Here is a 57,671-nt window from a genome sequence, read left to right on the forward strand (position 1 = left end):
GATCGCCGATCCCTGCTTCGGCGCTGGCTGCGGCCGCGGCGGCGCCTCCGGTGTCGATGTCGTCTCAGGTGTCGAGGTGGCCTCGGCCGCCGGTGCTGCTTCCGTCGTGGGTCCGGTCTCCGCCGCCGGTGTGGTCTCCCCGACGGGTCCGGCGTCCTGGCCGGTGCTCACGCCGCCGCCGCGGGCGGTAGCGAGTCCGTCGAGCGTGGTGTGCTCCGGCAGCAGGGACGGGCCGCCGTTCCAGAGCCCGGTGCCGGTGCGGGTGCCGCCGTGCCGGTAGATGACCATCTCCTGCTGGTCAGGGCCGGTGGCGGTCCCGGTCGCGGCGTCCCAGGTGTAGCCGTCGGGAATGTAGGCGTCGAGCCCGGACTCGTAGTGGTAGCCGGGAGGCGCCCAGAGATTGAGGATGTCAGCTGCCGCAACCTGCGGGTCGTCGCTCAAGTGGGCCTCCCACGTCGGCCTGACTTTCCCATGCCCCGGGTGCCGGGCGCATCGCCCGATCATCCGACCCAGTCCACAAGACGTTGCCGGATCGGGCGTGACGCGGGAGGCCGCCGGCCCTGTTGGCCCGGGTCGGCGAACGTCGGCGAATCCAGGCCTGGCACGGCGCCCTCGGTGCCACCGCGGCCGGCGCAGTTCTGCTGCGGCCGCCGTGGCGGGTACCGCCGCCGTGGTGCGCGCCCAGACTACCCGTGAGCGGATCGTGCCGTTTCTGCCACCGCTGCCTCGCCCAGTGGTCCTCTCGGCCCGGCTGCTCGGCATCACCGCCGCCGCCCTGCTCACCGCGACGGCCGTACATCGAGCGAGCATCTCGGCGTCGTCGCTCGCGACGAGGGCTGGGCACTGTGGCACACCTGGGACGACCAGGGCCGGCCGTGCACCGTGGTCACCACCCGCCCTGGACACCACCCGGGCCCTGTTGGACAACTGGTCCCATGGCTGGGACCTGCATCCTGTAAGGCCGCGACGGGCTCAGGTCGCTTCGATGTACGCCCGCTGGCTCGGCCGATCACGTTCTCACCCGGCCATGCCACCAAGGCCGGCCTCGGCGGACGCTGCACCGGCCTGACCTAGCAGAGAACGCATCGGAGGCGGTTCCGGCCGTGAGCGTCCACCATCGCGGTGTCTGTGCCTCCCCGCGGCCACCGGCGTCCCCGGCGTCCCCGGCGTCGGCCGGGCAGGACGGGGCGCAGTGAGGGGCCGCTCCCGCCGCCCGGTGCGGCTGACCGGCGTGCAGGCCGGTCAGCTGTTCGACGACGGCCACGCCGCGCAGGCCGCGGCGCTGCTGGTGAAGACACACCTGCGGCACGAACACCCGCACACCGCCGTCGCATACGAGGATCTCATCGACGCGGTCGGCTGATATGTGCGGGCGGCCGATGCTGACCCGGCCGCGGTCCCGGATCCCCTCGTGTGGCCCGCACGGCGAGGACTGACTGGTTGAGGGTGACAATCTCGACCCGCTGCTCCCGCATCCAGGCGGCCAGCGGCACCCCGCCGGTGCGGGTGTCGTCCAGGGCGAGGACGAGGGTGCCGCCGGCGATGGGGGTCATGAGCATCTCGCCCATGGCGGCGTCCCAGGACCAATCCGCGACTGCAACAGGCGGGACTCCGCTTCGACGGTGAATCGGTCGGCGAGGGCGGCGGCGATCGCGGTGACGGCTGGCTGCTCGAGCATGACCCCGCGCGGGGTGCCGGTCCACCCGGACGTGAAGATCACCGCTCAGGTGGCTACCGGATCTGCCGCATGCCGTTCATGGCTCACCGCCGCAAGGGATCACGGGGCACTGCCGCCCGTGCCGGGCAGCCAGCCGGTTGTGGATACCGACGAGGTGGACCAAAGTCGTGCCAAACAACAACCGGTCGGTCCTCGGTCGCCTCGAACCCGGCTCGGCATCGACAGGACATCGTCGCTCAACCGGCCCACGGTCGGCTCCTGTCCGCGGGCGGAATTGAAGCGGAATGCGAAGGCGGAGCGGGTGACGGGCCGCGCCTATGCCCCGCGTCGTCGTGTCACGAGCACCGTTGCGCAGCAGGCACACTGCCGGGGTTCCCGCGCGTCCGACACATCGACCCTGAGGCACTGCAGCACACCGCCGGCCCTCCGCCGCGCTCCGCGCGAGAACGGGCAGGCACGACCGGGCGACATCACGGGTCGTACGGCAGTTCCGCGCTGAAGCAGGTGCCGCTGCGGGGCGGGCTGTCCACGTGGAGCAGGCCGCCGCGCCGGGCGGCCTGCGCGGCGAGCGCTACGATGCCACCGCCGATGACGGGCTGCGCCCCTCCGGCACCGTCATCGACGACCGCGAGTTGCACGGTCGGGCCGTGACGGCGCACGGTGACCGTCGCGTGCCGCGCCCCGGCGTGGCCGACCGCATTGGCCAACGCCTCGCAGACCATGGCATAGACCAGCGACGCGGTGGCCGACGGCAGCGCGCCGGCATCGACGTTCATCTGCACCGGAAACGGTATGACCGCTGCGAGCCGCCCTACGGCGACGCCGAGCGGGACCTGTCCTGCGATCGACGGTGGCGCGATAAGGGCCAGGTCGCACAAGTCCCTGAGGACGTGACGCAACTGCGTCTGAGCTTGTCCTGTGACGGCTCGCACGGCCGGGTCGTCGGCCGTCCGGCTGGCGTCGATGATCGCGGCCAGTTCGAGCGTCCGCCGGTGCACCCGGTCGTGGTATTCGAACGCGAACACCCCGCGATGGACGAAGAGATCTGCGGCGTCGCGGATGCGGCCGGATTCGACGTCGCGGAGTCGCGCGAGCAGTTCGGTATGCCATCGGGCGTGTTCGAGGTCGGCCGCTGCGATCCTGATCGCGGCATCGACGAAATCGGCTGCCGGTGGCGGCGCGGCGCCGGTGAGGACCGTGGCCAGGCGCCGGCCGCGGCCGTCGCGGACATCGTGCCGCAGGGAAGGCTCGAAAGCCCTGACGGGCGACGCTCCCGTACAGTCGAGGTACTGTCGGCGGCTGGCCAGCCAGACGTACACGTCCAGGTCCGGATCGCCCAGGACCTGACGCAGCGCGCCACGCACGGCGGACAGCGTCGCCGGCGGCCGCAGGGCCGCCAGATATCCGGCCTCGGCCAATCGTGCAATCCGGCGCCGCGCCGCAGCACCAGGGCCGAGCCGAAGGTTGATCTTGCGCATGCACGCCTCCTCGCAACAACGGGCGGCTCAGCGGCGCGCCGCGTTACTGCCGGCAAGTAACGCTTCCGGTGCCGGCATCGCCCATTGGTGCGATTGGACCAATCACCAAAGGGGACGCGTCTGTGCATGAAGTGCTTGACCACCGGCCGGGCGTCCCGGCCGATCCGGTGTTCGTCGACCGCAGTGGCCGGCGTCGACGGCTGTTCACCGTATTCGGGACCGGGGTCGGCGTGGCGCTGACGGCCGGCGCCGCGCTGCTGGTCGCGGGGCTGACCGGCTCGTCGCCGCTGCCGCTGCCGCTCCTTCCGCAGGGTGTCCACGGCGGCACGCAGCGCGACGAGGGTAGCGCCGGTGTCCAGCCGATCCGGGCGACGCCCCGGGCCACCGCGCCGTCCGCAGCGGCCCGGCCGAACCACCCACCGGCCACCACCACCGCCCCCGGCCCGACCGCGGCGACCACCCCCGCGACGGCCGCTCCGGGCAATCCGCACACCACGCACCCGGGCAACCCCAAGCCCAACAGGTCGAAGTAGGCCATGTCCCGACACGCCGCACCCCGGCCGCCGAAAGCACACTGGCTGCTGCTCGTATTCGGCGGCCTCGTCCTGCTGGCCGAGTTGTTCCTCAACGGCGCCGTGACCAACGCGCACGGCGAAGCGATGAGCAGACCAGGCCCGACCGGCGGCACCGATGCAGCCGGGGCCCAGGTCCGGAGCATGGCCGGAGCCGGCCCGGTGCTACGGGTCGCCGCCGACGGTACCGTCCAGCGGGCGGCGATGCCGGCCGGTACGGTGGCGTTGACCTTCGACGACGGGCCGGATCCGCGGTGGACGCCGCAGATCCTCGACGCACTGAGGGCCCAGCACGCCCACGCGACATTTTTCGTGATCGGATCGAAGGTGAACCAGTATCCGGATCTCGTGCGGCGCATCGTCGCCGAAGGCCACGAGGTCGGCGTGCACACCTTCACCCACACCGAACTGGCGGTGGCACCGGCGTGGCGCCGCCGGCTCGAGCTCAGCCTGACCCAGAACGCGATCGCCGCGGCGACCGGCCGGACGACCCGGCTGATGCGGCCCCCGTACTCCTCGACGCCCGATGCGCTGACCACCGCCGACTTCGCCGCGTTGCGCACGGTCGCGGCCGAGGGGTACCTGGCGGTGCTCACCGACCGCGACACCGGCGACTGGCGCCGGCCCGGTGTCGAGGCAATCGTCGCGGCGGCCGGACCGCGGACCGACGGCGGGGCTATGGTCATGTTCCACGACGGCGGCGGCGACCGCTCGCAGACGGTGGCAGCGGTACAGCGGCTGCTGGCCGGGCCGGCCGGCGTCCGCTTCATCACCGTTTCGGCCGGTCTCGGCCTGGCGCCGCCGCCCACCGCGTCCTTCAGCGTCACCGCCCGTGGCCTCGCGCTGCGCTGGAGCCAGACCGCCGCCGCGTGGATCGACGGGTGGATGTGGTGGCTGCTGGTGCTGGGCAGCGGGCTGGCCGTGCTGCGCCTCCTGGTGCAGCTGCCGGCCGCCGGCCTCCACGCGCGGCGGCAACGGCGCACGGCGCCCCGGTTGGGATACCTGGGGCCGGTGACGGTGATCGTGCCGGCGTTCAACGAAGCCGCGAACATTGCCGCCACGGTCCGGTCCCTGCTGGCCAACGACTATCCCGCGCTGGATGTCATCGTCGTGGACGACGGGTCGACCGACGCCACCTCCGCCGTCGTGCGCGGGCTGGGGCTGCCCGGTGTGCGGCTGATCCGGCAGGCGAACGCCGGCAAGCCAGCGGCGCTGAACACCGGCATTGCCGCGGCCCGGGGCGATCTGCTCGTCCTCGTCGACGGCGACACGGTCTTCGCGCCCGACGCGGTCGGGCAGCTGGTCCAACCGTTCGAGGACCCGAAGATCGGCGCGAGCAGCGGCAACACGAAGGTCGCCAACCGCCGCGGGCTGCTCGGCCGGTGGCAGCACCTGGAGTACGTGGTCGGGTTCAACCTGGACCGCCGCATGTTCGACCTCGGCCGGTGCATGCCGACCATCCCGGGCGCGATCGGGGCGTTCCGGCGGTCGGCCCTCGCCGACGCCGGGGGTGTGCCGGCTGACACCCTGGCCGAGGACACCGACCTCACGATGGCGGTCCTGCGCGCGGGGTGGCGCGTCGTGTATGCCGACCGGGCGATCGCATGGACCGAGGCGCCGGCCTCCATGCGCCAGCTGTGGCGGCAGCGGTACCGCTGGTGTTACGGCACCATGCAGGCGATGTGGAAGCACCGGCGGGCCCTGCTCGAGCGCGGCGGTGCCGGGCGGCTCGGCCGGCGGGGGCTGGTGTATCTGCTGTTGTTCCAGGTGCTGCTCCCGCTGTGCGCGCCCCTCGTCGACGTGTACGCGATCTACGGCCTGTGCGTCCTGCCGCCGGCCCAGGTCGCCGGCGTGTGGTGCGGTTTCACCGCGCTGCAGGTGCTGACCACGGCGTTCGCGCTCCGGCTCGACCGGGAGCCCTGGGCTCCGCTGTGGAGCGTCCCGCTGCAGCAGATCGTGTACCGGCAGCTGCTCTACCTGGTGACCGTGCAGTCGGCCGTGGCCGCGCTGCTCGGCGGCCGGCAACGGTGGCAGGCGATGGCCCGGGCCGGCCTGGCGGATCCGATGCGGCACACGACCGCCGGGCAGCCGGCGCCGGCGGTGCGCCGATGACCGTACTGTTTTCACCCGGCAGCACCCAAGCGGCGTACCGGCGCAATCCGGCGCACGACACTGCCGTGGCCACAGCGCCCCAGCGACGTACGACAGGAACCGTGCCCTTGCCAGACGAAGACCTCACGCCGGCGATCCGGGCCGCGGCCGGTGGCGACGCGGCCGGCTTCACGATCGTGTGGCGAGCGCTGCAACCGGCGGTCCTGCGCTATCTGCACGTCGTGTGCGGCGACGCCGCCGACGACGTCGCCTCCGAGACCTGGCTGCAGGTGAGCCGGGACCTGCCCATGTTCCGCGGCGACGCCACGGCGTTCCGGGTATGGCTGTTCCGCATCGCCCGGCACCGCGGCATCGACGAGAACCGCCGGGCCTGGCGGCGCCGGGAAGAGCCGCGCGACACGGTCGAGCCGCCGGACGGCGGCGACACCGTCCACGACGTGGTGCTCGACGTCATCGAACGGTTCGGCACCGAATGGGCGCTGGGCCTGATCAACACCCTGCCCCCGGACCAGGCCGAGGCGGTCATGCTGCGCGTCGTCGCCGGGCTCGACGTCGCCGGCACCGCCAAGGTCCTGGGCAAACGACCGGGCGCGGTACGGGTCGCCGCCATGCGTGGGCTGCGCCGCCTTGCCGCGCATCCGCAGGTGCGATCGGCCCGGTCCGCGCAGGCCGAGCCGCCGACCGGCGCTCTCGGGGGTGACTGCGATGCGTGACCGTCTGAGCCGACCGCCCGACGACGGCCACGACGAGATCGGCCGGGACGCGGCCGAGCGGCTACTCCGCGGCGGCTCGGGCGACGTCCCGGACGAGGCCGCCGTCGCGGCCCTGCTGCGAGCCGCGGCCGGCCCGGCCCTCCCGCAGGAACTCGTCGCCGAACACGCGGCGGTCGCCGCGTTCACCGAAGCGTTCCGGACCCGTTCCGCAGCCGGCGGAGGGCGTCCCCGCTCCGGCAAGCGGCTCGCCGCGGCGACGGCGGCCGCGCTCGCCGGGCTGCTGATCGGCGGCACCGCCTACGCGGCGGGCACCGGTCGGCTCCCCGACGCGCTGCAGGCCACCATCGACCATCTGCTGCCGGGCGCCAACGCCCCGTCCCCCGCCGGGTCGGCGGCGACCCGGGAATCAAGGTCCGCAGCGGACCCCGCGACCGCCTTCCCCGCGCCGCCGTCCGGCCCGGCCGACCCGGCGCAGCTGGCCGCCTTTTGCCGTTCCTGGCTGGCATTCCAGACCGACCCGAACGCGGGACCGGTCACCGCCGACGTGCGGCGCGCGCTTGCCCAGGCAGCGGGCAGCGAGCGGGCGATCGACGCCTACTGCCACCGGCTGCTCGACCCGCCGGCCGCGACGACCGCGACGACGGTCAAACCCGGCAATCCCGCGCCGGGCGGAGGCAAGCCGAGCCATCCGCCGAAGCCGACGCACAAGTGATCACGGTCAACCGTGCGGCGCTGGTCGATGAGGAGGCCGGCGGTGCGGCGCCTGGTCCGTTACGCGCGCCGCCGGTAACGCGCCCTGGGGCTGTGCCGCCACTTCGTCTGTACCCCGACGTAAGGAGATGAACGTATCGTGATGCGACGAAGCCTCGCGCTGACCGCGGTCGCGCTCGTGGCCGCCCTGATCCCGGCAACCCGGGCGGGGGCGGCCGTCACCTCCGCCCAGGCAACCGTCTTCGCTCCCAGCCCGGTCCAGACGCTCGGGCGGCAGGACCTCACCGACGCCAAGGACGCGGACCTGCCGGTGTTCGCCGCAGCGTACCGCCGCGTGACCCTGACCGATCTGGACGGCTCCGGCGCGCTGGCCGGCCGGTACGTGGCGGTCAAGAGCGCCACCGGCAAAGCCGCGACCCTGGTCGACGGCGCCTTCCCGGCCTGGCACCGCGACTCGGACCAGTTCGAGCAGGTGATGGGCTACTACTGGGTCACCACTGCCCAGCTCTACCTGCAGCACCTGGGTTTCGGTTCGAATCTTCGCCCGGTTAACCAGCGCCAGATCGAGCTGCGCATCGACCAGTACGGCGGCGACAACTCGTTCTTCCGCGACGACAAGGCGAACATCACCCTGGGCAAGGGCGGCGTCGACGACGGCGAGGACGCCGAGGTGATCGTCCACGAGTACGGCCATTCGGTGCAGGACGGCCAAGTCCCCGGCTTCGGCACCACCCTGGAGTCCGGCGCGATCGGCGAGGCGTTCGGCGACTACCTCGCCGTCGCCGTCACCAGCTGGGCGACCGGCGCGCCGACGCTGACCCCGGAGGCGTGCGTCGCCGACTGGGACTCCACGTCGTACACCAGCACCACGCCGCACTGCCTGCGCCGCCTCGACGGCAACAAGCACTACCCGGCAGACGTCATCGGCGAGGTGCACGCCGACGGCGAGATCTGGTCGCGGGCCCTCTGGGACATCCGCGGCGCGCTCGGCGACACCCATGCCACGACGCTCATCGTCGAGGCGCAGTTCGCCTTCGCCGCGGAAACGACGTTCGCGGCGGCGGCCCGGGCCACGGTCGATGCCGCCCAGCGGCTCTACGGTGCCACGGCCGCCGCGGCCGCGCGCTCGGCCTTCACCGCCCGCGGGCTGCTGTAGGCCGGCACCGTTGCGGGCCGGGCGGCCGGACGCCAGGGCCGGCCGGTGCTACGGCTCGCGGGACGACAACGGCTGCACCAGCGTCACATCCGCTATCGCCCGCATTGTTCCAGAATGGATTGCCCTGGTTCGGAGTGAATGCGGCAGGAAGCCGCAGATGTTCTCGGCGACGACGGTGCGGGAGCCGGCGAGGCGAACGACGGCCAGGTGTCGTGGACGCCGCCGTTGGCTCAGCCCTCGCCGAGCCGGTTGAGCCAGCGTGTGATGCTCGCTCGGCGGGCTCGGCTGTCGATCGGCTCGGCGCCGATTCGCAGCGCCTGCTTCCGGTCCGGCTGGTCGATGAGCAGCTGCTGGACTGGGCCGCATCGTTCGGTGCCAAACGGTTCGTCTTCGCCATCGAGGGCACCGGCTCCTACGGCGCCGGGCTGACCTCCGCCGTCCGCCGCCGCGATATCGGCGTGATCGAGGTTCTACGCACTGACCGGCGCGACCGCCGGCCGCGCGGCAAGAGCGACACCATCGACGCGGAGAACGCGGCCCGCGCGGTGCTCAACGGCGACGCGACCGCGGTCCCCAAGACCAACGGCGGCGTGGTCGAGATGCTCCGCCAGATCAAGGTGGCCAAAGACGTGGCGGTCAAGGCCCGCACCGCCACCATGATCACGCTCAAGGCCCTCATCGTCACCGCGAGGCCGGAACTGCGCGAGCAACTGCAGCCGCTGTCGAAGATGGCCCTGATCCAGCGGTGCGCCAGCCTGCGCCCCGGGGACATCGACACCGTCACCGCAGCCACCAAACACGCCCTGCGCTCCCTCGCCCGGCGCTGGCAGTACCTCAACGACGAGATCAGAACCCACGGGGCGCTGCTGGCCCAGCTCACCGCACAGCACGTCCCGCAACTCGTCGCCGCGTTCGGCGTCGGCGCGGACACCGCCGCCGAGATGCTCATCGTCGCCGGCGACAACATCGACCGCGTCCGCTCCGAACCAGCCTGGGCCCGGCTCTGCGGCGTCGCACCGGTCCCAGCCTCCTCCGGGCTCACCAACCGCCACCGGCTCAACCGCGGCGGGCACCGCCAAGCCAACGCCGCGCTCGCCCGAGCCGTCATCGTCCGCATGCAACACCACCAGCCCACCGCGCCTACGTCGCCCGCCGCACCACCGAAGGCAAGACCAAAGCCGAGATCATCCGCTGCCTCAAACGACTCCTCGCCCGTGAAATCTGGGCCCTGCTACGACCCCTCCGCAACACCGCACCCGCAATTTGACACATATAGGAGCGTCAACGCGCTGATGGAAACCTTCTGGTCCACGTTGAAGATCGAACTGGTCTACCGCATGAGCCGGCGGACCCGTGACGAGGCCGAGAACGCGATCTTCGAATACATCGACGGCTGGTACAACACCCGCCGCATCCAACGCGAACTCGGCTACCAAAGTCCAGACGAATACGAGACCGCCTGGCACGCCCAGAACGAGCCAGATAACCTCACCCCTGTCCCGACCGGAGGCAGGTAACCACCACTCCATCAAAGCGGGGGAAGCTCACAGTGTGCCTGGCGCACCACCAGTACAGGCAGCAGAACGTTGGCCGAGAACCAGCGGTCCACTATCCACCGATCTTCATGTCACGCGGAACACCGGCCACCCGATCTCTGTGCGCCAGGCGGCCGGATCGCCCGTGTCCCGGGGCCCGACGCGGTAGACCTCCCGTACCGGTCCGGCCACCGACATCGCGTTCGCCACGACCCAGGTACCGAGCTCACCGTAGGTGACGTCAGCGTCGTCGTGCTCGCCGACGTGGGTGGTCACCGCCAATTCTGCAGCGGGCAGGGTCACGGGGTGCACCCGCCCGGTACGAGGCGGCGCGGCCGTTGGCAGGTAGACCAGCACCTGACCGCGGCCCTGCTCGAACAGGGAGTTCTCGTAGTGGCCACCCGGCGGCCCGGTCGCTGCGTCGCCGACGGCCGCCTCGAGCTCAGCCATCGCGCCCGCGAACCAGGCTCCGACGTCGTCGTGGCCGACCTCGGCCGTCACCGCCGCGACCGTGCGGGCGGGCTCGGCGCGCAGCTTGACCTCGAGTGGGGTGGGGTCGGGCCGCAGCAGGCGGCGCAGGGCCGTGACCGCGGACCGGGTGCGGTCGAGCTGGGCCTCCAGGCGTTGGAGGTGATCCGCGACCAGGGCCGCGCGACCACTGGGGTCGGCGGTCCGCAGGATCGCCTGCACGTCGCTCAGGGGGACGTCGAGCTCGCGGAGGCGGCTGATGACCTGCGCGGTCGGGATCTGCTCGACGGCGTAGTAGCGGTAGCCGGTGCTTTTGTCGACCACGGCCGGTTCCAGCAGCTCTCCTTTGTGGTAGCGGCGCAGGGTCCGCACGCTCAGGTGGGTCAGGCGTGAAAACTCCACGATGGTCAGCACGCAACCAGTATGGAGGCTCCCCCTGGGGGAGGGTCCAGCGCTTGACCCTCCCGCATCGCGATGCTCCACGGTGACGACATGACTGACAACGACCTCCGGTCCGACGCCCTTCCGACCACCGTCCGCGGCTTCCTCGCGGCCAGCACCGTGCACGACGCCGACAGGGCCTCCTCGTTCCTCGTCGAGGACATCGTGGTCGTCGACCAGGCCGAGACCTTCCGCGGCCGCGGCGAGGTTTACGCCTTCCTGCGCGACGCCGGCGCCGAGTTCGAGTACACCACCGAGCAGATTGGCGCCCGCCGCGTCGACGACGACCACTGGGTGGTGACCCTGCGCCTCGAGGGGACCTTCCCGGGCGGCGTCGCCGAGTTGGACTACCGCTTCACGCTCCGCGGCGACCTGGTGAGCGAGCTCGTCATCGCCAACCACGAGGCCTAAGCCAGGCCGCACACCACCGAACCGTCAGAGGGAAGAGAGACAGAGAATGTCCAGCAACGAACGTGACCGCCTCGACGGGCGGCGGGCGCTCGTCACGGGCGGGTCGAAGGGGTCGGGCAAGGCCGTAGTCGCACGCCTGCGGGAGATGGGCGCCGACGTGTGGACCACGGCTCGGACGATGCCCGACGAGTACGACCGCCCCGACCGGTTCATCGCGGCGGACACGTCGACCGTCGAGGGCGCCGCGCTTGTGGCGGGTCGCCTCGCCGAGGCCGGCGGCGCGCTCGACGTCCTCGTGCACGTCGTCGGGGGCGCCTCGACGCCGGCCGGTGGGTTCGCGGTCATCACCGAGGAGCAGTGGCTGACCGAACTGAACCTGAACCTCCTGGGTGCGGTGCGCCTCGACCGGGCGCTCCTGCCGGCGATGGTGGAGTCGGGGTCGGGCGTGGTGCTGCACTTCACCTCGATCCAGCGGGAGCTGCCGCAGTACGACGCGTCCCTGGCGTACGCGGCGGCCAAGGCGGCGCTACGCACGTACAGCAAGGGCCTCGCCAACGAACTCGCACCGCGCGGGGTGCGGGTCAACGCGATCAGCCCCGGCGGAATCGAGACCGAGGCCTACGAGCGGTTCGTGGACCGGATCGCCGAGGGCAACGGGCTCACCCGCGAGGCCGCGAAGCAGACGATCTACGACTCCCTCGGTGGGGTTCCCCTGGGACGGTTCGCGCAGCCCGAGGAGATCGCCGACCTGGTCGGGTTCCTCGTGTCCGACCGCGCCTCGGCCATCGTGGGCGCCGAGTACGTCATCGACGGCGGCACGGTTCCGACCGTGTGAGCCGACGACGGGGCGGCGTCGAGGACATCGTCGCCGCCTCTCCGAACTCCCGCAGACACACCAACGACGAGGAACCCGATGACCATGCACGTCACCGAACCGTCCCCCGGCCAGCCGGTCGGACCGCCGCCACCCTTCGATCCCGAACTCGCCCCCGTCGTGGACCTGCTGACAAGCATCCGCCCTCCGGACGCCTACCGTCCGGACACCATCGTCGAGATGCGCCAGCCCGTGCCCGGCGTGCCGACCCCAACCGACGACATCCTGTCGCGCGACGGCGCCTACCGCGTGCACGAAAGGACCGTGCCCGGTCGGGATGGCAACCCGGAGATCTCGCTGCTTGTCTGCCTCCCGCGGCACGTTCCGACGCCGGCTCCGGCGGTCTACTTCATCCACGGCGGCGGGATGATCGTCGGCGACAACCGGTTCGGCCTCCCCGAGGTGCTGAATCTAGCCGAACCGCTGGGCATGGCGGTGGTCTCGGTCGAGTACCGGCTCGCGCCCGAAACTCCCCACCCGGGTCCCGTCGAGGACAGCTACGCCGGCCTGCTCTGGCTGTCGGAGCACGCCGACGAGCTTGGCATCGACCCCGAGCGCGTCGTCGTCGCCGGCATGAGCGCCGGCGGCGGACTGGCCGTAGGTGCCGCCCTCATGGCCCGTGACCTCGGGGGCCCGACGATCGCGGGACAGCTGCTCCTGAGCCCCATGCTCGACGACCGCAACGACTCGCCCTCGGCGCGCCAGATGCGCGGCCTCGGCATCTGGGACAGCCGCTCCAACGAGACCGGCTGGAACGCGCTCCTCGGCGAGGGCGTGCGCGGGGGGCCGGATGTGTCCCCGTACGCCGCGCCGGCCCGCGCCGCGGACCTGTCCGGGCTGCCGCCCACCTTCATCGACGTCGGCTCGGCCGAGACGTTCAGGGACGAGAACGTCGCTTTCGCGGCCCGCCTGTGGCAGGCCGGCGGCCGCGGGGAGTTGCACGTCTGGCCCGGCGGATTCCACGGGTTCGACGTCGTGGCACCGTCCGCCGCGATCTCCAGGGATGCGATCGCTGCCCGCGCGGCCTGGCTACGCCGCCAGTTAGGCAAGTGAAAGGGCAGCGAGCACACCGAGGGTCTGCGCAACCATCGACATGATCAGTAAGTCGGTGCGACTCGCTGGCGGGAACGATCAAGACCACCACGATCAGATGCGAGCACCGACTCATCGACGAACGGCCGCACCGTGCACCCCTCCTGCGACCCGTCCGGCCTCAAGCACAGCGCCGACCCGCCCCGGCAACGGTCCCAGGGCACGGCAGTCATCCCCGCCGAGCTGGTTCAGCCGCAGCTTGAGTCGTTCGGCGCTGATGGGGCGGCCGGGTTGTCCTCCGGGAAACAGCCAGCGTGACGGTGCGGCCGCGCCGATGGTGGCGTGGCCTTTGTGGTGGCGACGACCTTACGGGCCAGGTCGTCGACGGGGTGGGGTAGGCGAATGGGTGTGCGGCCGAAACTGATACTGACGTCGTTGCCTGTGTCGGCGATCTGCTCGTTGGTCAGCAGAGCGATGGTTGACGGTCGTTGGGCGTAGAGGAGCAGCAGCAGGAGGCCAGCCAGACGGTCATCGGCATTGATGGTGGTGTCGTGCAGTAGCTGCCGGGCGATCGTCCATCGGTGGTCGCCGTCGAGGGCGCTGACCGGACCTTGCCAGCGTCGGGCCTTGAGGTAGGCGCTGGTGAGCTTGCTGGCTGCAGGACGTGGCGTAGCGCCGAGTACGTGAGCCGACCTTGTCTGGCGTTCAAGGTTCGCCAGACCGCCGTCCCGTCCGGCGGTGGTCCCGCGTCATGCAGATACCGCGCCAACCAGACCAGGCCCTGCGGTGACACCGGAACCAGCTCTCTGGACCGTGAGCCCTTCGACACCACCCAGATTCGCAGACCTGGCCAGTCAATGTCTGCAGAGGCAGCCCGAGCAGTTCCTCCGCGCGGGTACCGCTGGACACGAACAGCTCCAGCAACGCGCGGTCGCGGTCGTTGCCCACCACCGCGAACAGTTCATCCCACATCCCGTCCGGGATCGAACGCGGCGCAGCCTGCGCAGCACGCTGCCGAAGCGGCGCACGACGATGGACCGGCGCGGGATCGATCGGACTATGGAGCGCCCATACCTGTCGCCATTCCGCGACAATCGTCGATGTTTTGGTAAAAGGACGCAGACCGGGCGGCCGCCGCGGCGTCGAATGGTGCCCTCCGGTCCGGTGCGTCAGGCGCCGGACCCTGGCACGAAGGGAGAGCTGCCTTGCGAACTCTGCGCAGGAGGGCCGCCACCTTGCTCGCGCTGGTGGTGACGCTCGCCGCGGCGACGGTCCTGGCGGTGGACGGCCCGGCAGCGGCCACGGTGACCCCGCCGATCTGCGGGCCGGGCGGCGGCGCCGGCGACTTCAACGGTGACAATATCGCCGACCTCGCCATCGGGGTGAGCGGCGAGGCCAACGCCACGGGCGCGGTCGACGTCACGTACGGCTCCGTTGACGGCCCCGGGGCGTCTAGCCAGCTCGACCAGCACTGGACTCTCGCCAGTGACGGCGTACCCGGCGACAACCACATCGGCAACGAGCTCGGCTCGGCGCTCGTGGCCGGCGACTTCAACGGCGACGGCTACGACGACCTGGCGGCCGGGGCGCCGCAGGCCATGGTCGGGGCGTTCACCGGCGCCGGCCAGGTCCTGGTGCTCTACGGCTCCCGGGACCGGCTGACCGCGACCGGCAGCCAGCTGCTCACCCAGAACATGAACGGGCTGGCCCCGGGGGCCGCCCAGACCGGCGACGAATTCGGGCACGCGCTCGCGGCCGGCGACTTCAACGCCGACGGCTACGACGATCTCGCCGTCGGCGCGCCCGGCGATGATGGCGGCGCCGGGACCGTCCAGGTGATCCCCGGCTCCGCCGCCGGGCTCTCCGTCATCGGCTACCGGACGTGGTCGCAGGACTCCGGCAGCATGGAGAGCTCACGCGAGTCCGGCGACCACTTCGGCTGGGCGCTGGCGACCGGCCGGTTCGACGACGACCGGTACACCGACCTGGCCGTCGGCGTCCCGGACGAGGACGACGACGAGTTTCGCGACATGGGTGCCGTCCACGTCATCTACAGTTCGCCGGGCGGCCTTACCGACGCCGGCAATAAGCTGTGGCATGCCGACCTGGCCGGCATGCCCGGCGACGCTGAGACCGGCGACCACCTGGGCAGATCCCTCGCGGCCGGCAACTTCAACGGCGACGACACCTGCGACCTGGCCGCCGGCGTCCCCGGCGAGTCGGTGGTCACCTCGTCCGGCCGGTCGTACCCCGCCGCGGGTGCGGTCCTGGTCCTGTACTCCGACAGCGGAGGGCTGTCGCCGTTCGCGGACGCAGCACCGCAGTACTGGACCCGCAACACCACTGGCATCGAGGGCGACCCCGTGGACTCCGCGCAGTTCGGCTACTCCCTTGCGGCCGGCGACATCAACGGCGACGGCTACTGGGACCTCGCGATCGGCGCGCCCTTCGACGACGTTACGGGCCATGACGAGGCCGGCACGGTGAGCGTCATCTACGGTTGGTACGTGGATGTCGGCCTGGCCACGGTCCTGAAGGTCCCGGTGTGGAGCCAGGACTACGCCGACAGCACCGGCGCGGTCGCCGGGGTGGCCGGCAAGGACCACCACTTCGGTTCCGCGATGACGATGGGCAACTTCAACTACGCCCAGGGCACGAACAAGGACCTCGCGGTGTCGGCACCCGGCGACAGCGGCAAGGGCGCCGTGATGGTCCTGTACGAGTGGAACAACAAGCTCCAGGTCGAGCCGCCCGCGTTCGGCACTATCCGCATCACGCGGTACGGCACCTGGGGCACCGCCCAGGCGGGCGACCTCTTCGGCGAGAGCCTGTCCTGACGCCGGAGTTGCGGGGGTGTGCCGTGCGCACCCCCGCAACCTTGCCGGGCTCACGGGTAGTTCACGACCTGGCGGAGCGCGGTAGATTGCTGACGCGGGTGATGGTCGTGGTCCCAAGCTTGCTCCGCTGGAACTGAGCATCCTCGAAACCGTTGCCGCATACTGTCAACGAATCAATGACTCAAGACACTAGCCGTGTGTGCCGCCATACGGCCGGCATGCCAGGCGCGCCCCGCTGAGTTCGGTCCCACAGGTGTCGGATGGCCACCGGGTGCCGGTCGCCGGGATGGACGCGCTCGGAGGTGTACGGGTATCTGGCCCACCGGACGAGCCGCCCGCTCACCAGGTCGACAACCATCAGGGTCCGCTCACGGCCGGCGGGTGAGCGGGGCGCCGACGTCCGGAAGTCCGACGTCGACAGTTCCAGCGCATGTGGCTCCCACGCGACGACCACGCGGTCGGCGGCCATCGAGTTGGCCAGCGCGCCCATCAGCGCGACAGAAAACGAGTCGTCGTGTCCGATGTTGTTCGCCAGGACGCGGATCGACGTGAAGTAGGGATGCGCGTCCCGGGTGTCGTTGACGATGTGGAGTTCGGGGCGGAACGGTTGCGGGCCCTTGGTCCGGAGGCTGTGCTCCCAGTCGGTGCGGATCTTGTGGTGGATCGCCTTGATGACCTTCTGGTCACGGGTGTCGGTGACGACGTAGGGCCGCATCGGCCAGGCGCCGTCGACGGCGCCGGCAGCGGCACTGCCGGCCGCCGTGCGGGTCCAGTCGATCTGCGCACGGTGCAGTGCTGCCGCGGTCGGGCGGCCGACCTCGGTCGGGTGCCGCTTGGCCAGGCGCCACGCCAGTCGTGCGGCGGCGAGCGCGTCCTGCACCGGGTCGTGGTCCGCGCCGTGGCGGACGTCGTAGTGCCGGCACGTCGCAGCCAGGCTCCGATCGCCCTCGCGGCGGTCCAGGGTCCGGTCGATGACGTGCGGGTCGACGACCGGGCCGGTTACGGCGAGGCCGGCGCCCAGATGCCGCCGCAGCTCACGGTCCAGCACGGTGAGAGCGGGGGCGATGTCGAAGCCGATCACCGCCCGGCCGGACCCCCAGGCACCGCCGAGCCGGTTGGCCAGCTGTTGCAGCGCTTCCGCCGGCCGCAGCCCGTGGGCGCGGACCTGCGCGGTGGTGATCCCGTGCACCGCGCTCGCCTCGGCCGGAATCGGGACACCAGGATCGACGAGGACGTCGAGATTGGCGATCGGCGTCTTGTCGCCCACGAAGGCCAGGGCGATCGCGACGATCCGGGCCGTCTCCAGGTCACCGCCGGTCGTCTTGATGTCGAGCCCGCAGAGCGGACCGTCGGCCCAGCCCATGAACGGGCCGTCCGGCCCGCCGCGACCCCGCCGGGCACCGCCGGTCGACCCGCAACCGGCCCCGGCCCGGGTCGGTCGACGACCATGCCATTCGCTCATGACGATGCATTATGTCAACGGGTCCGCCACGCTCGGCAACACCGCCCGCACCCGATGGCCGGCGCGCCACATCATTGGCGGCGAGTGGCTTCTGGAGCGCCGCGAGCTGGATCTTTTGCCGCTTGCCGGCACTGCCCACCGACATGGCTGGTCTCGATGGTGAATGGAAGGTGGGCCGACCAATCCGACGCTAACGGCTCATTGCGGCCCGGCCTGCGGTCTGCCGTGGCGGACGTCGTACGTGGAGCCGTCGGCGAATACCAGGGCCGGTCCGTCGTCGCGATGCAGGCGAAGCGCCTCGCCTCCGAGAACGACCGGTCTTCCGCGGCCGTCCGCCGGCTCGGCCGACATCGATACCGGTCGGCGCGACACGACGCACACGCCGGTGCGGGGCCACCACCAGCCGGCACCACAGCGGCCCAGGCCGGCGATCTGGCCGAAGAGCCGCACGTAGCCGGTCGCCTCCTCCAGCGGACCCAGCAGGCCCTGCCGCAGGAGCGCATCGTAGAAGCCGACCCACATCGCGGCGGTCCACGCCTCACAGGGCGCCGGCACCGAGGCGTCGGAGATCAGTGCGTCGCGTAGCGACACCCGCAGCAGCGAGTCCGCCTCGTAGCCGTGGGCGCACTCGATCGGCGGCGCGTACCAGTCGGAGAGGGTGACGCCGAACGGCTCGGCGATGTCCGCGAGGAGGTCGACGTCGGCGTCGGTGAGGTCGAAACCCACGTGGTGCAGCAGGGCCGCGTCCATCCAGATCACGTGTCGCGGGTGCACCCAGCCGGTGATGCCGCGGGGCTGGTTCGGCCTGGGCAGGACGTCACCCGCCTGCTCACCGAGCTCGTCCAGCAGCCGCGCCGCCGCGCGCGGGGAGTCGACCCAGGCAATCCGCGGCGCTGGAGTATCCAGATCCTCGTAGGCCGACCGGATCACCGCCTCGGTCGCCTCCAGGTCCAGCGGCCAAGACACGGCGGCTGTCGTCCGCCATTCCTGCGCCAGACGGGTGACCAACTCGGCCTGCTCCGCGTTCAGCCTCATCCCTGCAAGGCTGCCACAGGGTAGCAAGCAGGTGCTGTTGCGTTGGCGGTTCGCATGATCGTTGCACGCTTGTACGGTGAAGCGTGCAATGAGTTCCCCCTCGGTTTTGCGGAGCTTCAAGCATGATCGACTGATTATGGGGAGGAAGTATCCGTGGCCGCACCGAAGAAGTATCCCGACGGGCTCAGAGCGCGTGCCGCGGCAGATCACGCGACGCTCCTGTGACCGGCAACATGAGACTCAGCGGGCAGGCTCCGGCGCCGCTCAGGAGGGTTAGCTCGCCACGACCAGCGGGCGGGCGGTGTCCTCGTCGGGGCGCTGGTCATCGAGGTGGACGTACAGTTATCCCGTCCCGCCGGGCGGCCGCGGATTTCCACATCGATGCCGTGTACGGCGAGGACGACCAGTTCCTTGGTGTCGTCGCTGCCGGTGCCGGGGTCGATCTCGAACGCGCGCAGGTCCAGCCGGGTGAAGTTCCTGCGCGGCGATGAGGGCCGCGGTCGTGTGGCGCGGCCCGAGTGTGCCGGACCGGGCCTGGCCGGCGGCCGTGTGTAGCTCGGCGATCGCCGCGGCGAACGTCGTCACGTCCTCCTTGCTGGACGTGGCAGGGCAGGTCGGGTCAGTGCGGGTCTGCGAGCGGCCTGCAGGTGGTGCGGCGAGGCCGGCCGCATAGGTGGTGATGAGCTCGCAGGCGATCGCGGTGATTGTCTCGAGGACCGCGGCGGCCGACGCGACCGTCCCGTCGCCTCCGGCCATCGACAGGTCCGGCCGCCTGGTCCTGTCGGTGGGTTCCGGCGCCAATGGTGGCGGTGGATGCATCGGTTGGCCTGGACGGGAGCTTGCCGATGTCACGGATGTCGAAGGTCGGCGATCCGCAGGGATTCTAGAGGCGGGTTGTCCGGTCGGGGGATCGCGGCGAAGTACCGTGTCAGTCGGCACACGGTCCGCGCGGCGTTGACGTGGACGTGGTCACGGCCGCGCAAGCCGTTGCCGCCGCGGGCGTCGAAGCTGGATCCGTTCAGGCCGGTGATCGACGGCATGCCCCCCGCCGACCTGGACGCGCCGCACAAACAACGACACACGGCGAAACGCATCTGTGACCGGCTGATCGACGGTCAGCATATGCGGGGTGTCGTGCCAGGTCGTGCGCGGCTACGTCGCGGCGCGAGCCGAAGATCCGGGCCGAGGCCGTTCGCGGCCCGGACGCGGTGTTCGTGGCGCAGACGCACCAGCCGGGCGCGGAGGCCGAGGTCGACTTCGGCGAGGTCGCGATCATGCTGCGCGGTGCGCCGGTCACCTGCACCGCGGGCGAGCGATGCGGCGCGGGCTGTGCGGCGGGGACCTTCAGTCGATCAGACCCGCGCGGTATGCGGTGATCGCCAGTTGGACCCGGTTGGTGGCTGCGACTTTCTCGAAGAGGTGCGTGACGTGGCTCTTCACGGTCGCCTCACTCATGCGCAGGTACTCCGCAATCTCTGCGTTGGTCGACCCCCGTCCGATCTGGACGAGGACTTCGCGCTCTCGTTCGGTGAGCCCGCCCAGCCGGGCGAGGGCTTCGCGCCGGCGGCGGGTGCGGTCTTCGGCGGTGAGCCTTGTGATGACTTGGCGGGTGACGCTCGGCGACAGCATCCCGTCTCCCGCCGCCGCGAGGCGTACCGCGCGCAGCAGTTCCGCCGGCGGCGTGTCTTTGAGCAGGAAGCCGCTGGCACCGCACTCCAGGGCCTGGAACACCTCGTCGTCGGTGTCGAATGTGGTCAGGACGACCACCGACGGTGGGTTCGCCCGGGCCCGCAGCGCCGCCGTCGCGGCGACACCGTCCATCGTCGGCATGCGGATGTCCATCAGCACGACATCCGGACGGTGCCTGGCCACCGCCGCTAACGCTGAGCGGCCGTCTTCCGCGTCGCCGACGACGGTCAGGTCGTCGGCGGTCTGCAGAATGAGCCGCAGTCCCGCCCGCACCAGCGCCTCATCGTCAACGAGGAGCACCGAAATCATCGGGTTTCCCCGTCCCGCGACGCTTCCACTGCGAGCATTCCCGGCACGGCCTGCGGCGACGAACCCACTGCGGAGGAATGCGATGCCGGCGAACCGGCCGCGCTCGTGGACGGCGGAGGTTCGGATTCCCCGGCGGGCACCGCAACCGGCAGCTGCACTCGGAGCCTCCAACCGATCCCAGCCGGACCAGCGGTCATCGTTCCCCCGACAAGGCGCACCCGCTCCGCCAACCCTACCAACCCCGTTCCGGACCCCGGCAGGTCCAGCGTCGCCCCGGTCACCGGATTGACCACGGTGACCGCCACCCCGTCGGCCGACCGTTCGATCGTCACCGTCACCTCCGCACCGGGCGCGTGCTTCCGCGCGTTTGTCAGCCCTTCCTGCACGACACGCTGTACCACCCGCGTCGCCGAAGCCGGTAACTGCCCCGCACTGTCGCGCACCACCACGCGCTGCCCGGCCGACCGTGCGTCGGCGACCACCGAGTGCAGGTCGACGTACGGCTGCGCATCCGTCTGCAGCACACCGAGCACCACACGGAGTTCGGCGAGCGCCTCGCGGGCGGTCACCCGAATCAGCCCGGCACCGTCCCGGATACGTTCAGTGCCGCCGTCCGCCGTCAGTTCCAGCGCCCCGGCGTGCAGGGCGATCAGCGAGACCCTGTGCGCCAACACGTCGTGCATCTCCCTGGCGATTCGGGCGCGCTCCGCCGCGCGGGCGCTTTCGTCGCGCAGCACCCGTTCGGCATCGGCCCGTTCAGCACGCTCACGCCACGCCTCCCGGAGTGCCCGGCGTGTTCTGACATGGACGCCAAGCCCGACGGTCGCTGCCGCCACGGCGGCGGCGAACTCGGCGTCCCACCAGTCCAGTCGCCCGGCACGGACCGAGTTCAAGCCGGTCGCACCGGCCCAGCCGACCGCCACCATGGACCAGGCGAGGCGGCGGGGCCCGTAGGCCCCGGCGGCGAACAGACCGGAGAGCAGCGGCCCCTCGCTGCCCGACAGCGCGTAGCCCAATGCTCCGATGACCGCGGCGACGTGGGGGTGGCTCCGGCGCCACCACTGGGCGAGCGCGGCGAGCGTGCCCGCGGTCCCGACGACCGGCGAGGGCAGCGGCGACCACGGCGTCTCGACTGCCAGCACGGTGAGCAACAGGCTGGCGCCTACGATCAGCGCGTCGGTCACCCGCGGACCGGTGAGCCGCGATCGTACCGTTCGCCAGGACGTCAACCGCATGCATCGCAGCGTAGACGCGCCCCGCCCCGGCTCACTCCCCACTCAGGTCGATGCTGTCCTGCGACTTTAGTCGGAGCACGGCGTCGACTGCGCGGCGATGCGACCGGGACCGATCGGCCGCAACACTGGCTCGACCACGCCCGCGGCCAAGGAGGACCTGTGCATTCCCAACGCGACTCGACCCCACCATCCGTCCATGGCGGAGCATCCCGCCGTTGGCAGCGGCCAGCCGTGCGGAGGCCGGTGGGGGGTGTCGGCGCGGTGCTGCTGCTGGCGGCGGGTCTGGTGGGCTTCGGCGCCGCTCCCGCGCACGCCGCGCCGCCCAGTTGCGCCGCGCTGAGCACCACCACGGCCGCAGCGTTCTTCGAGGGCGAAATGCCGAAGCGGTTGCGTAGCTCAGGGACGCCAGGGGCGGTCGTGTCGGTGGTCTCCGGCACGACCGTCGCTTACACCCACGGTTTCGGTCACGCCGACGTGGCCGCCGGCACCCAGATGAATCCGGAGCGAACGCTCGTGCGTATCGCGTCGATTACGAAGTTGTTCACCGCGACGGCCGTGATGCAGCAGGTCGAAGCCGGCCGCCTCGACCTGGACGCGGACGTCAACACATTGCTCACCACGTTCCAAATCCCGCGCACCTACCCGCAGCCGATCCGGGTGCGCGATCTGATCAACCACACCGCCGGCTTCGAAGACCGCATCATCGGCACGGGCGCCCGCACCGCCGACGACGTCGTACCGCTCGGCGAGTACCTGGCCAAGAACGTCCCGGCGCGGATCCGTCCACCGGGGGTGGTGTCGGCGTACTCCAACTACGGGGCGGCATTGGCCGGATATCTCGTGACGAAGGCTACCGGCGAGCCGTGGGACACCTACGTCCAACAGCATCTGCTGACGCCGTTGGGCATGACGCACAGTACCGCGTCCGAGCCCCTACCCGCGGCGCTCGCTGCAGACCTCGCGAACAGCTATGACGAGGACGGCACGCGCGTTCCGTTCACATTCGACCTGCTTGCGCCGGACGGCTCGGTCAGCGCGACAGCGTCGGACATGGCCAAGTTCATGATCGCGCATCTCAATCATGGTGAGGGCATCTTGAAGCCGCAGACCTCTACAGTCATGCAAAACCGCTCGTTCTCAGCCGATCCGAGGGTCGGCGGGTACGCGCACGGCTTCATGGACCGAGTGCTGCACGGCCATCGGGTGTTGATGCACGGCGGGGACTGGGAGGGGTTCGAAAGCGTGCTGCTGCTGGTACCCGACTGCCGGCTTGGACTCTTCGTGTCGCTCAACTCACTTGAAGGGGCCGGCATGCTGAGTGAGGTCGTCGACGGGTTCCTCGACCGGTTCGCCCCGGGGTCGGAGCCGGCGGCGTCCGGATCGCAGCAACCCGTGGTGCCGCAGGCCGGCTTCTACGCCCCGACCCGGCGCAACGTCACCGGCATCGAGAAACTGCTCACGCTGCTCGAGCTGGAGCGTTTGACGGTGACCGACTCCGGCACCCTCCGTTTCAAGAACAAGACGTGGACGCCCGAGGGCGACGGCGCCTATCGGGCGGGCGACGATCATCTGGTGGCGGTGGACGATGGCCAGTACGTGGTGACCGACGGGTCCGCGTTCGAGCGGGCGAGTCGCGCGGACACGTTGCCGTTCAACCTCGTGGTGCTGGCAGGATTCGCGGTCGTGGCGCTGAGCGCACTGGTGGTTCCCGTGGCCGCAGTAGCGCACAGGATACGTGGCCAAGCGGCGGGTGCCCGTTCGTGGCGGCTGTCACGCGCGATGGCCACTCTGGCGGTCCTCTTGGGGCTCGGATTCCTGGCCGGGCTGACCACCGCCCTGCTCGGAAGCACCAGCGCGTTTCTCGCCGGCCCGCCCGCCGGCCTTCGGGCCCTGCTCGCCGTGCCGATCGTGGTGTTTGCGCTGGGGCTCGCCGCTGCCGGCACCAGCGTCGCCGGTTGGCGTCAAGCGGGCGTCGCTGCACGGGTCCATCAGGCAGTGCTGCTGGCGGGGATCGCGGCCATGGCGTGGTTCTGCTGGCACTGGAACCTGATCGGCTGGCAATTCAGCTGAGGTAGGAAGCCGAGCCGGTCCGGCCGCCTCGGGCCCGGACCCTCCACGTATCTTGACGCGGTCCTGCGCGGTGACCTCGAGGCGGCGGGCGTCCTGCCGGTCGCGTCGTCGCCGGTGTCGCGGGCCTCGACGTCGACGACGGGCGCGGCTACCGTGGTGTCGTGCGGGGCTTGCGATCGGGCTATGCCGATTTTCTACGCATCAAGTTCGAGGAGACCGGCGATCCGGCCATCCTGGCAAGGGCGATCGAGCTGGCCCGGTCCGTTGTGGAGTCCGCGAAGCCGGCCGATCGCGACTACGCTCGCTACCTCACCCATCTGGCGAACGCCCTGCAGGCCCGGTTCGTCGCGCGCGGCGACCGGGACGACCTCGATCAGGCACTCGCGCTGCGCCGACGGTCGCTCGACGCCCCGTCGGCTCGCGCCGCGGACCGGCCGACGCTGACGGCCAACCTGGCGACCACACTGATGGTCCGTTTCGAGTCCGCCGGTCACCCGGCCGACCTGGACGAAGCGATCACGCTCGCCGAGATGCTGCCGGGCCCGCGAGCTGGCGATCCGGCCGGCGCCGGGCTGACCGCCAACCTGGTCAACGGGCTGCGGCTGCGGGCGAGGCGGACCGGGGCCACAGCCGATCTGGACCGGGCGGTGACGCTGGCCCGCTCGGCGATGCACGCGACGCCGCAGCGGGCGGCGCACCGGTCGCGGCTGGCGCTCGCATTCGGCAATGCGCTGATCGGCCGGTTCGAACGCACCGGTGCCGGCGAGGACCTCGCGGACGGCATCACGGCGCTGCGGATCGCCGCCGCCGGCGAGAAGGTCAACGCGCTCGAGCACGCCTCGTGCTTATCCTCGCTCGGCGCCGCCCTGACCATGAGCTATCTCGGCGACGGCCCGTTCGACGACCTCGTCGATGCGGTCGAGTGCTTCCGCGAGGCGCTGGCGATCACCCCGGCGGACTACCCCGACCGCCGCCGTGTCCTGACCAACCTGAGTTTCTCGCTGCGCCTCGGCGCCGAGTCCGACGATGAGCCGCTGCCCCTGATCGCCGAGGGCGTGCGGGCGGCCGAGGAGGCCCTGGCGCTGACGCCGGACGACCATGCCGAGCGCGGCACGATCCTGGCCAGCCTGGCCAACCTCTACGGGGCCAGATTTACGACCACCGCCGACCGTATCGACATCGACCGGGCCCTCGCGGTGGACCTCGACGACGACTTCTCGCACGCCGCCCTGCTCGCCGCGCGGTTCCAGGCGTTCCAGGATCCGGCCGACCTCGACCGGGCGATCGAGCACTACGACGCGGCCAGCCGGGCCGGGGTTACGCCGCTGGGGCTGCGCCTGGTCGCGGCCCGCCGCGAGGGTGAACTGATCGCCGAGCACCGATCGCTGGCCGACGCGGCCAAGCCGTACCGCCGGGCCACCACGTTCCTGCCCGCGCTGGCCTGGCCCGGCATCAACTACGCCGACCGGCAGTCGTGGCTGGCCTCGCACGGCCTGCAGCTGGCCTGCGACGCCGCAGCCGCCGAGCTCGCGGCCGGCCCGGCCGCCGCCGCGCTGGAAATCCTGGAGACCGGCCGTGGCGTCACCTGGACCCAGCTGCTCAACCTGCGCACCGACCTGGGCAAGGTGGCCGACATCAGCCCGGCGTTGGCCCTCGCACTCCAGGAAACCCGCCGAACGCTCGAGGAGCTGTCCGCTGGTGCCCGTCAGCAGGCCGCCAGGCCGCCGTCGCGCGCCGTGCCCGAGCCCGACCTGGCGCAGTCCCTGAACGAACGCGGGACCCGCCTGACCGAGGCGGGGCGGACGGCTGAGGCGGTTCCCCTCTTCGCGGAGGCCGTCCGCATCCTGCGCCGGCTGACCGCCGCCGACGCCTACTTCGAGCCCTACCTGGCCGCGACGCTGTTGAACCTGGCCCTGAGCCTGGACAGTGCCGAGCGCACGGAGGAGGCGCTGGCCGCAGGCACTGAGGTGGTCGGGATCTACCGCCGCCTCGCCGCGACCGATCCGGCCGGCCACGACGCGGCACTCGCCAGGGCGCTGCTCACGGTCAGCATCGCGCTATCCACCGCCGGCCGCGCCGATGAGGCCGTCCCCATAGCCCGGGAGGCGGTCGACATCAGGCGGCGACTTGCCCGTGCCGATCCCGCCGAGTTCACCGGTGAGCTAGCCGTCTCGCTGGCCACGCTGGGTATGCATCTGGTAATGACCGATCGGCTGGAGCCGGGCCTGGCCGCGATCTCCGAGGCCGTCGGCATCTTCCGCCGCATCAACGCCGACGACCCCGATGCCTACGGCCCACAGTTCGCACACGCGCTGTACCACCGCATCCGGACACTCGACGCGCTCGGCCGTGCGGACGAGGCGTGGTCGGCCCGCAACGAGTCGATCGCCCTGCTCGAGCAGCTCGCCGAGGCCGACCCCGACACCTACGAGGCCGACCTGGCACGCATGCTGGCCGAGCTCGGCCATGCCTCGACCGACCTGGGCCGCCACGAGGAGGCGCTCGCCACCACCGAACGGGCCGCCGAGCACCTACGGAGGCTGGCCGCCGCGGAGCCGCGCCATCAGCGGGCGCTGGCCGGCGCGCTGATGGATCTCGGCAACTGCCTCGCCGCGGTCGGCCGCCACGACGAGGCGCTGGCCGCCACCGACCGGGCCGTCGAGGTCTCTCGCGGGCTGGTCATCCCCGACCCGGCGGGTCTGGCCGGCGCTCTGGCCAACCGCGGCATGACGCTGGCCGAGCTCGGCCGCCACACGGAGGCGGTCACGGCGGCCCGGGAGGCCTTGGAGCTCCGCCGCGGGCTCGCCGGCGCCGACCTACTCGTCGCGTGTTCCCTCGAGGAGGTCGGCCGGTACGAAGCGGCTCTGGGCCGGCTCGATGCCGCCGTCGCCGTCCAGCGCGAAGCCGTCGAGATCTGGCGGCAGTTGCCGCAGGAGCAGGACGAGCTGTTCGCCGCACAGGCCGTGCTCGGCCGGATGCTGCGGCAGAGCGGCCACCGGCCGTCCCGCCCGGCGGGCGAGTAGCCGTCCTCAGGTCGGCGGTCGCCACCGACCCGGAATCGGAATCGGGCGGCCCCTAGCCGGACAACGCCGGACGTTCGGTTGGAACCGGCCCTCGGGCTTTCTCGCCGTGAGCACAGTCGCGTTGGATGAGTTCATGATGCCCGGCAGCCCCGACCGGTTCACGCAGGATGTCGATCGTCGTATGGCCCTGACTCGGGAGCGGGACGGGCGGTTGAACAGCAATGCGACCCCGCGGCAGCGATCGCGTTCCGGCAGCAGGCCCGCTACCACCACGGGCGACTACTGCTGGCGGACGATGACCGCCTGGACGAAGCAATAGCGGTCCTTCGTGATGCGCTGCAGCCGGAAGGCGACGATCTCCGGACCCTGGTCGCGCTGGCGAAGGCCATTCGCACCATGGTCGAGCGGCGAAGGCTCGTGGAGGCCGCGGGGTATCTCGTCCGCTACGTCAACCACAGCGCCCCGTTCGGCGTGAACGGCGACCTTGCTGGCTTTCTCATCGAGCGGCTGAAACCTCCGATCGGGTGACGGCAGTGCCGTGGCTCACCTCGTCGCCACCCCGAGGGGGTTTCCGAGGTGCCGCTCCTGTCAACCGGCACCCCTACGCCGCCGGTCGGTCCAGACCGGACCGCACGGCGCCGAGGCGGGCCGCCAGCTCGGGCACCGCGGAGCGCAGTCGGCTCAGGTCGGTACGCGTGTCGAGCAACTGTGCCCAGCCAACGGCCCGGCCCGCCTCCAAGGCCACGACCGCACCGCGCGGGTCGTCTGCGGCGATCGTGCAGGCGCCGGCGTCGCGCGCCACACCGTCCGCGCTCACGAGCGCGTCCTCGGCGCCGGCGCGGCTCAGGCCCCGCCACGCGGACAGCGGCAGCAGGCGCACGGCGGCGGTGAGCCCCTCGGCCGCCTCCGGCCAGCGTTCCAGCGACGCGGCGAAGTCGCCGAACGCGTCCGCGCAGCGCAGCCGGGTTGCGGCCGGTGCCGTTCGCGATGCCGCCCCCTCGCGCCACATGTGCAGCGCCCGATCGGCGTCGACGCCCGAACCCGACACCAGAAAGCGCGCCCGCAGGGAGATGCCGAGATTGGCCAGGACCGTCGACCGGTCAGGGTGGCCGGCGGGAAACACGTCGACGATCGCCTCGGCTGCGGCGATGACCGCATCCAGGTCACGCGCCTCGCCGGACCGCTCCGCCCGGCGCAGCAGCACTCCGGCGAGGTTCGTCAGGTAGCGAGCACGGTATGGGTGGTCGACCGGCGCGGTGCTCACGGCCGCGCGCGCCGCCGCAAGCGCCGCGTCGAGGTCATCCGGATCACCGGAGTCGGCATATCGCGCGTCCAGCGCGGTTGCGAGATGCGACAGGTACATCGGCCGACCCGGGTCCGCATCCGGTGCCAGGTCCAGGGCCGCCCGGCCGATCGCCACCGCCTCGTCGACATCGACCCGGTTCCGCAGCCGCTCGAACCGTCCCGCCAACGCCGCTGCGAGATACGACAGCACCTGGGCCCGATTGGCGTGGCCGCCCGGCACCATCCGCTCGGCGCCGCGGGCTGCCTCCACGGCCGCGTCGAGGTCCGCCCGATCGCCCCGACTGGCGTAGCGGGTCTGCAGCATCACCGTGAGGTTCGACAGGTGGCGCCCCAGGTCCGGATGGTTACCCGGGACGAGCCACAGCGCCTCGCGGACGGACGCGACCGCCTCGTCCAGATCGGCCGGATCGCCCCGCCAGCCGAACCTGACCTGCAGCGAGCCGCTGAGGTTGCCGAGACACTGGACACGGTTCGAATGGCCGGGCGGGCAGCGCTCCAGGGCCGCCCGGCCCACCGTGACCGCCTCGTCGATATCGGCCGGCACGCCGAAGCGTTCGAACCGCATCCGTAGCGCGAGCCCGAGGTTCGAGAGGTGCCCGGCCCGTTCCGCAGCAGCGGGATGCAGCCCGTCAACCGCGATCCGGATCGTGTCGACGGCGCCGTTGAGGTCGGCCTCGTCACCGTCGCGGAGATAGCGGGCCTGCAGCCGCGCCCCCAGGTTCGCCGCATACAGCGCCCGCTCCGGCCCGGCCGGCGTGCACTCGACGGCGACCTCTCCGGCCAGGACGGCGTCATCGAGGTCCTGGCGACCGCCGCCGCGCTCGGAGCGCAGCCGCAGCGCCATGCCAAGGTTGTTCAACACGTCGCCGCGCGACGACCGTTCGATGTCGATCATCTGCAGCACCTGGCGGAACAGGCTGATCGCCCGGTCCAGCGCAGCCGGATCGTCGCGCCCCAGACACCGCTCGAGCAGGTCGGTCCCCTCGTCGCACCAGTCGTCCAGCTCCGTATCGGCGATCAGAATCTCCGGCACCAGCTCCGGCCACTCGGGGGCGATCACGTCGAACAGCGACTCTGCGGTCGCCCGCTCCGCGTCGCCGACGCCGTCGGGCAGGGACCAGAACCGGCACCAGTGGAACCAGGCCAGCGCCGCCATCGGCTCGATGTTCATGGTCCGCAGGCCGGACTCCCCGGTCCTGGTGGCGGCCTCCCACAGCGCGAAACCTTCGTCGGTGGCCGCCTGGCCCAGGAGGTGGACCGGGCTGCCCGTGATCGTGTACAGGGTGACTCGGCGCCGGACCGCTGCCAGGAGTTCGTCCACCCTTGCGACCGTACCGCCACGAGGCGCCTCACTACAGTGGGCGATGTGACAGCGGTGGATCTGCAGCGGGCGGTGCGAGCCGGGCGGACCGCCGTGCGGCTGCCCCCCACTGGGCGCCCCGATCGGGCCCGGTGCGGTGGCCGCCGTCCGGCAGGCCGAGGCGAGTCCGGCGGCCGGTGCGGCAGCGCGGCGGCGGCCGCGTCTCCGCGCGACGCCGTGGAGCTGGCGGCGCTGGGCCGGTCCGTGCTGTAAACCCAGTTGCTGCAGCTGCGCGGGCCGCTCAACGAGCTCCAGGCCGGCCGTCCGGCCCTGGCAGCCCGGCTGCGACACGTGCGAGACCGGCTCGACCGGCGGCCGGCACGCGTCGAGCCCGGGCTCATGGTGCTGCGCTCGGCATCACCGTCCTGACCTCGGTCACGGTGACCCCCCAGTGCAACGCGGGCTGCGGTTCCGCGGCAAGGTCCCGACGCACCGCGCGGAGGCCGAGTCGGCCGAGGATGCCGGTGATGCCGGCACCACGCCGGCCGCGGGCCGGCCCGCGGGGTAGCTCGCCCAGTCGGGGCAGCGTGAACGGGTATGAGCTGAACTCCTGCTCCGCGACCAGCAGGACGAGCCAGTCGGTGCCTGACCCGCCCGGCTGCGCGACCCGTTCCGACGGCAGTGAGAGGTCGATCGGCGCGTTCCCTCCGGCCTGCACGGTGTGGTGCCCGGCGAGGTAGGCGCCCGGAAACAAGCCCGGGTGCATGCGGTACCGGTCGGTCAGGTCGAGCAGGACGCAGAACAATGTGCGATCCGTGGTGTTGTGCAGCCGGACGAATACCTGCGGTGCTACCCAACGGGTGCCGCTCCAGGTGTACGCGAACTCGACCGGCCCGGCCGACGACACCATTGCCGCATCCGGTCCGGCGGGCACGACCTCGATCCGGACCGCGCCGGCGAGGACCGGCGACGGGTTCGCCAGGTTGCGCACCTGTAGCCAGCGGGCGATGTGCTCGAGATCGCGCACCGTCTGCCCGATCGCTCGGTCGTGGACGCCGGGCACCCGGACCAGCGGCTCGTGGTCGCTGCTGGTGATCTCGATCGCGCGGTCGTCGCCGGCCTGGCGCACCCGTAGCACGAGGCCGCCGTCTCGCTCCTGGCCGGGTGACACGATGCGGATGTGTGGCGACGGGCGGCGACCGGGGCCGGCGGCCCGCACCGCCGCGGCGAGGCGGCGGGTGACGTCCTCGCCCGCGCTGACCACCACCGCCACCGCGGGCATGGGCATATCGGTGAGCACCATTTCGTACTGCTGCTCGGCCACCGGCGCCCAGCCGGTCGGCTCGACGATGCTGTGACCGGGGCGGACCGCGGCGACCCGGACCTCCTGCAACGGCTCAGAGCCGTGCACAGCCAGCCGAGATTCAGCGGCGACGCCGTGAATCGCGCCCAGATCGACCTCCCACGCGTCGCGCAGGTAACGCATGGTCACCTGCGCGGCCCGGAGACGCAGCGCTCCGCCGAGGAATTCCCGGTCGGCGTCGTCGCCGACCGCCTCGATCGTCGGGACCTGGCGCGCGAACCGGCCCTCGACCCGGCAGCGGGCGTCTTCGAGCATCTGACGGTAGGTTGCGTGACGGCCGATACGCCCCAGCGTGTGCAGGACCGCCTCGCTGAACACACCGTGCACGCCGTCGGTGAACCAGGCCTCGTTGGCCAGTTGGAACTCGTTGCAGGCCGACAGCGCCACGTGCCCCGGCGCCTGGAAGCCGATCGCCGGATCGGCCGGGAGCAGGTCGTCCGACGTCGGCTGCGGCTGTGCCGGGGGCACGGACCGGGGCTCGCGGCCGGTGGGCGAGCCGCGCAGGCCACTGCGAGCATGACACGAGTCCTGAATGGACACGAGGCGGGCGCCGCGCGCGAGCACCTCCCGGACCAGTACCGCCAGCTCCTTGTCGTACAGGTCGGATGCCCCGGCGCGACTGTCGTGGCAGACGAGCGTCTGGGACGTACCCGCGTTCTCGGTGAGCCGGAACCGCGGCGGCAGCGGCCCGGTGGAGCCGTGCCCGCTGAACCAGAACAGCGCAGTGTCGTCCGGGCCGGCCGCACCGAGATGGTCGCGGAATCCCCGGATGATCGCGGCCCGGGTCGCCTGCTCGTCGCACAGGGTCAGGACCGACAGCTCGACGGGGTCTATCCGGTCCCGCAGCAGCTGCTCGGCCAGCCTGATGTCGTTGACGCAGCCCTGCAGGTTGCGCACCGCGGCACGGTACCGATCGATGCCGACCAGCAGCGCGTATACCTTCGGCATTGCGGCCTCCTGCCGAGTCAGATGATGAGGGGACGGTCGAGGGCGGCACCGATCGCCCGGAGCCGGCGGGCGAGGCCCTCGTGGTGCTCCGCGAGCGCGTCGAGCCGGCGTTGCTGCAGCTGCTCGCGCCAGCCGACGCCGCGGCCGTTCTCGAGCGCGCCGAGCGCGGCCGCACGATCCTTTTGCACCAGCGCGGCGGCCCCGTCCAGCGCCAGGCTCGAGAACCGGGCCAGCGTGTACGGGCGGTCCGCGGCGGTGGCGCCGAGCCAGGCGATCCGCTCGGCCAGGTCGAGCGCGGCCCGCATGGCGGCAGCGCCCGCGTTCGCGTCGCCGCCGGCCGCCCGGACCCGCAGGTCGGCCAGCCGCCAGGCGCACACCAGCCGGTCCTGCGCGTTGGCCGCGGGGTCGTCGGCCACCTCCCGGGTCACCTCGAGCGCCTCCGGCAGCACCGTGTCGTCGCCCATGGCGATCAGTGCGGCGGCCAGGTTGCCCAGCACGACTGCCCGGTCCGGATGCCCGGCGGGCAGCAGCCGCAGCGCCTGCCGGTGCAGCTCGGCACCGGCGGCCGGTTCGCCGGCCCCGGCCAGGGCGTTGCCGAGGTTGGACAGGTACTTCGGCCGTGCGGGCGAGCTGGCCGGAGTGTGCGCGATCGCCGCCCGCAGCACGGGCGGTGCGTCGGCCGGGTCACCGTTACCGAACTCGGCCAGGGACTGCAGTGCGGCACCCAGGTTCGACAGGTGCCGGGCCCGGCCGGTCCGGGCTAGCCGGGCGGCCAGCCGCAGGACCTGCACGGCCTCGTCGAGGTCACGCTGCGACCGCCGGCGCGCGCCCCGCAGCCGCAGCGCGTTGCCGAGGTTGCTGAGCCGGTCCGGCCGCCCGGGGTCATGGGTGGTCGCACCGGCACCGGCGCGGCCGGCGTCCACGGCCGCGTCGAGGTCGGCGCCGAGCCCCGTGCGCAGGTAGCGGGTCATCATGATGCCGCTGAGATTGGTGAAGGCATCGGCGTGCGCCGTCGTTCCCGGCTCCGCGGCCTGCAGCGACGCCGTGGCCGCTCGGGCCGCCTCGTCGAGGGTCGCGATGCTGCCGGTGCGAGCGGCGCGCAGGTGCAGCGCCGTGGCGAGATTCGTGGAGTCCATATTCCGGGCCATCGACACCGCCCGGTCGAGACGGGCGTCGTCGCCGGTCAGCTCCGCGCGGCGGATCGCCACCGCAGTGAGGTTGACCAGGATCGCGCGCTCCGGGCGCAGCCGGGCCGCGGTGAGCAGCAGGGCCTCGGCCCGCTCAAGGTCGTCAGCGTCGTCGCCGAGCTCGGCCCGGTAGGCCAGGGCGGCAGCGAGACCGGCCAGGCGCCGAGCCCGCATCGCGTGCTGCGGCGGGGTCCCTTGCACGGCCCGGGCCAGGGCGTCCAGGGCCTGCGCGAGCTCGTGCTCGTCGGCGACGGCCTGGGCCCGGCTCAGCAGTACACCGCCGAGGACGGCCAGCATCTGCGGTGAGGAATCCTGTTCGGCGGCCTCCCTGGCGAGCTCGGCGGCGCGGTCGATGTCGGCCGGCTCGCCGGTGCGGCGGAAGCGGGTGCGCAGCGCGTCGGCCAGGTTGGCTCGGTAGGCCGGCCGGCGGGGGTCGTCGGCCGATGCGGCGTCGAGGCCGGCCCCGATGGCGGCGATACTGCGGTCAAGGTCGTCGGCGCCCGGCCGGGCCCGGGACCGGGCCGCCAGGGCAGCGCCCAGGTTGACCAGATACGCGGGCCGGGCCGGGTCGTCGGTGGCGGTCAGGCGCACCGCCTCGTCGAAGGCCTCGACCGCCGCGTCGAGATCGGTCGCACCGCCCCGGACCAGCAGGGTGTTGCCGAGATTGGCCAGGCACAGCGCCCGGTCCGCCGGGCCGGCCGCGAGGGCGGCGTGCAGCAGCCGGAGTGCCGAGGTGAGCCCGTCGGGACGGCGGCCCCGCTCCCACTGCCGGCGAACGATCGACCCGAGCGTCGCCAGCGTGCGCGGCCGGATCGGGTCGTCCGGCCCGAGCGTCTCGAGCACCGCCTGCACCGCGGTTTCGGCGGCGTCGAGGTCGGCGGCCGACCCGGTCCGATCGGCCGCGGCGGTCCACTGCGCCGCGGCGGCGATCAGGTCGGCACGCGACGGCCGATCCGTCATGGGCCCGTGTGCGTGAACGGCGTCCAGACACTGGGGGTGCCCGGATGGCGGTCGCGCAACGCCCGGACCGCATGATGCAACGCCACCGCGGCCTCGCCGGCGTGCAGCACACCGCCGTGCACGATGTCGCCGTAGACCCGGCCGGCCACCTCGGCCGCCTCGTCATCCAGGACCGACCACAGTGTGGCGATGACGTGCCGGTAGCCGGTGTAGTGCAGCGCCGCCGCCAGAGTGATGGCCTCGTCTGGCAGGTGCACCCCGCCGACAGCGGTCTTGCAGCCCGACAAATACGCGAATGCGCCTTGGTACTGCTGCGAGCTCAGGTCGGTCACGGTGAGCCGCCCGTCATGGACCAGCAAACCACCGCGTGAGGGATCAGCGAGGTCCTGCTCGCCGTGGCAGGCGAAGTGAGCCCAGCTGTGGTCGACGAGCCCGGTCAGGACGGCGTCGCGGGTGGCCCCGTCTCCGACCAGGCTGGTGCAGGCGTCACCGAACATCTCGTCCAGCAGCTCCCGCTCGATGTCGACGTTCGGCAGCGGCTCCTGGCCGGGGGTGTCCGGCATGCCGACGAAGAGCATCCGATCGGATCCGGCCGGCCGCGGCGGCGGTTCGTCCCGCGCCATCAGCAGCGCCCGCAGCGTCGGCGTGTACGAGGAGACGACCCGGTCGAGGACCGCCCGGCCGGGGCTGCGGTGGTAGCCGGCCGCGTGGATCGGCAGCAGGGTCAGCGGCCCGGTCGGGCACCACCAGATCCGCGGCCAGTCGTCGCCGGTTGAGCGTCCGGCGTACTCGAGCTTGTCCAGGATCCGCTCGGCGAACGCGTCCCACATCCATTGCAGGCAGTCGTCCAGGGCGGCCTCGACGGCATCGGACGACACGGTCGCGTCCATGTCGCGGGAGACGCCGCGCAGCGCTCGCACCTGCCAGGTCGTGACCACGTCCAGATAGTTCTGGACCCGCGCCACGATCGCGTCCTGCCGCAGCTCAGGCAGCTCCACGACGAGGACGTCGTCCGCTTTTACGATCAACGCGTCGCACCGCCACCGGCTGACGTTGAGGATGACGACCGGGCCGCCCTTCGCCGCGGGCAGCAGCGACTCCAGCCGTGGGGGCTGCAGGAAATCCTCAAACCCGGGAATCGCGCGGACTTGCTCGACCAGGTCGTCCCATTCGCGGGCCAGGGCCATGCGGCGGTCGACATCGTGACTGAACTGCTCAGCTCCGCCCGGCATCACGAAGCCATCAGATCAGGCGCAGATCCGGGCCGAAAGCCAGGCGATCGATTCGGGCCGAACATCCGACCCGATTCCGGCTCGAGAGCCGCCCCGACAGCGGCCAGCCGGGCCGCCAGGGCCGGCGCTACGGCCGATACCTCCCCGAGATCGGTGCGTCCGTCGAGCATCTGCGTCCACAACACGGCCCGGCCCTGCTCAAGCAATCCGGCTGCATGCACAGGTCGGCCGACATTGACCGCAGCAGCGGCGGCATCGAGCGCGGCGCCCGCCGAGCCGCGCAGGAGGGTCTCCCGCGCGCTGCGGCGCACCGCCCGCGACGCGAAGACCGGCAGCAGCGCTACCGCAACCGCGTACCCGTCGCTCGCCGACGCCCAGTCGTGCCGCCGGGCGGCGGCCGACGCCCAGGCCAGCGCCGCCCCGATCCGGGTCCGGCCGCGCGCCGAAGCCAGGCCCGCGGCCTCCCGCCAGGCAGCGTCGGCCGCCGGCGGATCGCGATGCGCCAAGGCCGCGCCCAGGGCCGACAGGATCGCGGCGCGGGCAGGCCGGCCCGGCGCCGCAGCCTGATCTGCCGCCCGGCATCGATTGATCGACTCGTCCAGGTCCGCGGGGCGGTGAGAGTGCTCGAACCGGATCCGGAGCACCACCGCGAGGTTGTACAGCACCCGCAGGTCACCGCCGGCCGCATCTGCGGCCCTGCGCAGCACCTCGACCGCCTCGTCAAGGTCGGCCCCGTCGCCGGCGACCTCGAACCGCCGCCGCAGCGCGTTGCCGAGATTCACGACCCGACCTGGCCAGGCCGGATGCTGCGCCGAGGTGTTGTCCACGGCCACCCGACTGAGCCGCATCGCCTCGGCGACATCGGCGAGGTTGCGCGTCGCCTCGAACCGGGTCAGCAGGGCGGCGCCGAGGTCGGTGGCGACCGTGGCCACCTCGTCACCGGCAGCGCCGCGCAGCGCGGCCGCAGCGGTTTCAACGGCCTCGTCGATGTCGGCGGGCTCTCCGGTGCGCAGGAACCGTGTGTGCAGCGCGGTGCTGAGATTGAGTGAGAGCCGGCTGCGGTCGAGCGGGTCGTCGCAGGATTGGACCGCCCGCCGCAGCAGGCCGACCGCCTCGTCGAGATCCGCGGCGCCACCACGGCGATCGAACCGGTCCAGGAGAGCGACCGTCAGCTGACTTGCGCGCGGAGCGAACCTCCGCTGATCTTCGGCGGTCCCGGCGAGCGCGGCCCAGCCGGTCGCGATGGCCTCGTCGAGCGCCGATGCGTCGCCCAGCCGCAGGGCCCGCAGCCGCCATACTTCACTCAGGGTACTCAGCGCCAGGCCAGGGTCGTCGCCGTCCCGGGTCGTGGTGGCGGCCTGGGCCATGTCTGCGGCCTCGCGGAGATCGGCCGGATCCCCGCCGCGACGGAATCGCCCGATCAGCGCGGCGGCCAGGTTGGATCGCATCGCGGGCAGATTCCGATCGTCGGCGGCGGCCGTGAGCACCGCCCGGCGCGCACAGTCGACGGCCTCGTCGAGATCCTCTGGCGCACCTCGCCGGCGATGCCTCAGCTGCAGCACGAGCCCGAGATCGGACCAGTAGGCCGGTCGTCTCGGATCGTCCGGCGCCGAGTCGGCCACTACCGCCTGCAGCAGACCCACAGCCCGGTCGAGCAGTGCCGGCTCGTCGATCCGCCGGACCACCGAGATGAGCTCAGCGGCGTACTCGGCGCGCGCTGCAACATCGTCTGTGTCGGGCTCGTAGGCGGCGATCAGCGCGTCCCGCACCTGTCTCGGGACCAGCTCGGCGCGGTGCTCAAGCACGATGTCATAAAGCCGGATCGCCTCATTGCGGTCCGCCGGGCTGTGATCACGCAGGTAGCGGCGCCAACAGGTCTCGGCGAGCATCGCGGTGGTTACCGGATCGGTCATGCCGCAGTGGCCTCCCCTTCTGTCCCACCAAAGGCTGACGGACAGCGTGGGCGCAACACGCCGAGACCCGCGAACTTCCCGTAGTGACCGCAGCTGGTCAGCCGATCCCGGGCCTCGTGCTCGATCTGGACGCGTCCATCGTGTTGTGTCACTCGGAGAAGGAATCCGCGACGCCGACGTAGAAACGCACGTTCGGCTACCACCCGGTGCGCCGTGAGGCGCCGTTGATTCGAGCGGAGGTGTGAGACCTTCGCCGCTGACCCTGTCGCAGCAGGGCGGTGAAGCTGAGGACAGCCTGATCCGGGAGGTGCCGGGGAGGGCGGGAGCAGTCCTGACAACGCCGGGGCGTGCTGGCACTGCCAGACGGTGCGGGCCCGGCAAGCGTGATGAAGAGGAGTACGTGAGGAACCGGCGTCTCAAAGTCTCTCAAAACCATACCGGCTCAAATCTGGTGGATACGGGCTGGGAGCGGTGCGCACCCGCGGCTGTTGGTTGGCTGCGGGGAACTCCGGGGCGGCAAATGGGTGGGTCGCCCGGAGGCCACGGTGACGTGCTGCGGGGTAGTCGTGGCGAGGCCGCAGGGACAAAGTCGGGCTCCTCCTTCGTCGAGCGAATCACGGTGAACACGGGAACCGTCCCGGTCTCGCCTGTCGTCTGCGCATCCGGCGTGGACGATCGGGCTGGGCCCATCGTCGGCCGATCAGGCTGGGACGGGGCGGAGCCGTCGTAGTACTCCGAGCTGGGGAAAGCCCAGCACATGGGGAAGGACGGCAGCGGTTTGTGCGGAAGGAGGAGACTGCAATGCCGACAGACGCGCTCGTGAATACGGGCGCTCCACCGGAACCGGCTGGTGTCACAGCCGGGCCGTTTCGGCGGGTATCGGAGATGCAGGCCAAGCTCCACTGTTGGGCGGCGGCCGACACCGGTCGCCGGTTCGATGACCTGTTTAACCTCGTGCACGACCCAGCGACGCTGATCGTGGCGTTCGAACGGGTCGCGGCAACCGGGGCGCCCGGACCGCTGGCGTGGACGGCATGACCATGGCCGACATCGAGCAGCGGATCGGCGTCCCGGCCTTCTTGGACGACCTGCGCACCGCGCTGAAAGCGGGGAGTTTCAGCCCACTGCTGGTGCGGGAACGCAGAATCCCGAAGCCGGGCGGCAGTGGACGGGTCCGGCGACTCGGGATCCCGACGCTGACCGACCGGGTCGTCCAGGCGGCACTCAAGCTGGTGCTGGAACCGATCTTCGAGGCCGACTTCCAGCCGGTCTCCTACGGGTTCCGGCCCAGGCGGCGGGCGCACGACGCGATCGCGGAGATCCAGTTGTTCGGCACCAAAGGCTACCGCTGGGTGTTGGACGCTGACATCGAGGCGTGTTTCGACTCCATCTCGCATACGGCCCTGATGGACCGGGTGCGGGCCAGGGTCAAGGACAAGCGCGTGCTGGCGCTGGTCAAGGCGTTCCTCAAGGTCGGGCTGCTCACCGAGCTCGGCAAACAGGAGGACACCCCGACCGGCACCCCGCAGGGCGGCATCCTGTCACCGCTGCTGGCCAACATCGCCCTGTCGGTGCTCGACGAGCACCTGCACGGGCCGTGGCGGCCCGGCGGGGCGATGGCCGACTCCGGTCGCCGGAGCAGACGCCGCAAGAAGGGTCTGCCGACCTGGCGTGTGGTGCGTTACGCGGACGACTTCGTCGTTCTCGTGCACGGCACCCGCACCGACGCAGAAGCCATCCGCGAGGACATCGCTCAGGTGCTGGCGCCGCTGGGCCTGCGGCTGTCGCCGGCCAAGACCCGGATCATGCACATGAGCGACGGGTTCGACTTTCTCGGGTTCCACATCCAGTGGCGCCGCAAACGGGGCACGCAGAAGTGGTACGTCTACACGTTCATCGCCCAGCGGCCGATCCGGTCGCTCAAGACGAAGATCCGTGACCAAACCCGCAGAACGTCGCAGGTCAACCCAGGGGCAGCCCTACTCAGGATCAACCAGATCCTGCACGGCTGGGCACAATACTTCAAGCACGCCGTCGCGAAGCACACCTTTCGCCACCTCCGACGTTTCGTCTGGTGGCGGATCATCCGGTGGCTGACCGTGCTGCACCGCTGGAGATGGAAGGAGATCCGCAGACGCTTCACCGACCACACCGGCCGGTGGCTGCCGCTCTCCGCCAACGGGATCACCCTGTTCGACCTCGACGCGATCTCGGTCACCCGATACCGAGGCGCGATCCCGAACCCCTGGCAACACCGAACCACACCAACCTGACAGCAACAGCCGCGGAGAGCCCGTTGCGTCGAGAGGCGCACGGCGGGTTCGGCGAGCGGCCTGGGGAAACGGACCGGCGGTAACACCGGCACCGCGCCCCAGGCCGACTCGACCCGTTCTGCTTCCTGGACAACACCCGCGAGGCGCTGTCCGGGATGCTGCGGGAAGGCCGCGCCGGGCCCAACACCACCGCCGACCTGCTCGCCTGGACCCGGTTGCTGTTGCTTGACGGCGCCCTGGCCACTGCTGAGCCCAAGCAGCTGCGCTACCGGCTTCGGCACGTCGCTGCCAGAATCACCCGCACCGTCCGCGCCCGCCAGACCCGACTCCGCATCGCCGAAACCTGGCCCTGGCCGACAGAGCGCAGCCTCGCGTTCGCGCGGCTCGCAGCCCTGCCGCAATCGACCACCTGAACCTGCACCACACCCCGACGCACCAGGTGGAGCAGCCCGGCAACGGCCGGACCATCGGCATGCCCGACGGCCAACCACGCATGCCGACGAAACATCAACCCGCCGCCAGACGGGCTTGATCAACAACTAACGAAAGACCGAGGCTGGCAGCAGGCTCTGGTCAAAGGACCGACCCCTTCCTCATTTCGGCGCGACAGTGAGCGCCGGCCTCACTGAGCCGGTCACCGTCGGTGACGAGCCGGGCGGGCAACTGCGCACCACCGGCGACAAGAGCGGTGCTGATCGACTGCATCGACACGCTACCGGCCGCGCCCGCTGGTCCATCGCCGCGCGCCGGTCCGGAACACCGCTGGTTCCAACGCTGTTCGGTCGGAGCCTGCGCCACCACGCCAGTCCCGACTCTTCTCAGCTGCCCAGCTTGACCGCGCGGCGTACGTCGTCGGCGTAGGTTTGGGGCTGTTCCCAGGCTGCGAAGTGCCCGCCGGCACGGTGTTCCACATAATCGCAAACGTTCAGGAATGCCTCGGCGTAGCTGCGCGGTACCGGTTTGATGTCGTGCGGGAACGCGGAGAGCACGGTCGGTGTCTCAATCCGGTCGGGAATGGCGACCGGTTCGGTGTAGGTGGCGAACGAGGTGCCGATCGTGCCGGTGACCCAGTAGGCGGTGACCCAGGTGAGAAACTGGTCCGGCGTGAAGGACGACTCGCCGGACCAGGCCACCAACTTCTCGACGATCCACGCCGCAAGGCCGGCAGGTGAGTCGCCGTCGGGCAGCTGCACCCGCCGCAGCCGGCTTGCCCAGTCCGCGCCGTATCCGGTCGCGAAGGGCGCGTAGTCGATGCTCACCCGGCTGGGCGCCGCGGCGGCCGAGCCGTCGGTGCGCTCCAGCCGCAGCACGGCCCCGCGCACGCCGGCGGCGGCGGTCGCCTGCTGATCGAGCACGGTCAGCCGGACGCGGCCGGGCGCCGCCGTCGCACTGTGGACGGCGTCGGTCCGGCCCAGCGACACGGTCAGGCCGCCGGTGCGCACCGAGGCGTCCGCCCCGCGCAGATCGACGTCCTGCGTCGACCCGGCCGGCCAGGCCGGAGCGCCCCGGGCCGCCGTGCGGGCCGCGGCCGCGGCGGCCGGGTCGGCGGGGCGGGTCAGCGCGGCCAGGGCGACGCCCGGGATCGGTCGGTCGGTCTGTGCCGGCAGCAGGGCCAGGGCCGGGGCGGCCGCGGCCGGCAGGGCCACCGCGGCCGGCGTCACCAGGACCGCGGCGCACAGCACCCGGACCGCGGCGCGTCCCGGGGACCGGTGCACCCGGCGGGCAAGGTCGATCATCAGGGTGGTCACGAGGCTGCCTCCAGGCGACTGGGATCAGGGAATGGTGGCGATGGAGCCGGCCGGGACGGCGCCCTGGTACACGGTGACCGTGTCGATCGCCCCGTTCCAGAAGTTGATCAGTTGGGTGGGGGCGCTGCCGTTGGCACCGGTCCACAGGCCGGCCCCGACGGTCAGCGGGCCGGTCGCGTCCCAGCCGGCGACGGCCCGGGTCGTGGTGGCGGCCAGGGCGCCGTTGACGTAGAGCGACACGGTGCTGGCGACGGCGTCGTAGACGCCGACCAGGTGCACCCAGGTGTCCACGTCGGCCGCGGTGATGGTCGCCGGGGCGGCGGCGTTGACCCATCCGGTGGCGGTCTCGCTGTCGGCGCCCGGCATCGAGAACGACCACTGACACCCCTGGTCGAATCGGAGGACTCCGAGATAGAACCCGGTGACCCGGGACCCGAACTGCCCCACGGCGATGAGGTTTCGGGTCGGCATCGCGCCGAGGCGCACCCAGGCCGACACCGTCATCGACTGGTCGGTGTGCAGGACCGGCCCGGGCGATCCGGTCGTGGGGTCGATGCTGCGGGCCGCGCCGTTGCCGGCGAAGGACAGCGCCGAGCCCTGCTGGCCGTTCGCGGTCCAGGTCACACCCGGGTTCCAGGGTGAGGTTGAGGTCATGGAAGTAGTCGGAGGAGTCGAAGGCGGTACCCCCGTTGCCCTCGTTCATGAGCCAGCGGGCGACGTTGACGTTGGCCGAGGAGGCGCCGAGACGGTCCGCCTCCTCGGCGCTGCGGCCACCCAGACCGTTCGTGTGGAACAAATCCCCCGACGACATCCTCGAACCCATCGCCCGGACCGACGGGCCGGCCACGGCCGGGCCGGGGAGTACCGATCCGGCTCGCCGTTCGACGCCCGGACGGTCCAGCCTGCTGATCCTACTGAGCAACGGATCGAAGCGCGCGGATCACGCGAATCGGATTGTTGCGCAGCAAGCGGGGCCTATCGATGCGGCCGTCTTTCCATAGAAGGATCGAGATGGTTTGCTTGCCTCGTTTCATGACCGAACGGGGGAGGGGCCGTCATGTCGTCCTGGTTTGCGCGCCCACGCCGGGTGGCGGCGCTGCTGGCCGCGCTCATCGTGACCGGCGCCCTCGTGGCCGTTCCGCAGTGGAACGAACCGGCCGGGGCCGCCCCGCCCGGGCCTGCGCAGACGCCGCCGGCGGCCGAGCTGACCGCCGCCCAGGCGCTCGCCCGGGCGCGGCTGACCCGGACCGCGGTGCCGGTGCCGGCGGCGACGACCCCGACGGACACGCTGACCGCCAACCCCAATGGGACATTGACCCTCAACCGTGCGATGGCGCCCGTGCGCAAGCGGGTCAACGGTGCCTGGACGCCACTGGACGCGACCCTGCGGGTCAACGCCGACGGGACGCTGAGCCCGGCGGTGTCCACATCGGACCTGAAGCTCTCCAGCGGCGGCACCGGGCCGCTGGCCACCATGGCCATCCAGGGTCAAAGCCTCGGCCTGACCCTGCCCTTCAAGCTCCCCGCGCCCACGCTGGCCGGGCCCATCGCCACCTACGCCGGCGTCCTGCCCGGCGTCGACCTGCAGGTCACCGCCACTGAACAGGGCGGGTTCAGCCAGGTCCTGGTCGTGCGCAACGCCACCGCGGCCGCCAACCCCGCGCTGCGGCAGCTGACCGCCCCGCTGAGCACTCGCGGCCTCACCGTGACCGCCGACACCGACGGCAACCTGCAGGCCCGTGACCGCACCGGTCGGCCTGTGTTCGCCGCCAACGCGCCGACCATGTGGGACGCCGCCGCAGCCGCGGGCAAGCTGACAGCCGGTGTCGAGCGGGCCGAGTCGAGCGCCGACGGCCCCGGCGCGGCCGCGCACAAGGCGAAGATCGGGGTCACCGTCGACGGCGGTGCGCTCACCCTGCGGCCCGACGCCGGGCTGCTCGGCGGCCCGGGCACCGTCTACCCGGTCTACATCGACCCGTCCTGGAACCCGGCGTCCAGCGCCTACGCCACGATGTCCAGCGGAGACGCCGGCTTCCGCTGGAACAACACCCCGGACCCGGACGGGCACCTGCAGGTCGGGCACAACAGCAGCATCTTCTCGCGTACCGTCATCAATTTCCCGATCAACACCGCCACGTTCTCCGGGGCCGTCATCAGCGAAGCCAAGCTGTACCTGTACGAGGTGTACGCCTCCAAGTGCAGCACCAGCGGCCAGCCGATGAACGTCTACGCCCCCGGCACCACCCTCACCCAGAGCAACGCCAAATGGAGCATGTGGGACGGGTACGACTGGGGCTCCAGCCAGGCCTCGATCAGCCTGCAGACGGCCTACAACAGCGGCTGCCCGAACAAGGCCGGCGTCTCCGCCCTCGTCACCTCAGCGGTCGTCAACGCAGTCAACACCGGCAAGACCACCCAGAGCTTCGGGCTGCGCTCCGGCAACGAGAGTGACCTGCTCAACTACAAGGAGTTCGACGCCACCGGCCCCAACACGCCGTCGCTGTCCATCACCTACAACCACCGGCCGGCCAAGCCGACCGGGCTGACCACCTCGCCCGAGACCTCGTGCTCCGGCACCCCGACGACCGTCGGCGACGGGCTGGTCTCCCTCTTCGCCCCCGTCTCGGACGCCGACAACCAGCAGCTCAACGTCGTGTTCAAGGTGACCCGGACGAGCGACGGCGCGCCGATCGCGGACAACCTCGCGAACCCGCTCACCGCCGCCTCCGGCACCCGGGCCCGGCTCGACGTCTCCGAGCTGGCGCTCAGCACCGCCTCGGGCGGCGTGGTGACCAGCATCTCCTGGCAGGCGCGAGCCGGGGACGGCGACCTCGACAGCGACTGGTCCGACCCGTGCACGTTCCGGTTCGACCCGACCACCACCGGGGCGCCGACCATCGAGCCGCAGGGCACGCCGCAGCTGGGGCAGCCGCTCACCGTCAATATCGTCAAGCCGGCGACCGGCACCGCGCCCAGCGCGTACACCTACCAGCTCAACAACGCCCTGCCCGGCCTGGTCACGGCGACCGGAAACACCACCACCATCACCGTGACGCCGACCGCGATGGCCAACGTGCTGACCGTGACCAGCCTCTCGGCCGGTAACAACATCGGTCAGACCGCGGTGCAGCCGATCGACGCGACCGGACCGGCCACCGCCCGGGCCGACCAGGACCTCACCGGTGACGGCGCCGCCGACCTGGTCACCACCGGCGGCACCAACGGGCTCTCCTCCGGCGTCTGGCTGGCGCCGGGCCGGGGCAACGGCACCGTGGCCAACGGCGGCACGAACATCGGCGTCAACGGCGCCGGCCTGGACGTCCGGCTCTCACCCGCGGAGTACGACGGCGCCCAGGTCTTCACCGGCCGGTTCAACGGCACCACCCTGCAGGACCTCGCCGCCTACTACCCGGCCGGTGACGCCGCCGGGATGTTCGTCGTCGTGGACTCCATGGGCAACGGCGCACCCCTGCAGGGCGGCCAGGGCAGCGGTCACAACCACCGCACGCACCTCAGCGACGAGTTCGGCAACAGCCCGGTCCAGCTGGTCAGCGCCGGTAACGCGTCCGGGTCGGGCCACGTGACACCGGACCTCCTCGGCATCGCCGGCGACTCGTTCGGCTACTACCTGGAGTACTACGTCGACCAGGACGGGCTGAACAACTACGACTATCCGCCGGTGATACTGGCCGACCAGACCCCGGCGGGCGACTCCCACTGGCAGGACTGGACCATCTCCAGCGCCCAGACGGCGTCCGGCCTGTGGCTGTTCCTGTGGAACAAGGCCAGCGGCGCGCTGTACCTCTGGCAGAACGTGACGTTCGACGGTCAGGCGCTGCACTCCTCTCAGCAGTACAAGCTCGCGGACACCTGGAACCAAGGCGCGACCCGGACGCTGCGCGCGGCCGACGTCGACGGCAACGGCACGCCCGACCTGTGGGCCGTCGAGACCACCGGGAGCGTCACCGCGTGGATCGTCTCCGGCCTGAGCGGGACGACGGGGACCGTGACGGCGAAGGACCCGCAGTCGCTGCTGAAGCGGTCACACGCCTGGCCGCTCAACGACTTCGCGGGCAGCGGCGCCGTCACCACAGCCGCGGACACCGTCGCCAGCCTCAACGCCACCGGCAGCGCCGGCGTGCACTGGCACGACGGTGACCTGTTCAGCCCCGACGCCATCTTCGACGGCAGCGGCGCCCTGGCCACCACCAGCGGCGGCGCGGTCGAGCCGGACAAGGACTTCAGCATCTCGGCATGGGTCAAGCCCAGCGATTACCAGGGCACCGTGTTCGCCCAGAACGGGACCAGGAACTCCACCGTCCGGCTCTACGCCGACCCGGCCAACCGCCGCTGGACGTTCGCCATGGCCTCGGCCGAGGGCAACCCCGACTCCACCTACGACCGGGTCAGCTTCGGCCCGCAGATCCAGCTCGGCGCGTGGGTCCACCTCACCGCCATCCATCAGGCCGGCGCCCACCGGATGAGCCTCTACGTCAACGCGCTGACGGCCGACCCGGTCGCGCACAACACCACGGTCAGCACGCCGGGCAACGCGGCCATCGGCGACGATCAGCAGCACAGCGCCCGAGCCGACCGGTTCAAGGGCCAGATCTCCGGCGTGGAGACGTGGGCCGTGCCGCTGAACCACAGCCAGGCGATCGCCCTCTCCGGCGCGACCGACTACGTCCGGTTCGACTCGGACGGCACCGGCTACCCGAGCGGCTCGACGTGGAGCACCCCCGGCGGGCAGCTGGCGTTCACCGCGGGCCGGCTCACCGTCACCCCGGCCGGCGGCTCCGCGAAGACCTACGGCCCAACCGGGTTCCCGCAGGCCGTGCTCACCGTGCAGGCCGACGGCAACCTCGTCATCTATCCCGACAGCAGCCGCGGGGCGGGCACCGCGCTGTGGGCCAGCGGCACCGGGGGCAAGACCGGCGACGTGTACGTCCTGCAGTCCGACGGCAGCTTCGTGTGCTTCGACAGCACGAACCAGTCCTGCTGGTCCACCGCCACGGCCGCGCCGACCGCCCCGGCCGCGACGTTCCCGCGCTCCGGCTCACCGGCGGTCTACTCACCGCTGAACGCCCACTCCGAGGTGTACTTCCGCTCCGGGACCACCATCGCGCAGCGGTGGACCGCCGCGAACGGCTGGGCCGCCGGCAGCCCCGGCCGCACGATCACCGCCGGCCGGCCGATCGCCATCTACAACCCGGTCGCCAACACGATGGACGTGTACTACAACAACAACGGCCGCCTCACCCAGTCCTACTACGGCGCCGACGGCATCTGGCACGACACCGGCGTGCTCGGCGGCACCGCGATGGTCGGCTCCCCGACCGCCGTCTACAACGCCGCACAACAAAGCCTCGAGGTGTACTTCAACGACGGCGGCACGCTGCGCGAGGTCTGGTGGCACGCGGGCACCGGCTGGTCGAGCGGCACGCTCGGCACCGGGGCCGGTAACTCCCCCCACGCCGTCTACAACGAGGCCAACCAGCACGTCGAGGTCTACTTCAACTCCGGCGGCGTGCTCAAGGAGTTCTGGTGGGCCTCGGGCTCCGGCTGGACCGGGGCGAGCCTCGGCTCGGCGATGCTCTCGACCGCATCCCCGTCGGCCGTGTACAACCCGGTCAACTCCAACGTGGAGGTCTACTACCCCAACCCGTCGGGTGCGCTGACCGAGGACTACTGGTCACCCAGCTCCAGCTGGCACCTCGGCGTCTCACTGTCCGCGACGATCACCCAGGGCGACGCGTTCGCGCTGTACAACCCGGCCACCGGCGGCATCGAGGTCTACTTCAACAACGCCGGAGTCCTCACCGAGAAATGGTGGTTCTCCAATGTCAGCTGGTCCGGCCCCGGCGCGATCGGCGGCGCGGCCGGGTCCGGCGACGCCATGACCGGCACGCCGATGGCCGTCTACGACTACACACGACAGAGCCTCGAGGTGTACTTCAGCAGCTCGGGCACGCTCGCGCAGTACACCCACACCAGCAGCGGCTGGACACCCCGCACGACGCTCCCGGGCGCGACGCTCTCCTGAGCCGGTCTCCCACCAACACACGGTTGGCGCAACGCAAAACATCTCGATCATCACGGACCTCGGGGGAACGGGACATGGACACTCGGCTCGGGTGGCGCGCGTCCACGCGCGGATTGGTCATCCTGCTGGTCGTCGCCGGGGCCACGGTGGTCCTGCCGGCGGCAGGCGATGCGGAGCCGGCGGGTCCCGGGCCGGACCCCGGGCCGCGGGTGACAAAGGTCCACGCCGTCGGGCCGCGCTACGCCAAGCAGGCGGCGCCGCCGCCGGAGTTCCGGCCGAACGCGACCGCGCTGCCGGCGCCCGGCATGGCCACGCTCACCCTGGACGGCACGGGCCGGGCCGGCGCCGCCGGGTCACCCGTCTGGGCCCGGCGGACCGCCGGCGGGCCGAACCGCGTCCGAGCCCAGGTCTACGACCGGGCCACGACCGAGCGCGCGGGCGTCTCCGGTGTCCTGCTCAGCATCGACCCGCAGACCACCGGGGACGGCACCGTCCAGGTGGGCCTCGACTACGCCGGCTTCGCCCAAGCCTACGGCGGCAATTACGCCAGCCGGCTGCGCCTCGTGCGGCTGCCCGGATGCGCCCTCTACACCCCGGACCGGCCCGAGTGCCGCGCCGCCACGCCACTGGCCTCCACCAACGATCCCGCCGCCCAGGCCGTGTCGGCCGCCGTCACCTTCACCGCCCCGGCCCGGCCCGGCCGCGGGTCGGCCGAGGCGGTCACCGCCGCCACGGCGCCGATGGTGGTCCTGGCCGCCACCGCGGGCGCCGGGCAGGAGGGCGGCGCCGCCGGGACCTACGCCGCCACGGACCTCAAGGCGTCCGGGTCGTGGTCGGCCGGGGGCAACGCCGGTGACTTCGGCTACAGCTATCCGATCGAGGTGCCGGCCGCCCCGTCGGGCCTGGTCCCGAAGCTCGCGCTGTCCTACAGCTCCTCCGCGATCGACGGGCAGACGTCGTTCACCCAGGCGCAGGCCGGGTGGGCGGGCGACGGGTGGTCGGTCGGTGGGTCGTTCATCGAGCAGACGTTCCAGGCGTGCACCGACTCCCCGGAGGGCTCCGTGGTGCCGGGCGCGACGGCGGACCTGTGCTACGCCGGGCCACTGCTGACCCTGTCGCTCAACGGGGCGTCGAGCGCACTGGTGTGGGACGCCGGCGCGAGCACCTGGCGTCCCCAGCACGAGGACGGGACCGTCGTCCGGCATGTGACCGACCAGAACAACGGCTCGGGGACGCACGACAACGACTGGTGGACGGTCACCACCCGCGACGGGACGGTCTACTCCTTCGGCCGCAACCACCTGCCCGGCTGGACCGCGAACAAGACGGCCACGAGCTCGGTCGACTCGCAGCCCGTATTCTCCGGCCACGCCGGCGACCCCTGCTACAGCCCCTCGGGCTTCGCCGCGTCCGTCTGCACCATGGCCTACCGGTGGAATCTCGACTACGTCACCGACGTCCACGGCAACGCCATGGCCTACTACTACCACCAGGACACCAACTACTACGGCCAGCGCTACGGCGCGAGCTACGTGCCGTACGTGCGCAACAGCTACGTCGACCACATCGACTACGGCTTTCGCGACGGCAACGCCTACGGCACCGTCCCGGACAAGGTGCTCTTCGGTACCGACGTGCGCTGCACCAACGAGCCGTGCACGCCGCTGAACGCCACGACGAGGGCGAACTGGCCCGACGTACCCTATGACCTGCTCTGTGCCCAGGGCGCGGCCTGCGCCTCGCCGTCGCCGTCGTTCTTCTCCACCGTCCGGCTCTCGACGATCACCACCCGGCAGTGGTCGGTGGCCGTCAACGACTACAAGGACGTCGACGCCTACGCGCTGCAGCACAGCCTGCCGGGCAACGGCGACAACACGTCCCCGACGCTGTTCCTGACCTCGATCGCCCGCACCGGCAAGGACCTGAGCGCGGGCGGCTCGACCGTGCCGATCACGCTGCCGGCGGTCACGTTCACACCGACGGCCCTGGCCAACCGCACCGACGCCCGCAACTTCCCGGCCCTGTACCGCAACCGCATCGGCACCATCACCACCGAGACCGGGTCGATCATCACGCCCACCTACAGCCTCGCCGACCCGTGCGCCGTCCCGGTCACCGTGAGCCCGGCGACGAACACCTCGTCGTGTTATCCGGTGTACTGGACGCCCGACGTCGCACCCGCGCCGCAGCTGGACTGGTTCAACAAGTACGTCGTCACGCGGATCACCCAGGATGACCCGACCGGTGGGGCGCCCACGAGCGTCACCAGCTACCAGTTCCTCGGCGGCGCGGCCTGGCACTACGACACGAACGAGCTGGTGCAGGCGCAGTACCGCACCTACGGGCAGTTCCGCGGCTACGGCGACGTGAAGACGTTCGTCGGCGACGGGGTGAACGACCGGCAGACACAGTCGCAGGCCACCTACTACCGTGGGATGTCGCGCAACAACAGCACCGTCGCGGTGACGCTTACCGACTCCCAGGGCGGCACCCACGACGACGCCGACCTGCTCGCCGGCAATCCACTGGAGGTGACCGACTCCCTGGGCAACGGCGGGCCGGTCGACCACTCCACGATCACCTCGTACTGGGTCTCGCCGGCCACCGCGACCCGCACCCGGACCGGACTGCCGGACCTGACCGCGAACTGGGTCCGCCCGGCCGAGCGCTTCGCCCGGCAGGCGATCACCGGCTCCGGGGCGACGACGTGGCAGTACACGGAGGTGAACACCACCTACGACACCACCGCAGGCAGTGCCACGTACGGCAGCGTCATCTGGGAGTACAGCCACACAGTGCCCGCCGTCGCCGCCTACGACCAGTGCACCCACACGACGTACGCCCCGCCCAACACCGCGGCAAATCTGGTCGCGCTCCCATCCGAGGTCGAGGTCGACACGGTCGCCTGCGGCGGGTTCACCGAGGGCACCCACCCGTCCGCGCCCTCCGGGCTGAACACGCTGACAGCACCGGCGGCGGTGAGCCGGCCCGCGCAGGTGGTGTCCGCCGCCCGGACCTACTACGACGATCCGGGCTTCGACATCACCTTCCCGCAGACCGTTGCGCCGTCGAAGGGCGACCCGACGATGGTGCGCACGGCGTCGGACTACAGCGGGGGCCAGTTCACCTACCAGACCGGCCGCCGGACCACCTACGACGCCCTCGGGCGGGTCAGCAGCGCGGTCGACCCGCGGGGCAACACGACCACAACCGCCTACACCGCCGACGCGGTCGGCCTCACCGTCGGCGTCACCACCACGAACGCGCTGCACCAGTCGTCGTCGGTGACGTACGCCCCGACCAGGGCGCTGACGATGGTCTCGACCGACCCCAACACCGTCTTCATCACACGGCGATACGACGCGCTGGGCAGGGCGACGGCGGTGTGGCTGGCCTCCCGCTCGCCCGCCTCCACATCGGCGAACTACAAGTACACGTACCAGATCGCCAACACCGGCCCGAACGGCCGGGTCGCCGTCACCACGGAGCAGCTCAACAGCGCCGCGCACTACGTGCCGTCGACGGTCATCTACGACGGCCTGTTCCGGGTCCGCCAGAAGCAGTCCGCATCGCCCAATGGCGGCCGGCTGGTCAGTGACACGTTCTACGACAGCCGCGGGTGGACCCGGGCCGCGTACACCGGCTGGTCCAACCCGGGCGCCGCCCCGGACACCACGCTCATCGCCCCCGACCAGGTCAACCCGCCACCGGCGATTCCCGTCCAGAACTTCTACACGTACGACGGCCTCGGCCGGGTGGTCGTCGACGCCAGTGCGGCCAACAACGTCACGGTGTCGACCACGACCACCCTGTACAACGGCAACCGGATCGTGGTCGTGCCGCCCCTCGGCGGGACCACCACCGCCGCCCGGACGGACCCGGTCGGGCGCACCGTCGAGCTCGACGACTACAGCACCGCGCCGACGCTCAACACGCCGGCCGACACCTTTACCGGCATCTGGTCCATCAGCGGCGGTACCGCGGTCGCGACCACGTTCGGCTTCGACGGCCACGGCAACCAGGTCAGCGTCACCGACGCCGACCACACCAGCTGGACCTCGGCGTACAACCTGCTGGGCCAGGTCACCGACAGGACCGACCCGGACGCCGGTTCGAGCAGCTACCACTACGACGCCGCGGGTAACCTCAGCGAGGTCACCGACGGCCGCCAGAAGGTCACGTCGTTCAAGTACGATGAGCTCAACCGCAAGGTCGGCGCCTACAACGCGCCGGCCGCGAGCCAGGGGCCGGCCAACGCAGCCGCCGTCTGGGTGTACGACAACTCGGACAACGCGGTGCCGACCATGCGCTACCCGATCGGCCACCTGACCAGCAGCACCGCCTACTGGTCCGGGGGTCAGGCGTACAAGGTGCAGTACAAGGGCTTCAATGTCTTCGGCGCGTCGACCGGTGAGACCGTCACCATCCCCGGTGGCACCGGCGGGGAGGGGGCGCTCGGCATGATGTACACGTTCGGCCACGCGTACCAGCCCCTGACCGGACTGAAGAGCTCCGACACCTACCCGGGCGCGGGCGGGCTGCCGACCGAGACGGTGAACTACGGGTATACCAGCGCCATCGACCGGCCCGACACCGTCGGCGGCCTGAGCCAGTACGAGGCCGGCACCGCCTACGACGACTGGGGCCGGGTCAGCCAGGGCACGTTGAACGCCGTGCCGAACGTGGTACAGAGTCAGTACGACGCGCACACGGGCGCACTGAAGAGCCAGACCGTCAAGCACGTCGGGGGCAGCCCGGTCGACGTCGACCGGCAGGAATACCAGTACGACCAGGCCGGCCGGCTGCTGCGGCAGACCTCGACCCGGCTCGGCGCGAGCACGCCGACCGAGACGCAGTGCTACCGCTACGACGGCCAGTCCCGCCTCACCGCCGCGTGGACGGCGACTGACGACTGCACCGCCACCCCGAGCACGGCCGACCACCACACGGTCGGCGACGGCCTCGCCGGCAGCGCCTTCTGGACGAGCTGGACGATCGACGCGCTCGGCAACCGGACCCAGCAGGTACAGCACGGCACCACCGCCGGGGTGTCCGACGCGACGACCGACTACACGTACAACGGCGCCGACGCGGGTCAGCCGCACACGCTGACCGGCACGCAGACCGGCACGCAGACCACGGCGTACCGGTACGACACGGGCGGCAACATGATCTCCCGCACCACGCCCGGCACCGGCCCGCAGACGCTGACCTGGAACGACCAGGGCCAGCTGGTCAGCGTCATCGCGGGCGGAGGGTCCAGCACGTTCAAGTACGACGCCGGCGGCAACCTGCTGATCCAGCACGACGTCGGCACGACGACGCTGTACCTGCCCGGTGAGCAGCTGGTCATGAACAACACCACCGGAGTGGTGACCGGTACCCGGTACTACCCGCTGCCGTGCGGCGCCGTCGCGATCCGCACCGGCAGCGCCGCGACCGCGTTCACCTACCAGGTCTCCGACCAGCACGGCACACCGGCGCTGTACCTGGACAACACCACCCAGAACCCCTCCTGGCGGCAGAGCATGCCCTACGGCGAACCGCGGGGCGCGGCCGGCGTCCGGCCGGACAATCACGGCTTCCTCGGCGGCCCAACGGATGCCGACACCGGGCTGACCCGCCTCGGTGCCCGCAACTACGACCCCGCCGTCGCACGGTTCCTCAGCGTCGATCCTCTCTTCGATCCCGGCGACTCCCAGCAGCTCAACGGGTACAGCTACGCGCACAACGCGCCGCCGAACGCCAGCGACCCCAGCGGGCAGCGCTCGTGCTCCGGGCCGGACGACTGCGCCGGTGACCCGAACCACGGCAACACCTCGTTCGGCAATGGCTCGTCCGAGGAGTCCTCGTACCACGACCAGCCCGGCAAGACTCAGCGCTGCGGCGGCTCGTGCCATCGCAAGTCGCCGATCGTGATGCGGCCCATCGACATCTGCGACAAGGAGCCGCTCACCCCGGGCTGCTACAGCCAGATCGCCGGGACGAAGGCGGCCTTCGGGGTCTGCTACCTCGACTCCACCGTGGCGATGGGCTTCGCCTGTGTGCAGGGCGCCGACCCGACCACGAAGACCACCGCGCAGTGCTGGGTGGCCGGCGCGACCAACCACTGCTGGTGGGACCAGGAGCCGGCGTGGAGCCCGGCCCTCGCCGTGTCGCCGGGCGCCTTGGACGACGCCTGGAACTCTTACCTCATCCAGCGGGCCCAATGGGAACAGATCATCGGCATCCGGACGGACATCTACGCCGGCAGCCCGGAAGATTGCGTCAAGGGCCACCTGTACTGCCCCGGGCTGCCCGAGTTCAATGGGCGCACCGCATCGCGGGTCAGCTGGGCGCACGCCGACGAGTGCTGGAACCGCAACATCTGCCCCAAGGGCGCTCCCGGCTGGAATGCCGGCGTGTCGGTCTGCTGGGGCGGCGGCTGCGTCTCCCTGTCGGTAACCGACGACGGCATCTACTGGGGGATCAGCGGCCCGGGCTCGGCCGGTGTCAGTTTCCAGGCCGGCATCGCCAACACGCCCACGTCGAACACCGGTGATTGGAGTGGCCAGGCCTGCGTGCAGTACTTCGTCGGGGGCTGCTACCAGGTCGGCTCGACCAACGACGGGCACGCCTACAGCGGGGTCGGCGTCACCGTCGGCATCGGGGGCGGCGTGTCGGTCACGGGCCAGTACCAGCGGAAGATCACTCTCTGAGATGCGCTACGACCTGATGGAGGCGGCGGCCCGGAAGGAGGCCGGCCCCGGCTTCCTGTTCCTGTTCGCCGCCGTCGCCGCCGCGATCGGCATCGGCCTGCTGGTGCGGGCGGCCCGCAACGACCAGATGACCCCTGACGAACGGGCCGGGCAGCACCCCACGCAGCTGGGCTCCGACATCATGGGCCGCAACCCGGCGCTCGGGAGGGGCGTCGGGTGCCTGGCCATCGTCATCGCGATCGTTGCTCTGGTGCTCGCGCTCGTCAAGCTGAGCTGAACGGCGAGCCGTGGGCGTGGGGTTCCACGCCAACGGCGAGCCGTGGGTGTGGAACTCCACACGTTGGCCGGCTCCGGCCGTCGTCGACGGTGTTGCCGTAGCGCTGGCCCCGTTGACCGCGATGTTCCTGGCGCGGCTCCTGGTCGCGCGCGGTGACCTGGCTACTGTCGACGAGCTCTCCACGCTCGCGTTGCCGTGGGGCAAGAGCAGCCAGTTCACCCGAACTTGACCGCGCTGAGTATCGGGCTGCGGTTACGCGCTTGCGGGGTCGGTCTTCCGGACCAGCATGTACCCGTATGGGGGCTCCGCTCCTTCGGCCGGCGTGCTGCCCTGGAAGATCAAGGCGAACCCGGCGGCGGCGAAGCGGTCCTCCATTTCTCGGGCGGAGAGCCAGTACCGGTCGAAGTCGATGCCGAAGCTCTCGACGCGGCTGCCGGGAGGGTTACGGTGTCCGGTGCCATCGCCGTGCTTGAAGGCGGTCACCAGGTATCCGCCCGGCTTCACTACGCGGGCGAGTTCGGCGAAGGTCGGGACCCTGGCGTCTGGTGCCAGGTAGATCAGCGAGAACCAGCACACCACCCCGGCCAGCGAGGCATCCTCGAACGGCAGGTCGCGCAGGTCGGCGACCTCGTAAGCGAAGCCGGGATTCTGCCGCTGTGCCGCCTCGATCATCTTGGGCGAGAGATCCACGCCGCGAGGCGACAGCCCCCGGCTCGCGAGGTAGGGGAGAAGGCGACCGGTGCCGCACCCAACGTCCGCAATCTCCGCGCTCACGGCCAGGGTCATCTCGGCGAACAGGTCGAGCATCGCCCGCTCGACCGGCATGCTCTCGAGCACTCCGACCAGGTTCTCGGCGTACCACTCCGAGAGCACGTCATGCGCGTTTCGCAGTTCTTCGGTTCTGGCGTCCATTCCCCGTTGACCTTCCCGTCGAGACCGATGTGGCGGCGAATCTACCCCCGGGCCGCCGGAGGCGCCTCCTATGGGGGGTGGGGATCTTTGCGCTCTGGTCGGCGGGGGCAGGACGGCTCGGCTCGGGCGCGCTACTGCGGCTGCGGGGTCGGGTCCGCTGATGATCTCGAGATGTCGATGGCGGCTACGACCGCGGCGCAGCGCGCGGCCGCCGCGTCCGAGCGGGCCCGGCTGGCCCGTGAGTTGCACGACTCGGTCGCCAAGACCCTGCGCGGGATCTCCTTTGCCGCGCTGGCTTTGCCCGCGTCGCTGCGCCGCCAGCCCGACCTGGCCGAGCAGCTCGCGCTGACCGTCTCGACGGGGGCGGACACTGCCGTGCGGGAGTCTCGTGAGCTGCTGGCGGCGCTGCGCCGCGACGTGCCCGACCGGCCGTTCATCGACACCGTCCGGATGGTGTGCGACGCCTGGCAGCACAGCAGCGGCATCCGCATCGAGCTGGTCGCCGTCGCCGCCGAGCCGCCACTGGCCGCGCGCTATGAGCTGGCCCAGATCCTGTACGAGGCGCTGCGCAACGTCGCCGCCCACGCGCGTGCCACGCTCGTCATGGTCCGGCTCGCGGCCGCGGCCGGGACGCTGGAGCTGTCCGTGCGCGACAACGGCATCGGCTTCGCCGTGCCCGAGGACCTGACCGTCCTGTCCGTCGCCGGCAGCTTCGGCATCGTCGGCATGCGCGAGCGCGCCCAGGCGGCGGGCGGGACGCTGGACATCCGGTCCCGCCCGGGAGCGGGTACCGAGCTGGTCGTCCGGACCCCGGCGTTGTCCGCCGACGCGCCCAGCCGGACGGTGAACCGGTGATCGACGTCCTGGTCGTCGACGACAACCCGATCGTGCGGGCCGCGATCCGGGCCTACCTGGCCGCCGCCGAGGACATCCGGGTCGTCGGCGAGGCGCCCGACGGGCGCACGGCGCTGACCGCCGCACGCCGGCTGCGGCCCACCGTCACCCTGCTCGACCACCGGATGCCGATCGCCGACGGGCTGAGCATCATCGGCGAGCTCGCCGGGCACACGTCGGTCCTGGTCCTGACCAGCGACGCCGACGAGGCACTGATTGCCGCGATGCTGCGCGGCGGCGCCCGCGGCTACCTGGTACACGGCGAGTTCGACCCGCCGGAGCTGCTGCGCGCGGTGCACGCGGTCGCCGCCGGCCAGGGCTGGCTGTCCCCGGTGGTCGCCGCCGTCACCATCTCCACGATGCGGGAGCAGGCCGCCCGCGACGAGGCTGAACTGGGCCGCGCCGACCGGCTGCGCGAGCTGCGGGAGCAGTTCGGCCTGACCCAGCGCGAGCGGGAGGTGCTCGACCTGCTGTGCGCCGGGCACTCCAACGCGGCGATCGCCCGGCGGCTGCTGCTGACCGAGAAGACCGTGAAGAACCACCTCCACCACATCTTCACCAAGCTCGGCGCGACCAACCGCACCGAGGCCGCGATGCGCTGGTCCGGGCGCCAGTAGCGGGGCGGGATCGGCGCCGTGTGAGATGACCGAGCGTTCCTCATGCGGTCTGGCCAGGCCAGGCGCAAGGGGTGCCCAGGGAGTTCTGCTGTTCGGGGTAATGGCAGAACCTCCCGGACCGGGCATGGTGGTCGTAGCGTCGGCGGTGTGGACAGCCGAGCCGAGATCCGTGACTTCCTCACCACCCGCCGGGCCAAGGTCACCCCGGAGCGGGCGGGCCTGCCGAACTACGGCGGGCACCGTCGGGTCGCCGGGCTGCGCCGGGAGGAGGTGGCGCTGCTGGCCGGGGTGAGCGTCGACTACTACACCCGCCTCGAGCGCGGGAACCTCACCGGCGTCTCCGACGGCGTGCTGGAGGCGCTGGTGCGGGCGTTGCAGCTCGACGACGCCGAGCGGGCGCACCTGTTCGACCTGGCCCGCGCCGCCAACACTACGGCGGCGACCGCTCGGGGGCGGCGGCGTCCGACGTCGCAGCTGCGGCCGGTGGTGCAGCGGCTCCTCGATGCGATGACGATGGCCCCGGCCTACGTGCGTAACGGCCGCCTCGACGTGCTCGGCGCCAACCCGCTGGGCCGGGCCGTGTTCGCGCCGCTGTTCGACACGGCTGCGGCCACGCCGAACATCGCCCGGTTCATCTTCCTGCACCCGGCCGGTCAGGAGTTCTACCACGACTGGGAGAACCTCGCCGGGGACACCGTGGCGCTGCTGCGCGCCGAGGCCGGCCGCGACCCGTACGACCGGGCCCTGACCGACCTGATCGGTGAGCTGTCGACCCGCAGTGACGTGTTCCGGACCTGGTGGGCGGCGCACAACGTGCGCCTGCACCGTTCCGGCGTCAAACACCTGCACCACCCGGAGGTCGGCGACCTCACCCTGGCCTACGAGTCCCTGGACCTGACCACCGATGTCGGGCTGCGGCTTAACGCCTACACCGCCGAACCGGGCTCCGCCTCCCAGGACGCGCTCAACCTCCTCGCCAGCTGGACCGCGGCGCCGCATGAGCGGCCAGCCGCCCGCCCGGCCGATTGAGCACGCCGGCCTGAGGGGTTCTGGCAGTACCTGGAACAGCAGCCACTGCCACCTTGAGTGCGCCGCCGCTTGGATGGACAGCATAGGGGTAGCGGTCACGAAGGGGCCCGGACCGGCCGGCAGCTTCAGCC

41 protein-coding genes and 1 pseudogene (1 of these 42 running past the window's edge) are annotated in these 57,671 nt (G+C 71.5%); 24 read left to right on the forward strand and 18 right to left on the reverse strand.

Translation table 11 applies throughout. The features are described from left to right. Positions 1 to 441: the start of a hypothetical protein gene (locus tag Dvina_RS17185; RefSeq protein WP_223103476.1), read on the reverse strand. Its footprint begins 1,137 nt before the window's first position; 441 of the gene's 1,578 nt are visible here — the first part of the coding sequence; its start codon is at positions 439 to 441; its stop codon lies beyond the left edge, outside the window. A 751-nt stretch (positions 442 to 1,192) separates the two neighbouring features. On the opposite strand from Dvina_RS17185, the gene Dvina_RS17190 reads away from it, so the two are divergent. After that, positions 1,193 to 1,363 (forward strand): hypothetical protein, encoded by a 171-nt coding sequence (locus Dvina_RS17190; RefSeq protein ID WP_223103477.1) that lies wholly within the window; start codon positions 1,193 to 1,195, stop codon positions 1,361 to 1,363. Here Dvina_RS17190 and Dvina_RS17195 read toward each other — a convergent pair. Then, on the reverse strand, positions 1,344 to 1,568 hold the full coding sequence (locus Dvina_RS17195; RefSeq protein WP_223103478.1) for a hypothetical protein: 225 nt from the start codon (positions 1,566 to 1,568) through the stop codon (positions 1,344 to 1,346). The genes Dvina_RS17190 and Dvina_RS17195 overlap by 20 nt on opposite strands. Before the next feature lie 580 nt (positions 1,569 to 2,148). Further along, complete coding sequence (locus tag Dvina_RS17200) at positions 2,149 to 3,156, reverse strand: sensor histidine kinase (RefSeq protein ID WP_223103479.1); 1,008 nt, start codon at positions 3,154 to 3,156, stop codon at positions 2,149 to 2,151. Positions 3,157 to 3,278: 122 nt separating this feature from the next. Here Dvina_RS17200 and Dvina_RS17205 point away from each other — a divergent pair, with 122 nt between their 5' ends. The 6 genes from Dvina_RS17205 to Dvina_RS55735 all read left to right on the forward strand — a co-directional run bounded on the left by Dvina_RS17205 (position 3,279) and on the right by Dvina_RS55735 (position 9,937). Beyond that, positions 3,279 to 3,689 carry a hypothetical protein gene (locus Dvina_RS17205; RefSeq protein WP_223103480.1) on the forward strand — a complete coding sequence of 137 codons (411 nt, stop codon included), beginning with the start codon at positions 3,279 to 3,281 and terminating at the stop codon, positions 3,687 to 3,689. Positions 3,690 to 3,692: 3 nt separating this feature from the next. Further along, a complete protein-coding gene (locus tag Dvina_RS17210; protein ID WP_223103481.1) occupies positions 3,693 to 5,840 on the forward strand; it encodes a bifunctional polysaccharide deacetylase/glycosyltransferase family 2 protein in 2,148 nt (715 codons plus the stop codon). 101 nt (positions 5,841 to 5,941) lie between these two features. After that, a complete protein-coding gene (locus Dvina_RS17215) occupies positions 5,942 to 6,553 on the forward strand; it encodes an RNA polymerase sigma factor (protein WP_246656272.1) in 612 nt (203 codons plus the stop codon). After that, a complete protein-coding gene (locus Dvina_RS17220; RefSeq protein WP_223103482.1) occupies positions 6,546 to 7,265 on the forward strand; it encodes a hypothetical protein in 720 nt (239 codons plus the stop codon). The genes Dvina_RS17215 and Dvina_RS17220 overlap by 8 nt, the downstream gene beginning before the upstream one ends. A 141-nt stretch (positions 7,266 to 7,406) precedes the next feature. Further along, the gene (locus tag Dvina_RS17225; RefSeq protein ID WP_246656545.1) at positions 7,407 to 8,420 is read left to right on the forward strand and encodes a M36 family metallopeptidase; all 1,014 of its coding nucleotides are present in this window, start codon (positions 7,407 to 7,409) and stop codon (positions 8,418 to 8,420) included. A 212-nt stretch (positions 8,421 to 8,632) separates the two neighbouring features. Beyond that, positions 8,633 to 9,937 (forward strand): transposase, encoded by a 1,305-nt coding sequence (locus Dvina_RS55735; RefSeq protein WP_223103484.1) that lies wholly within the window; start codon positions 8,633 to 8,635, stop codon positions 9,935 to 9,937. A 105-nt stretch (positions 9,938 to 10,042) separates the two neighbouring features. Here Dvina_RS55735 and Dvina_RS17235 read toward each other — a convergent pair whose 3' ends face one another. Next, positions 10,043 to 10,837, reverse strand: coding sequence for a MerR family transcriptional regulator (locus Dvina_RS17235; protein ID WP_223103485.1), 795 nt, complete (start codon positions 10,835 to 10,837; stop codon positions 10,043 to 10,045). Positions 10,838 to 10,915: 78 nt separating this feature from the next. Here Dvina_RS17235 and Dvina_RS17240 point away from each other — a divergent pair, with 78 nt between their 5' ends. The 4 genes from Dvina_RS17240 to Dvina_RS17255 all read left to right on the forward strand — a co-directional run bounded on the left by Dvina_RS17240 (position 10,916) and on the right by Dvina_RS17255 (position 16,018). Further along, a complete protein-coding gene (locus tag Dvina_RS17240; RefSeq protein WP_223103486.1) occupies positions 10,916 to 11,275 on the forward strand; it encodes a nuclear transport factor 2 family protein in 360 nt (119 codons plus the stop codon). A gap of 46 nt (positions 11,276 to 11,321) precedes the next feature. Further along, entirely contained in the window at positions 11,322 to 12,110 is a 789-nt protein-coding gene (locus Dvina_RS17245) for an SDR family oxidoreductase (protein ID WP_223103487.1), read from the forward strand. Positions 12,111 to 12,188: 78 nt separating this feature from the next. Next, positions 12,189 to 13,202 carry an alpha/beta hydrolase gene (locus Dvina_RS17250; protein ID WP_246656273.1) on the forward strand — a complete coding sequence of 338 codons (1,014 nt, stop codon included), beginning with the start codon at positions 12,189 to 12,191 and terminating at the stop codon, positions 13,200 to 13,202. Positions 13,203 to 14,386: 1,184 nt separating this feature from the next. Continuing rightward, positions 14,387 to 16,018 (forward strand): integrin alpha, encoded by a 1,632-nt coding sequence (locus Dvina_RS17255; RefSeq protein ID WP_223103488.1) that lies wholly within the window; start codon positions 14,387 to 14,389, stop codon positions 16,016 to 16,018. 181 nt (positions 16,019 to 16,199) lie between these two features. Here Dvina_RS17255 and Dvina_RS17260 read toward each other — a convergent pair whose 3' ends face one another. Then, a complete protein-coding gene (locus tag Dvina_RS17260; RefSeq protein ID WP_223103489.1) occupies positions 16,200 to 17,480 on the reverse strand; it encodes an exonuclease domain-containing protein in 1,281 nt (426 codons plus the stop codon). Here Dvina_RS17260 and Dvina_RS17265 point away from each other — a divergent pair. Then, positions 17,479 to 17,643 (forward strand): hypothetical protein, encoded by a 165-nt coding sequence (locus Dvina_RS17265; RefSeq protein WP_223103490.1) that lies wholly within the window; start codon positions 17,479 to 17,481, stop codon positions 17,641 to 17,643. The genes Dvina_RS17260 and Dvina_RS17265 overlap by 2 nt on opposite strands. Positions 17,644 to 17,678: 35 nt before the next feature. Here the strand turns inward: Dvina_RS17265 and Dvina_RS17270 are convergent, their stop codons facing one another. The 4 genes from Dvina_RS17270 to Dvina_RS17285 form a co-directional block, all read right to left on the reverse strand. Next, positions 17,679 to 18,635, reverse strand: coding sequence for a DUF6745 domain-containing protein (locus Dvina_RS17270; protein WP_223103491.1), 957 nt, complete (start codon positions 18,633 to 18,635; stop codon positions 17,679 to 17,681). A gap of 728 nt (positions 18,636 to 19,363) precedes the next feature. Next, on the reverse strand, positions 19,364 to 19,555 hold the full coding sequence (locus Dvina_RS17275) for a hypothetical protein (RefSeq protein WP_223103492.1): 192 nt from the start codon (positions 19,553 to 19,555) through the stop codon (positions 19,364 to 19,366). Between the two features lie 304 nt (positions 19,556 to 19,859). Further along, positions 19,860 to 20,513 (reverse strand): response regulator, encoded by a 654-nt coding sequence (locus tag Dvina_RS17280; protein WP_223103493.1) that lies wholly within the window; start codon positions 20,511 to 20,513, stop codon positions 19,860 to 19,862. Beyond that, positions 20,510 to 21,697 (reverse strand): sensor histidine kinase, encoded by a 1,188-nt coding sequence (locus Dvina_RS17285; RefSeq protein ID WP_223103494.1) that lies wholly within the window; start codon positions 21,695 to 21,697, stop codon positions 20,510 to 20,512. Before Dvina_RS17285 ends, Dvina_RS17280 begins: the two co-directional genes overlap by 4 nt. 312 nt (positions 21,698 to 22,009) lie before the next feature. Here Dvina_RS17285 and Dvina_RS17290 point away from each other — a divergent pair, with 312 nt between their 5' ends. Together Dvina_RS17290 and Dvina_RS17295 are read left to right on the forward strand one after the other, a co-directional pair. After that, complete coding sequence (locus tag Dvina_RS17290; RefSeq protein WP_223103495.1) at positions 22,010 to 23,818, forward strand: serine hydrolase domain-containing protein; 1,809 nt, start codon at positions 22,010 to 22,012, stop codon at positions 23,816 to 23,818. 161 nt (positions 23,819 to 23,979) lie between these two features. After that, complete coding sequence (locus Dvina_RS17295; RefSeq protein ID WP_223103496.1) at positions 23,980 to 26,841, forward strand: tetratricopeptide repeat protein; 2,862 nt, start codon at positions 23,980 to 23,982, stop codon at positions 26,839 to 26,841. A 279-nt stretch (positions 26,842 to 27,120) separates the two neighbouring features. On the opposite strand, the gene Dvina_RS17300 is transcribed toward Dvina_RS17295, so the two are convergent. The 6 genes from Dvina_RS17300 to Dvina_RS17325 form a co-directional block, all read right to left on the reverse strand. After that, entirely contained in the window at positions 27,121 to 27,297 is a 177-nt protein-coding gene (locus tag Dvina_RS17300; RefSeq protein WP_223103497.1) for a hypothetical protein, read from the reverse strand. A gap of 145 nt (positions 27,298 to 27,442) precedes the next feature. Further along, positions 27,443 to 29,467 (reverse strand): tetratricopeptide repeat protein, encoded by a 2,025-nt coding sequence (locus Dvina_RS17305; RefSeq protein ID WP_223103498.1) that lies wholly within the window; start codon positions 29,465 to 29,467, stop codon positions 27,443 to 27,445. Positions 29,468 to 29,843: 376 nt separating this feature from the next. Continuing rightward, positions 29,844 to 31,757 carry a caspase family protein gene (locus Dvina_RS17310; protein ID WP_223103499.1) on the reverse strand — a complete coding sequence of 638 codons (1,914 nt, stop codon included), beginning with the start codon at positions 31,755 to 31,757 and terminating at the stop codon, positions 29,844 to 29,846. Between the two features lie 17 nt (positions 31,758 to 31,774). Continuing rightward, positions 31,775 to 33,904: a tetratricopeptide repeat protein gene (locus Dvina_RS17315; protein WP_223103500.1), complete on the reverse strand. Its 2,130-nt coding sequence runs from the start codon at positions 33,902 to 33,904 to the stop codon at positions 31,775 to 31,777. Continuing rightward, positions 33,901 to 35,136: a CHAT domain-containing protein gene (locus Dvina_RS17320; RefSeq protein ID WP_246656546.1), complete on the reverse strand. Its 1,236-nt coding sequence runs from the start codon at positions 35,134 to 35,136 to the stop codon at positions 33,901 to 33,903. The genes Dvina_RS17315 and Dvina_RS17320 overlap by 4 nt, the downstream gene beginning before the upstream one ends. Beyond that, positions 35,136 to 37,049: a tetratricopeptide repeat protein gene (locus Dvina_RS17325; RefSeq protein WP_223103502.1), complete on the reverse strand. Its 1,914-nt coding sequence runs from the start codon at positions 37,047 to 37,049 to the stop codon at positions 35,136 to 35,138. Before Dvina_RS17325 ends, Dvina_RS17320 begins: the two co-directional genes overlap by 1 nt. An 801-nt stretch (positions 37,050 to 37,850) precedes the next feature. On the opposite strand from Dvina_RS17325, the gene Dvina_RS54285 reads away from it, so the two are divergent. The 3 genes and pseudogenes from Dvina_RS54285 to Dvina_RS17335 form a co-directional block, all read left to right on the forward strand. Continuing rightward, complete coding sequence (locus Dvina_RS54285; RefSeq protein ID WP_246656274.1) at positions 37,851 to 38,087, forward strand: hypothetical protein; 237 nt, start codon at positions 37,851 to 37,853, stop codon at positions 38,085 to 38,087. Next, entirely contained in the window at positions 38,084 to 39,322 is a 1,239-nt protein-coding gene (gene ltrA, locus Dvina_RS17330) for a group II intron reverse transcriptase/maturase (protein ID WP_246656275.1), read from the forward strand. Before Dvina_RS54285 ends, ltrA begins: the two co-directional genes overlap by 4 nt. Positions 39,323 to 39,516: 194 nt before the next feature. Next, positions 39,517 to 39,735, forward strand: a pseudogene (locus Dvina_RS17335) (IS1380 family transposase); the annotation flags it as partial. A gap of 405 nt (positions 39,736 to 40,140) precedes the next feature. Here Dvina_RS17335 and Dvina_RS17340 read toward each other — a convergent pair. Beyond that, positions 40,141 to 41,070, reverse strand: coding sequence for a hypothetical protein (locus Dvina_RS17340; RefSeq protein ID WP_223103503.1), 930 nt, complete (start codon positions 41,068 to 41,070; stop codon positions 40,141 to 40,143). 24 nt (positions 41,071 to 41,094) lie between these two features. Next, a complete protein-coding gene (locus Dvina_RS17345) occupies positions 41,095 to 41,724 on the reverse strand; it encodes a LamG domain-containing protein (RefSeq protein WP_223103504.1) in 630 nt (209 codons plus the stop codon). 403 nt (positions 41,725 to 42,127) lie between these two features. Here Dvina_RS17345 and Dvina_RS17350 point away from each other — a divergent pair, with 403 nt between their 5' ends. From Dvina_RS17350 to Dvina_RS17365, 4 genes are all read left to right on the forward strand, one after another. Further along, positions 42,128 to 47,113: a hypothetical protein gene (locus Dvina_RS17350; protein WP_223103505.1), complete on the forward strand. Its 4,986-nt coding sequence runs from the start codon at positions 42,128 to 42,130 to the stop codon at positions 47,111 to 47,113. 74 nt (positions 47,114 to 47,187) lie between these two features. Further along, the gene (locus Dvina_RS17355) at positions 47,188 to 53,811 is read left to right on the forward strand and encodes an RHS repeat domain-containing protein (RefSeq protein ID WP_223103506.1); all 6,624 of its coding nucleotides are present in this window, start codon (positions 47,188 to 47,190) and stop codon (positions 53,809 to 53,811) included. A 1-nt stretch (position 53,812) separates the two neighbouring features. Then, positions 53,813 to 54,088 carry a hypothetical protein gene (locus tag Dvina_RS17360; protein WP_223103507.1) on the forward strand — a complete coding sequence of 92 codons (276 nt, stop codon included), beginning with the start codon at positions 53,813 to 53,815 and terminating at the stop codon, positions 54,086 to 54,088. A 10-nt stretch (positions 54,089 to 54,098) separates the two neighbouring features. Then, positions 54,099 to 54,317, forward strand: coding sequence for a hypothetical protein (locus tag Dvina_RS17365; RefSeq protein WP_223103508.1), 219 nt, complete (start codon positions 54,099 to 54,101; stop codon positions 54,315 to 54,317). Positions 54,318 to 54,340: 23 nt separating this feature from the next. On the opposite strand, the gene Dvina_RS17370 is transcribed toward Dvina_RS17365, so the two are convergent. Then, positions 54,341 to 55,000 (reverse strand): class I SAM-dependent DNA methyltransferase, encoded by a 660-nt coding sequence (locus Dvina_RS17370; protein ID WP_223103509.1) that lies wholly within the window; start codon positions 54,998 to 55,000, stop codon positions 54,341 to 54,343. Between the two features lie 171 nt (positions 55,001 to 55,171). On the opposite strand from Dvina_RS17370, the gene Dvina_RS17375 reads away from it, so the two are divergent. The 3 genes from Dvina_RS17375 to Dvina_RS17385 all read left to right on the forward strand — a co-directional run bounded on the left by Dvina_RS17375 (position 55,172) and on the right by Dvina_RS17385 (position 57,540). Then, the gene (locus tag Dvina_RS17375; protein ID WP_223103510.1) at positions 55,172 to 55,855 is read left to right on the forward strand and encodes a sensor histidine kinase; all 684 of its coding nucleotides are present in this window, start codon (positions 55,172 to 55,174) and stop codon (positions 55,853 to 55,855) included. After that, entirely contained in the window at positions 55,852 to 56,511 is a 660-nt protein-coding gene (locus Dvina_RS17380) for a LuxR C-terminal-related transcriptional regulator (RefSeq protein ID WP_223103511.1), read from the forward strand. Before Dvina_RS17375 ends, Dvina_RS17380 begins: the two co-directional genes overlap by 4 nt. 147 nt (positions 56,512 to 56,658) lie before the next feature. Continuing rightward, a complete protein-coding gene (locus Dvina_RS17385) occupies positions 56,659 to 57,540 on the forward strand; it encodes a helix-turn-helix transcriptional regulator (protein ID WP_223103512.1) in 882 nt (293 codons plus the stop codon). Positions 57,541 to 57,671 lie beyond the last annotated feature (131 nt).

The organism is Dactylosporangium vinaceum (assembly GCF_019904175.1).
Taxonomy (GTDB): Bacteria; Actinomycetota; Actinomycetes; order Mycobacteriales; family Micromonosporaceae; genus Dactylosporangium; species Dactylosporangium vinaceum.

Bases quoted from the DNA above. Each gene is read 5' to 3' on its own strand.
- Dvina_RS17195 (WP_223103478.1), bottom strand. From the start codon at position 1,568: ATGGGCGAGATGCTCATGACCCCCATCGCCGGCGGCACCCTCGTCCTC.
- Dvina_RS17200 (WP_223103479.1), bottom strand. From the start codon at position 3,156: ATGCGCAAGATCAACCTTCGGCTCGGCCCTGGTGCTGCGGCGCGGCGC.
- Dvina_RS17210 (WP_223103481.1), top strand. From the start codon at position 3,693: ATGTCCCGACACGCCGCACCCCGGCCGCCGAAAGCACACTGGCTGCTG.
- Dvina_RS17220 (WP_223103482.1), top strand. From the start codon at position 6,546: ATGCGTGACCGTCTGAGCCGACCGCCCGACGACGGCCACGACGAGATC.
- Dvina_RS17225 (WP_246656545.1), top strand. From the start codon at position 7,407: ATGCGACGAAGCCTCGCGCTGACCGCGGTCGCGCTCGTGGCCGCCCTG.
- Dvina_RS17240 (WP_223103486.1), top strand. From the start codon at position 10,916: ATGACTGACAACGACCTCCGGTCCGACGCCCTTCCGACCACCGTCCGC.
- Dvina_RS17245 (WP_223103487.1), top strand. From the start codon at position 11,322: ATGTCCAGCAACGAACGTGACCGCCTCGACGGGCGGCGGGCGCTCGTC.
- Dvina_RS17250 (WP_246656273.1), top strand. From the start codon at position 12,189: ATGACCATGCACGTCACCGAACCGTCCCCCGGCCAGCCGGTCGGACCG.
- Dvina_RS17265 (WP_223103490.1), top strand. From the start codon at position 17,479: ATGACGATGCATTATGTCAACGGGTCCGCCACGCTCGGCAACACCGCC.
- Dvina_RS17260 (WP_223103489.1), bottom strand. From the start codon at position 17,480: ATGAGCGAATGGCATGGTCGTCGACCGACCCGGGCCGGGGCCGGTTGC.
- Dvina_RS17275 (WP_223103492.1), bottom strand. From the start codon at position 19,555: ATGCCGTCGATCACCGGCCTGAACGGATCCAGCTTCGACGCCCGCGGC.
- Dvina_RS17280 (WP_223103493.1), bottom strand. From the start codon at position 20,513: ATGATTTCGGTGCTCCTCGTTGACGATGAGGCGCTGGTGCGGGCGGGA.
- Dvina_RS17310 (WP_223103499.1), bottom strand. From the start codon at position 31,757: ATGCCGAAGGTATACGCGCTGCTGGTCGGCATCGATCGGTACCGTGCC.
- Dvina_RS17315 (WP_223103500.1), bottom strand. From the start codon at position 33,904: ATGACGGATCGGCCGTCGCGTGCCGACCTGATCGCCGCCGCGGCGCAG.
- Dvina_RS17320 (WP_246656546.1), bottom strand. From the start codon at position 35,136: ATGCCGGGCGGAGCTGAGCAGTTCAGTCACGATGTCGACCGCCGCATG.
- Dvina_RS17325 (WP_223103502.1), bottom strand. From the start codon at position 37,049: ATGACCGATCCGGTAACCACCGCGATGCTCGCCGAGACCTGTTGGCGC.
- Dvina_RS54285 (WP_246656274.1), top strand. From the start codon at position 37,851: ATGCCGACAGACGCGCTCGTGAATACGGGCGCTCCACCGGAACCGGCT.
- ltrA (WP_246656275.1), top strand. From the start codon at position 38,084: ATGACCATGGCCGACATCGAGCAGCGGATCGGCGTCCCGGCCTTCTTG.
- Dvina_RS17345 (WP_223103504.1), bottom strand. From the start codon at position 41,724: ATGACCTCAACCTCACCCTGGAACCCGGGTGTGACCTGGACCGCGAAC.
- Dvina_RS17350 (WP_223103505.1), top strand. From the start codon at position 42,128: ATGTCGTCCTGGTTTGCGCGCCCACGCCGGGTGGCGGCGCTGCTGGCC.
- Dvina_RS17355 (WP_223103506.1), top strand. From the start codon at position 47,188: ATGGACACTCGGCTCGGGTGGCGCGCGTCCACGCGCGGATTGGTCATC.
- Dvina_RS17360 (WP_223103507.1), top strand. From the start codon at position 53,813: ATGCGCTACGACCTGATGGAGGCGGCGGCCCGGAAGGAGGCCGGCCCC.
- Dvina_RS17370 (WP_223103509.1), bottom strand. From the start codon at position 55,000: ATGGACGCCAGAACCGAAGAACTGCGAAACGCGCATGACGTGCTCTCG.
- Dvina_RS17375 (WP_223103510.1), top strand. From the start codon at position 55,172: ATGTCGATGGCGGCTACGACCGCGGCGCAGCGCGCGGCCGCCGCGTCC.